Consider the following 46,206-nt stretch of genomic DNA (forward strand, 5'->3'; position numbering starts at 1 on the left):
CAACCCGGTCGAGAACCTCTGGCAGTTCATGCGCGACAACTGGCTCTCCAATCGCGTGTTCAAATCATACGACGACATCGTCGACCATTGCTGCGACGCCTGGAACAAACTCATCGAACAACCCTGGTGCATCATGTCCATCGGTTTGCGCGACTGGGCGCATCGGTTCTGATCAGCACAGGTTGGTATTAGAGGGTCCATCAATCATTTTGACCAATTAAGCGCCAAGTGCGCAGCTATCGGTATCTGGCTTGTTCCCGTCGGCGAATTGGAAGGCTTTTGTCGTACTATTCAAGCTTCAAAGGGGCCGGCATTTGTCGACAAAATTTTGGATGAAAGAAATTTGGAAACGGATGAGGAGCTTCAAGAGGCGCGTTCGTTTGTAAGAAAGATATGGAACAGCAGACACATCGACGCCGCAAGTTCCGCGCAGCCATCGTTGCACGAAACGCAGCAAGGAGGTGGGGATCGGCGCTTCCTGACCCGACTGCGCAAGGCCGTGGGTTTCTGAGAAGCGCAGGTTACGCGCCGTTACACCTGACCTCACCCCACTTCATAAGCCTCATCGATCGGAACGCCGAGCGCGGTGACGAGACGGTTGGTCTCCGACGCCATGCCGACGATCGCCAGCAGTTCGCGATATTCCTCTTCGCTCATTCCCTTCGCGCGGGCGTTGGCGGTGTGCGAATGGATGCAATAGGGGCAGGCATGGGCGATGGAGACGGCGATATAGATCATCTCCTTGACCTTCGGCTCCAGCACGCCTGGTCCCATGACCTCTTTCACGCTCTCCCAGGTGCGCTTCAAGGTCGCCGGATCATGCGCGAGCGCGCGCCAGAAATTATTGACGAAGTCGCTTTTGCGCGTCGCGCGAATGTCGGCGAAGACGGCGCGCGCCTCGGGCGAAAGTTCCTCGTCGGCGAGCAGTCGAACCGTGGCCATGATCTCTCCCGTTTGATGCGCAGCTAAGCGACGATGTCATTTGTTGGGAGGGTTCGCGGCGGCGGGCCATGAGCGCGGGCCCGGATTGATATGATAATTCACGCCGCAGCTTGAAAGCGCCAGCGCCATCGCGACGAAAAAGAACATCGATTTAAGAAGCGCGGCCAGGCGCATGAGCCGTCCAAGAGAAAGAGCTGCGGCGGACTTAACGTCCTCAAGCCTTATAGACGCAAATCGACGCCGACAGAATAGGATAGGAAATGGCGGAAGCGGCGTTCGCGAAAGTTGACCCGCTCGCGGGTCATTCCCGACGCGCTTGGCGCGCGATCGGGAATCCAGAGCAAGACCAGCGTTCTTCAATCGGCCCGGGATTCCCTGTCAGGCCTGCGGCCTGCCAGGAATGACAGCGCTTCGGCGGCCAGTGCGCGCCTCACAGGCGTCGCACGGCCTCCCGGCCAACGCGGATGTCAGGGATGGCTTCGGCTACCGACAGGCGGGCTTACGAGCCCCAGATGGTCAGCGCGGCGCACAGGGCGAAGGGCAGCCAGGCGAGCGCGACCACGGCCGACACGCACATAAGCCGCTCAGTTTCGCTTGCCTCTCTCCGAGGCGCATTGTCCTGCCACTGAATGAACGCCATCACGATCCCCTAAAGTTCAACCGACGCTCAAGGGAAACGCGCGACGCGTGGAATCGTTGCAAAAAAGTTAAGACGAAGCGCTGACGGTTAACGCCGGGCGGCGGCGCGCTGCGAGGGGGACAGCCGCTGGCTCGGCGGCGCGGGGGCGGCGCTTTCGCTGAACAGCTCGGCAAGCTTCTCGGTCATGGCGCCGCCCAGCTCGTCACTGCGCGGCGGTAGTAGGTCATGACGAATTATTTGCGGCGGCACCCGCCGGTGCAGCTGACCACCGTGACCCAATGATGCGCCGATCGTTTTGCATACTAATTCCACAGAATTTTCGCGACCGACGTATAGGGCTAGTCTTCAGCTACGCCAAACTTATAATATTGAATTTTAAGCCAATAGAGTAACAACAAAAACTTTCTGAACGCCAAGCACGAGAGAACACACGCTTTTCTGCAAATGTGTCTTTTTTGCAACAGCCGAGATCAAGTTTTAGTAATAGCATAACGAATCAGCGTGTTTGAGTCGTTCAAAAGCTTTTCCATTATTAACTAGCAGGGGCTGACAGATGAACCGCTTCTCAAAGAGCGCTCGACGAGTATTTGTCGTAAGCGCGATTGCAATCGCCGCAAGTCTGAATGGTGGATGCAGATCTCTTGAGTATTTTTCTCAAATATCACATGCTGATCAGTTCGGAAATGTTTTCGACACAGATATTCCTGCTATCGAAGCAACCGCAGAGAGTGCACAAGTCATGGGCAAGCCGCGCCGTAATGAATATATTGCAATGAAGCTTTTTGAGATCGACAGAAACTACTACAACTTCGTTACCCTACTCAACGTCAGCGATACAGGCGTAGCCTCCTTTGCTGACTTTGCTCAGCTTGGCCTCACAACAGCGGCGACTGCAATTCCAGTAGTGCAAACCACGAAGGTATTAGCGACTGCAGCAACCGCTGTTGGCGGCGCAAGAGCTGTCTACAACCAAGATCTACTCAGGACCCAAACTCTGCAAGCTATATAGACTCAAATGGATGCCGATAGGCTTAAAATAAGAGGTATTATCATAACCAGAATGGACGAGTGCCAAACATCTCAATATCCAATGGGTTTCGTTCTTGCGGATTTACAGGCTTATGCGGCTGCTGGAACGCCTGACTCTGCGATCGCGGCTCTGACGAACTCAGCAAATAAAGCAAAACAGGCGGCGAGCACTCCTTCCAACACGGCGAGTACGGATTCCAGCACGGGCGGTGGCGAAGGGTCAGGGGCAAGTGGTGGAGCGAAAAAAGGCGGACCTATCCCAGTCCCCATTGAGCCGCGTCTAGGCAAGCACTCCGTCACTTACACTCCTCCGAATAACTGCCCGTTGCCTGGGCAAAAATCCGCCACAGGAATCGCCGCCCTGTATTGATGACGATTCGCGACCCTGGTGCTCACAAGTGTCTGCCGCCGATGGCTCGCCCGTATGAACCCAGTTCTTCGGTCAGCATCGGCGGTTTTTTTTATCCAATCGGGCGATTCAGGACTCCGAGATCGTTAGGGCTAGGCAAAGTGGGAAGGGGAGCGCCGGCAACCACCGTCGCAACGCACACGACTCGTTCAATCTCAGACGTGTCTCTCCGAGGCGGATTGTCCTGCCACTGAATGAACGCCATCACGGGTCCCCTACGGTTCGACTGACGCTGAGGGGAACGCGTCGAATCGTTGCATAGAAGTTAACAGGCGGCGCCGACCGGTTAACGCCGGGCGGCGGCGCGCGGGGACAGGCGCTGGCTCGGCGGCGCGGGGGCGGCGCTTTCGCTGAACAGCTCGGCGAGCTTCTCAGTCATGGCGCCGCCCAGCTCCTCGGCGTCGACGATCGTCACCGCGCGCCGGTAGTAGCGCGTCACGTCATGGCCGATCCCGATGGCGATCAGCTCCACCGGCGACTTCGTCTCGATCTCGTGAATGATTTGACGCAGGTGGCGTTCGAGGTAATTGCCAGGATTGACCGAAAGCGTCGAATCGTCGACCGGGGCGCCGTCGGAAATCATCATCAGAATGCGCCGCTGCTCGGAACGCGCCATCAGCCGGCGATGCGCCCAGTCCAGCGCCTCGCCGTCGATATTCTCCTTTAGCAGCCCTTCGCGCATCATCAGGCCGAGGTTGCGCCGGGCGCGCCGCCAGGGCGCGTCGGCGGCCTTGTAGATGATGTGGCGGACGTCGTTCAGACGGCCGGGATTGGGTTTCTTGCCCTCGGCGATCCAGGCCTCGCGGGACTGGCCGCCTTTCCAGGCGCGGGTGGTGAAGCCCAGTATCTCGACCTTGACGCCGCAACGCTCCAGCGTGCGCGCCAGAATGTCGGCGCAGGTGGCGGCGACGGTGATCGGGCGCCCGCGCATCGAGCCGGAATTGTCGAGCAGCAGCGTCACCACCGTATCACGAAAATCCATGTCCTTTTCGCGCTTGAACGAGAGCGGCTGCTGGGGATCGATGATGACCCGCGGCAGGCGCGCGGGGTCGAGCATGCCTTCTTCGAGGTCGAATTCCCAGGAACGGCTCTGCTGCGCCATCAGCCGGCGCTGCAGCCGGTTTGCCAGTCGCCCCACCACCGACGACAGATGCAAGAGCTGCTTGTCGAGATAGGCCCGCAGCCGGTCCAGCTCCTCGGCGTCGCAGAGCTCCTCGGCGCGAATGGTCTCGTCGAAACGGGTGGTGTAGGCGAGATATTCCGCGCCGGCGCGCTCGGCGGCGTTGGTCGCAGGCCGGCGCGCCTCGGCGGCTTCCTCCGCGTCCCCGGCATCGGCCTCGCGCTCGGTCTCGCCATAGGGCGCGTCCGCCGAGTCGCTTTCGCCTTCCTGCTCGGCGTCCTCGGCGGCGAGCGCGGTATCCATGTCGGCAGAGCTTTTGGACTCCTCATCGTCCCGGTCGTCGCTCTCGTTCTGGTCGGGATTTTGCGGCGCCTCCTCGCTGTCCTCGTCGGATCTGGTCTCGTCGGGCGCTTCGCCGCTCGCCATGTCGAGATGGGAGAGCAGTTCGCGCACGATCTGGGCGAAGAGCTTCTGGTCTTCGACCGCGCCGGAGAGCCGGTCGAGATCGGCGCCGGCCCGCTCTTCGATGGAGTCGCGCCACATCTCGACGATCTTCTGGCCATGCGCCGGCGGCGCGAGTCCGGTCAGGCGCTGGCGGGCGAGCAGCGCCAGCGCGTCCTCGAGTGGCGCGTCGTCGCGGCTAGAAATCTCGGCGGCGTGGCTGCGCTGATAGCGGTCGTCGAGCATCGCGCCGATATTGGCGGCGACGCCCGGCATCCGCATCGCGCCGACCGACTCGCAGCGCGCCTGCTCCATGGCGTCGAAGGCGGCGCGGGCGGCCGGGGGCTCCGGCGCATAGCGGCGATGCAGCGCGTCGTCGTGGCAGGCGAGACGCAGCGCCAGCGAATCCGCCTGGCCGCGCAGGATCGCCGCGTCTTTCAGGTTCAGCTTGCGCGGCGGCTCGGTCAGCCGCGCCTTGGCGCCGTCATTGCCGGCGATGAGCGAGGGCCGTTCGGGCGCGAAAATCACGTCGAGCGCCGGCGCGCGGGCCATGGCGCGCATCGCTCCGGCGACGGCGCGCTTGAACGGCTCCTGCGGCGCCTCTTTGGGCGAGGCGGGACGGCGGTTTGTCGGCGCTGGCGGCATGGAGACTATATAGACCAGTTCACGCGGGCGCCGGAAGGAAAAGCCTCACGCGATGCGCGGCCCCGACGCCTTACCGATACCGCCAGAGGCGTCCGCCATGCGTTCCCAACGAAGCAAGGATTGCGCGATTCCTTACAACTTCCGTTCGGCCTTGCTGAAATTCGACAGATCGCCTTCCGCCGCCGCGCGCCGGCGCCAGGCTTTCGCCATGGCGGGATATTTGATTTCCTTGGAGATGCGGGAAATCTGCTGTTGCAGCTTGTCGCCCCCGCAATTGGGACAGGCTGGAACGTCCGATCCGCGCACCAGCAGTTCGAATTCCGCCGCGCAGGCGTCGCAGACATAGGCGTAAAGCGGCATGAGGGCCTCGCGTCATATGCATTCACGCCGACGCGAGCAATTTCCGTTCCGGGTTGCGGCGACTTTGAGAATTGGCGATTTGCGATCCGAGCGCCGCAGCGCCTACGTCATCACCACATTCACCGCGCTTTCCGGCAGCTCCTTGCCGAAGCAGCGCTGGTAAAACTCGGCGACGAGCGGACGCTCCAGCTCGTCGCATTTGTTCAAAAACGTCATCCGAAAGGCGAAGCCGATGTCGCCGAAAATCTCGGCGTTCTCGGCCCAGGTGATCACCGTGCGCGGGCTCATCACCGTCGAGAGGTCGCCGGCCATGAAAGCGTTGCGGGTGAGATCGGCGACCCGCACCATTTTATTGGCGATGTCGCGGCCTTCCTTCGACGCGCCATAGGATTTCACCTTGGCGAGCACGATGTTGGTCTCGGCGTCATGCGGCAGATAATTCAGCGTCGCGACGATCGACCAACGGTCCATCTGCGCCTGATTGATCTGCTGGGTGCCGTGATAGAGGCCGGACGTGTCGCCGAGCCCCACCGTATTGGCGGTGGCGAACAGGCGGAACGCCGGATGGGGGCGGATGACCCGGTTCTGGTCGAGCAGCGTCAATCGGCCGGAGACTTCGAGCACGCGCTGGATGACGAACATCACGTCGGGGCGCCCCGCGTCATATTCGTCGAAGCACAGCGCGATATTGTGCTGAACCGCCCAGGGCAGGATGCCGTCGCGAAACTCGGTGACCTGCTTGCCGTCCTTCAGCACGATCGCGTCCTTGCCGACGAGGTCGATGCGCGAAATGTGGCTGTCGAGATTGACCCGCACGAAGGGCCAGTTGAGCCGCGACGCCACCTGCTCGATATGGGTCGACTTTCCGGTGCCGTGATAGCCGGTCACCATCACCCGCCGGTTCTTGGCGAAGCCGGCGAGAACGGCGAGCGTCGTCTGCCGATCGAAGAGATAGTCGGGGTCAAGGTCCGGCACATGCTCGTTGCGCTCGGAAAAGGCCGGAACCTCCATGTCGGAGTCTATTCCAAACACCTGACGCACCGAAATTTTCATGTCCGGCAGGCTGTCGAGACCCGTTGCGGCGTGTTCTGCAGCGACCAAAATGCCTCCTCCTTGCGCGGACCTTTCATCCCCGCATAATTTCGCCGAATCTGTCCTTGCCGCTGCGAAAAAACCGTGCTTGGCGCGAGCGCTCAGACCAGCCGGGCGGCCCTCAGCGTCTTATAGGCATGGATGATTTCCCGCAATTTTTCCTCGCGCGAGCGGTCGCCGCCGTTTGCGTCGGGATGATGGCGCTTGACGAGCTCCTTGTAGCGGGCGCGGATCGCTTCTTTATCCGCCGTCTCCTCAAGCCCCATGGCGACGAACGCCCTGATCGTGACCGGCGAATGGTGCGGCCCGCGGCGCGGCGCGGCGGGCTGCGGGCGGCGGAAGCGCTGGCGATAGACGCCGAGCGGATCGACCGCCGCCGTCTGGTCCTCGCGAAAGCCGGCCTGTCCGCGGCGCGTCCCCATCGACCAGGTCGGGCGGTGCCCGACCGTCGCGTCCTTCATGTAGCGGGCGACCGAAGCGTCATCCATGCCGTTGAAATAGTTGTAGGTTGCGTTGTATTCCCGGACATGTTCGAGGCAGAAGCACAAATACTGCCCCTCCCGCAGCCGGCCCATCGGCGCGCGAAAGGCGCCCTCGGCCTCGCAGCCGGGCGAATCGCAGCGGACCGTGCGCTCGCGCGGGGCTTCGCGCGGCTCGCGCTGCGTTCGGATGCGATCGAAGAGGGGCGAATTCAGGTTCATGGCATTCCATTATGATGGCGCCGCAGCAAAAGCCGCAAGCACAACCGGCGCCGGATATGCACATTCGGCGTTCGACCGGGAGATGAACATGACGGATCAGAGTAAAGGCGTCGTCAAGACGCGCATTGCCCAAAAACTCACCGAAGGCCTTGCGCCCGCGGCGCTCAACGTCATCGACGATTCGCATCGCCACGCCGGGCATGGGCATCATCATGCCGAAGGCGAAACCCACTTCACCGTGGAGGTGGTGAGCGCGGCTTTCGAGGGCAAGAGCTTGATCGAGCGGCATCGTCTGGTCAATGCGCTCCTCGCCGAGGAACTCGCCGATCGGGTTCACGCTCTGGCGATTCGCGCCAAGACTCCGCAGGAAGCGTCGCGCTCGTGAGGGTTCGCGAACTCTCGATGCGCGATTGAAGCCGGCCGCTCTTGACGGCCGGCCGGGCGGCGCGTAGCGCGGGCGACAGCGGCGCTTTCTAGAGCGGCGCCGCCAGAGGGGACGCTGCCATGCCCGCTGCCGACAAAGTGGCGAAACCCGACGCCAAGCCGATAAATCCCTGCTTTTCTTCCGGCCCTTGCGCCAAGCGTCCCGGATGGGCGCTTGCATATCTCGCCGGGGCGGCGCTCGGTCGGTCGCACCGCTCGCAGGTCGGCAAGGAGAAGCTTGCGCGGGCGATCGCGCTGACGCGAGAGATTTTGCGTGTTCCTGCCGATTACCGCATCGGCATCGTGCCGGCGTCCGACACCGGCGCCGTGGAGATCGCGCTCTGGTCGCTGCTCGGCCCGCGCGGCGTCGACGTCGTCGCCTGGGAGAGCTTCTCGAAAGACTGGGTCAATGACGTCTTCAACCAGTTGAAGATCGAGAAGGCGCGAAGCCTCGTCGCGCCCTACGGCGAACTGCCCGATCTCGCAGAGATTGATTTCGACAATGACGTGGTCTTCGCCTGGAACGGCACGACCTCCGGCGTGCGCGTGGCGAACGCCGACTTCATTGCCGCGGACCGCAAAGGCCTGACGATTTGCGACGCGACGTCAGCCGCTTTCGCGCAGCCCTTGGATTTCGCCAAGCTCGATGTGACGACTTACAGCTGGCAGAAGGTGCTCGGCGGAGAGGCCGCGCATGGCATGCTCATTCTCTCGCCGCGCGCGGTCGAGCGACTCGAGAGCTATGCGCCGCCCTGGCCGATGCCGAAGATTTTCAGATTGGCCACAAAGCGCAAGCTCATCGAAGGGATCTTTCAAGGCGAGACGATCAACACGCCCTCGCTCCTCGCCGTCGAGGATTATCTCGATGCGCTCTCCTGGGCGAAATCGATCGGCGGGCTTGAGGCGCTGTTCGCCCGCTGCAACGCCAATGCGCAAGCGGTCGGCGATTGGGTGGAAAAGAAGCCCTGGATCGACTTCCTCGCCAAGGATCCGGCGATACGCTCCAACACCAGCGTCTGCCTCGTCTTTTCTGGAGAGAGCGCGGCGAAAGGCGCCGACAAGCAGGCGGCGCTCGCCAAGAGGATGGTCGCGATGATCGAAAAGGAGGGCGCCGGCTATGATTTTGGCGCCTATCGCGATGCGCCGCCGGGCTTTCGCATCTGGTGCGGTGCGACGGTGGAGACGTCCGACGTAGCGCTGCTGACGCAGTGGCTCGATTGGGCCTATGAGGAGGCTCGCGCCGAGGCGACGCAAGCGGCGTGAAATACGCGACACGCGTTCGCGAAGTAGCGGGAAGCCGACATGAATAGAAAATCTGTCTCGCCACAGGAAAAGGCCTCGGCAGACAACAACGCAAATGCGCTACAGGATTGGTCGTGGCTTGCTTCTCGGGTTGCCGCCTGAGATGCAACAGGCGGAACAATCTCCGCCAGCAAAGTAAGAAACAGGACTTTCATGCCGCCGCGCGTTCTCATCTCAGATTCTCTTTCGCCCGCCGCCGCGCAGATTTTTCGGCTGCGCGGCCTCGACGTCGATTTCGAACCGACCCTGGGGAAGGACAAGGACAAGCTCGCCGCCGCGATCGGCGACTATGATGGGCTCGCCATTCGTTCGGCGACCAAGGTCACTGCCGATATCTTGGAGCGGGCGCGGCGGCTCAAGGTCGTCGGCCGCGCCGGCATCGGCGTCGACAATGTCGACGTGCCCGCCGCGACGGCGCGCGGCGTCATCGTCATGAACACGCCTTTCGGCAATTCGATCACCACCGCCGAACACGCCATCGCCCTGATGTTCGCCCTAGCGCGCGAAATTCCCGCCGCCGACGCCTCGACCCAAGCCGGCAAATGGGAAAAGAACCGCTTCATGGGCGTCGAGATCACCGGCAAGACGCTCGGCGTCATTGGTTGCGGCAATGTCGGCGCGAATGTCGCCGAACGCGCGCTCGGCCTCAAGATGCGCGTCATCGCTTTTGACCCCTATCTCACCGAAGAACGCGCCGAGGAGCTGGGCGCCGAAAAGGTCGAACTCGACGAGCTCTTGGCGCGCGCCGACGTCATCACGCTGCACACGCCGCTGACGACGCAGACGAAGAACATTCTCTCGGCGGAAAACATCGCCAAGATGTGCAAGGGCGTGCGCATCATCAATTGCGCGCGCGGCGGACTCGTCGATGAAGAGGCGCTGCGCAAGGCCCTCGATGAGGGGCATGTCGCCGGCGCCGCCTTCGATGTCTTCGCGCAGGAGCCAGCCACCGAAAATCCGCTGTTCGGCCATCCGCACGTCGTCTGCACGCCGCATCTCGGCGCTTCGACGAGCGAGGCGCAAGAAAAGGTCGCGCTGCAGATCGCCGAGCAGATGGCGGACTATCTGACGCGCGGCGCGATCGCCAATGCCGTAAACTTCGCCTCGATCAGCGCTGAAGAAGCGCCGCGGCTCAAACCCTTCGTTGAGCTGGCTGAAAAGCTCGGCCTGTTCGTAGGTCAGGTCGCGCGCGCCGGCGTCGACAAATTGTCGATCGTCTATGAGGGCGTCGTCGCCTTCCAAAAAACGCGCGCGATTACTTCTGCGGCCATATCGGGATTGCTTCGGCCGATTCTAGAAGACGTCAATCCGGTGTCGGCGCCGATCCTCGCCAAGGAGCGTGGCTTGGCGATCGAGGAAATCACCCGCGAGGCGCAAGGCGATTATGAATCGCTCGTCACGCTCAGCGCGCATACCGCGCAAGGCGAAATTTGCGTTTCGGGCACGGTCTTCCATGACGGCAAGCCACGCTTCATTCGCATCGGCGAGATTGGCGTCGACGCCGAATTCGCGCCATCGATGATCTATCTGACGAATGAGGACCGGCCCGGCTTTATCGGCAGATTCGCCGGCGCGCTCGGCGACGCCGACGTCAATATCGCCACGTTTGCGCTGGGCCGGGACAAGCCCGGAGGCGGCGCCGTCGCGCTCGTCGCCATCGACGGCGAGTTGCCGGCGCAAGCTCTGGCAGATCTGAAGAGCCTGCCGGGCGTCAAACAGGCGACGACTCTGAAATTCTGAGCCTATTGTCGCGCTTGCGCTCAACCTTACTGTTGCAACTGTGCCACAATCGCTGGAGAAACGCCGCCTCGCGGGCCTTCCCCGCTTGCTTGCGCGAACGTGCTGCGAGACTAATCATCGGCAGCGATCGCGCCGATTTTCTGAGTCGGCGCGGCGCACGCCCACTCTCGAAAAAGGGATCATCATGCGGCGTCTTGCTCTTGCATTGATTTGCGCGGTCGGCGCGCTTTGCGGCGTTTCTTCCGAGGGATTTGCGCGCAGCCCGGCGCAGCAGCAGCCGGCGCCCGCGCCGGCATTCGACCCTTTCGGTGCGCTTTTCGGCGGCGGTTTCGCTCCCCAAACGAGCGACGGCCGCCCCCAGGCGGTCGCCGTTCCGCGCGAGATCGTCGCCTTTGACGCGAAATATGCGCCGGGCACGGTGATCATCGCCACCAATGAGCGGCGCCTTTACTACACGCTCGGCAATGGCCAGGCGATCCGCTACGGCGTCGGCGTCGGCCGCCCGGGATTCGAATGGGCCGGCACGCGTTACATTTCCCATAAGCGCGAGTGGCCGGACTGGACGCCCCCGGCGCAAATGTTGCGCCGCCGTCCCGACCTGCCAAGGCACATGGTCGGCGGATTGAGCAACCCGCTCGGCGCGCGCGCCATGTATCTCTCCGGCACGCTCTACCGCATCCACGGCTCCAACGAGCCCTGGACGATCGGCCAGGCCGTGTCGTCGGGCTGCATTCGCATGACCAATGACGACGTGGTCGACCTCTATAGCCGGGTCAAGGTCGGCACCCGCGTGGTCGTGACGCGCTAAGATGTTTGCAGTGAGCGTGTGAACGGTCGGCGCGCGTCGGCCGTTCCTTTTCTGATTATTTTTCTCCGGGCCGATCGCGATCGAGCCCCTTCGCCGCAAGTTCTTCGAGATAGGCGTCAAATCGCGCCGTCGCGGTCTCGCCGAGTTCGCGCAAATATCGCCAGGTGTAGATCCCGGTGCGATGCATGTCGTCGAAGTCGAGCCGCACGGCGTAATTGCCGACCGGCGCGACGGCGATGATCGCGACATTGCGCTTGCCGCCGACCGTCTTGCGCTCTTGCGCCGAGTGGCCCTGCACTTCTGCGCTCGGGCTTTGCGTGCGCAGCAGCTCGGCGCTAAGCGCGAATTGCGCGCCGTCATCGAAAGCGACGTTCAGCATGCGTCCGCCCTTTAAGAGGCGGAGTTCAGTCGGCCAGGGCTCATGCCCCATGATGCGCCTCCTACGCCTCGCGCAAGCAGTTGACGAATATGTCTACCGCTTTCGGGCGCGGGCCGCCAACGCGACGCTTAACGAGGTTGAGCGCCCTGCGTCCACCAGCTCTCCAAAGTGAAGCCGAACGGGAACATCGGAAAGAGCGGGGTGTGCTCAGGATGGCGGAGAGCGGCGGTATGCGCGCACCAGATGGCGTTCGCATGCTGGAGCGGCACGAAATAGAAACCGGAAAGCAATATGCGATCGAGCGCGCGCGCCGCCCAGATGCTGTCTTCGCCGGTGCGCGACGCAAGCAGATTGGCGATCGCCGCGTCGATCGCCGGCGAAGCGGCGCCGGCGAGATTAAACGAATTTTTCCGGATGAGACTTTCCGTGCTCCACCGGTTCAACTGCTCCTGACCGGGAACCGCGGCGGGCAGCCATTGGCCGGTCATCATGTCATATTCGAAACGTTGCCGCCGGCGCTGATACTGGACTTCGTCGAATAAGCGCGGATTGGCTTCGACGCCGATGCACTTCAACGAAGCGGCGAAATTACGCGCTAGCCGCTCTTCGTCGCGGTCACGAATCATGATTTCGAACGCGACCGGAACGCCATCCTTTTGCAGACGCCCATCGACGAGGACGTAGCCGGCGTCGGCGAGAAGCGCTTGCGCGCGCTTTGCGACCGTGCGATCGCGCCCCGAACCGTCGTGCTGAACCGGTCTCCAGCGGCCTTCGAGAATGTCGTCGCGCACCACGCCCGGAAAATTTGCAAGAAGCCGCGTTCGGCGGCGCTCGCGGGACGCCCCGTCGAGGCATAGTCCGACTCGCCGAAGTAGCTTTCCGTGCGCGCATAGAGTCCGCCGTAGAAATTGGCGTTGATCCACTCGAAGTCATACATCATCGCAATTGCTTCACGCAGCCGCACATCGCGAAAGAGCGCTTTGCGCAGATTGAAGACGAAGCCTTCCATTCCCGTTGGCCGGCCGGGCCGCAGAACTTCCTTCACGATGGCGCCATTGCGAACGGCGGGGAAATCATAGCCGGTTGACCAACGCGCGGCGCTCGTCTCCTCGTGATAGTCGATAAGACCCGCTTTCAATGCCTCAAACAGCGCGGCGCCGTCGCGGTAATAGTCGACGTCGACTTCATCGAAATTATACAGCCCGCGTTGGCTCGGGATGTCCCGGCCCCAATAGTCCGGGTCGCGGCGCAAAACCAGGCGCTCCCCGACTTTAGCTTCGGAAATCAGATAAGGACCTGAGCCGAGAGGAATCGTCATATCGACATCGTCGAAGCGCTCCACATTTGTCGCTTTTTTCGACAGAACCGGCATGGCGGCGAGAACGAGCGGCGCTTCGCGATCCGTCACGCCGGTGAGGTCGAAGCGCACCGTGCGATCGTCGAGCGAAACGGCGGACTTGACCAAGGCGAAAACCGCGCGAAACGCCGGCCGACCTTTCGACTTCGGCAATTCGAATGAAAATAGAACGTCGGCGGCGACGATCGGCGACTTGTCGGAAAATCGCGCCCGAGGGTCGATGTGAAATGTGAGATGCGCGCGCGCGTCGTCGATATCGACGGACTGGGCAATCAGCGGATACAGCGAATAGGGCTCGTCCTGCGACCGGGTCATCAGGCTTTCCACGACATTGCCGATGATGAGCTGCGGCGCGACCCCGAATCTGGCGTTGAACGGATTGAGACTTTCGAATCCCCCGCGCCGGCCGAGGCGCAGCGCGCCGCCTTTTGGCGCATGGGGATAGGCGTAAGGAAAGTGAGCGAAATCTTTCGGCAGCGCAGGTTCGCCATAGAGCGCGAGACCATGCGTGACGGCAGCGCTGGAAGGCTTATCGGCAAGCGCCGAAACTGACGGCAGGAACGCGATGGCATGGATCAAAGCCGCGAGACGCGCAGCGGCGATTATAGGTCCGATTGGGTGGCCAGCGCGAAGCATTGATCGCCTCCTTCGCCAGATCGGCGGACTGAAACTATTCGGCCCGGGCAATCTCCAATTCGAAAAACTGCTGATCGCTATCGCCGGCTCGCGCGGCGCATGATCGGTTCAGAGAGATATCGCAGCTGTGAGCGTTCTCGAAGCTTCACCTTTAAACGCTTGTGCGGCGGACGCCGCCCCTAAAATGGGGGCGGCGCCCGATCGCATCAGAACTTGAGCTTAATGCCTCCGCTGAAACCAATCGGCTGGCCAGCTCTGATGCCCGCGCCCTGCGCCAGCACCAGGCCGCCGGTCGGCCAGACGACCGGCGTTTGAAACGGGGTGCCCGCGATGAGTGTGTTGCCAAGCGCCTGTGCGCCGGCGACATAAGTCCGATTGAAGACGTTCTGGACGTCGAAAAAGAGCTCGATGTTCTTGATATAGAAGTTTGTCAGGTCGTGATTGTAATGAGCGTTGAGATTGACCACGCTGTAGCTGGGGATAGTGGTGTAGTTGGCGTTGTCGATCGTATAGTCGCTTTTGAATACATATTCGACATAGGCGCCGAGGCCGGCGAGATCGCCGTGGGGCTGATCATATCCATAGCGCGCCGTCAGCGTATGCGGCGGCACATTGGGAATTCTGTTGCTCGCGCGATTGTAAAGAACGGGAACGCCCCCGATCGTTCCGAGATCGTCCCAATAATTGGTGAAGATCTGATTGTTGAACGTATAGGCGGCGATCAGTCGCCATCCCTCAAACGGCCGCCAATCGGCGTTGAGCTCGACGCCGCGGTGGACAGAGGAGGGAATGTTCAGCTGATAGCTGACGAGCGCATTGTTCAACGTCAAAATTTCATTGCGGTGCCATTCGTTGAAACCGGTCGCGCTGACCGTGAGATCGGGGCTCGGCGTCCAGTCGATCCCGAGATCGACGCCCATGTTGGTCTGAGCCTTCAGCGGATTTTGTCCGACGCCGTTTCGCGTATTGGTAAGGAAGATGAATGTCGGCGTGCTGTAGCCGGTCGCATAGCGCGCTCTCACCTGCCATTCGGGACTATAGCGATAGGTGAGCGACGCTTCCGGCGCCGTGTTCCAATAGTCATTGTCGACGGCGATCTGAGTGGGAAATCTGGGCGCGAGGTTGGCGGGGTAGTTATAGGCGGTATTGACGCCCCATACCCGGTTCCAGTTGGCGCTGAAGCCGATGACGCCGGTCAGGCCCGGCGCGAGCGCAATTTCTTCGCGCGCACGCAAACTGATGTTTGACGTGTAGGAATCCATCTTGCCGACCTGCGCGCCAATTGCGCCGCTATACCATCTATTGGCAATCTGGTTGAAGGTCGGATTGGTGGTTTTGGCGTTGTTATAGAAGAACTGGAGAAAGTGCGTCGCCGGAAATCCAAAGATCGGCATGTGACTGGTGACGTCGGTCTGCGCGGTGATGCCCACCGTCGGACCCCTGATGCCCACCGGGCCGCCCGGTCCGGCCGGCCCCAAAATCGGCGGCGTCCAAGTGCCGTTGAGAAAGTCGAAATAGTCGTATGTGAATTGCGTCCGCAACGTCGTGTCCTTGTCAAAATCATGTTCGAACTGAACGCCGCCGATCTGTCTGAGCGTGTTCGAGTGCGTGCCGAGCTGCCAGACGCTTTGGCGAACGACGGGGGTAGATATGCCATTCACGGGCACGTTCAAATTGTTGCACAATTGGGCGTTCCAAACGGTTGGGATAGCGCAGCCTTGTTGAAAAGGATTGAGATAGAACACCGATAAATTATTTCGATTGATAAACTCCGATCTCAAATTGTTGGCGATATATTTCACAATCACGCGATCGTTAGGAGTCACCTCCCATCTGCCGAGAAACTTGCCTTGCTTGCCTGAGAAAGAATTGCGGGCCCACCCGCTGCTATTGGCGTCGGAGGCAAAAAACGCCAGATCGAAGCCGCCGAGCACGCTGTCCTTCACAGCCTTGCCGACGCGGATGTAATTGTTGACATAGCCGAAGCTGCCAAATTCCGAACCCGTGTGGACGCCGTCGATTTCGGCGCCGGAAAAGGTGCGAAAATTGATCGCGCCGCCATAGGCGTAATTGCCGAAGAGCGCGGATGAGGGTCCGCGATAGACGTCGACGGCGGCGAAAGAATGCGGATCGAGCAGGTCGGTGCGGCCATTGCCGTCCGCCGTCATGATCGGAAAGCCGTCTTCCCACAGCATGATGTTGCGGACGTTGATCGGATAGCCAGTGCCGGCGCGGTTGCCGGATCCGCGAATCGAAATCTGCAGATCGCGCACGCCATCGCCCTGCTGTATTGAAACGCCGGGGCTGTATTCCAACACCCTCCGGACATCCGCTAAGGGCGTCGGCCTTAAGAACTTGGTGTCGATGATCGTGACCGTCTCGCCAGGCGGATCGCGGTAGATGGGCAGCTTCGCGCGGGCGGCGCTAAAGCCGGGCGCATATCCCGCTTCGCCTGCCGTCGACTCCCTCACGGCCGGAGTCGTCTCCGTCGGCGTTCCGACCGTGGGTCCCCGCGGAACTGCTCGAACGCCCGGGCCCGTGCGGAGCCGGCCGCCGATATCGATCGTCGGCAGCGTCTGCTGCGCCTGCACAAGCGACGCGGAGGACAAGAGAGCGAGAGCGCCAAGCGCCGCTCCATGCATCAATTTCGACCGGGCGTTCATCGACTTTTCTTTCCTATTCGGGGTTGAGACTCATTGAGCAGGCGCACGCGTTGGACCGCTTGCGGTCGACGCCGGTTTCCACGGGTCGGCGAAGCGGGGAGAAGTCAGCAGGGAGTCGTCGGTCAGCGTTTTCAGAAAGGCGATCAGATCGCTCTTTTCCTGGGGCGACAGATCAATCGGGACGATCAGCGCGCTCTTGTTCGGGTTGTAACGACCGTCGCCCTTCAAGGGACCGATGGCGACGTTGCGGCCGCCGGCCGCGTAGATGTCGATCACGTCCTCGAGCGTCGCGACGCTGCCGTCGTGCATGTAGGGCGCGGTGACGGCGATGTTGCGCAGGCTCGGCGCGCGAAACGCGCCCATCTCAGCGGGGTTGTGGGTGTTCTCGAACACCCCGCGATTGGGTTCCGGATAGGCGCCCTTGCCGTCGAGATCATAAAGCCCGGTATTGTGGAACGGCGTCTCGATCTCGCGGGTTTTCGCGTGATAGAACTGATCGTCGAAATTCACGCTGCCATGGCAGTGATGGCATTCGGCCTTCTCGCCGAAGAAGAGGTCCTTGCCGCGCGTCTCCTCAGGAGTGAGCGTGGCCTTGCCGAGAAGATAGAGATCATATTTCGAGGAGGCTGACACCACGCCGCGCTCGAAGGCTGAGATCGCCTTGATGACGTTGCCGAAGCTGATCGGGTCCGGCTCGCCGGGAAACGCCGCCGCGAAGTCGTGACGATAGTCTGCGTCGCCCGCAAAGCGCGCGAGAATCTCTTTGCGGTTATTGTCATTGACGCCCATTTCGATGGGCTCTTCGCCAAAGAGCGGCCCTTCCATCTGCTTTTCCAGCGTGACCATCGCCGGATTTGCCCAGGTCAGCGTGGCCCGCCAGGCGGCGTTCGCCACGCTGGGAGAATTGCGAGGGGTATGCTGGCCGGTGGCGCCGACGCCGACCGGCCGGCCGTCGGTGAACGCCAGGCGCTGCTCATGGCATGAGGCGCAGCTTTCCTTGCCGTTGCCCGATAGACGGGCGTCATAGAAGAGTTTGCGCCCGAGTTGGAAGCGCGCCTCCGACATCGCATTGTCCGCAGGAACGCGGGGCGGCGGCATGAACTCTGGCAAGGTCCAGCTCCATGATTCCGCGCTTTGTTTGGTTTCGCCTTGCGCGCCGCTTGCGATCAAAATCGCGGCGAAGATGGGCAGGAGAGTTCCGCGCTTCATTTTGCGGCCTCCGAGCGGAAGATTTTCGTCTGCGCGCCGGCGGACTGGCCGGCGTCATTGGCGTCAGGCGCGGTTTCCTTGAGCCGAAGCCCGAGATTTTCGAACATCGGCGTACATTCCGGATCGGCCGGACCGCTCATGCAGCCGGTCGAGAATCCCTTGTCTTTGCCAAGATCGATGCCGGCGAAGAGCGGCTTCAGATCCAGCACGACGCGCTGCTTGGCAGAATCGAAGGAGGCCAGTTTCACTGGAATCCGATTGGGATTCGTGCAGGAGGTGATTTCGCCCTTCGTGGCGTCGCCGCGGCAGCCCGTCGAACCCAGATGCAGCATCCAGGTTGAGACCGTGATCGTGCCGTCCTCATTGACGCGCAGCGGCGCCGCCTTGGGCGCGTCGGCCATGGGCGGCGCGCCGCCGTCGGACTTGTCGCCGGGCGCGCCGGCGCCATTCGCCGCATCCGCTGGGCTTCTCGGCTTGAGCGGCGGACGGGTCACGCCGCCTTCGGGATCGACTTCGATTTTCACGAATTTGCGGCCGGCCTGCCAGTTCCAGGTCATCGACTGCAGATCGAGCGGCGCGGGCGCGGTGGCGAAATTCGAGTGGTTGAGGACGACATCCTTGCCGTCTTTATCCTGAACGACGCTCGGGACGCCGATGACGAAGCTGATTCCCTTGTAGCGGCCGCGCGGGGCCGATCCTTTGATCGTGTCGTTGACGTCGGCGCTGCCGATGCATTTGCCGGTCTTGTTTTCGAAATCGAGCAGGGCGAGGTTGGCGTATTGCCAGTCGTTTTGTTCGAGTTCGATCGGAACTTCGCGGCCGGCGGCGTCGATCAGCGCCGGCGCCGAGATATAGAATCGCGCATCGCGGAGTTGGGCCGGCTGACCGCCTGCTCCGAGCCCGGCGATGTCGCGGCCGCATTCGACCGGCTGATCGCCCGCCGCAAGCGCAAAGCGTATCGCGACCGGCTGTCTTTCATTCGCGTCGGGTTTGTTGGCGGCATGCGCGACGCTAATCGCGACAAGTCCGCCGATGGCGACGGCAACTCCGTTGAATGCGCTCATGATTACTCTCCTGTCGGCGACGAGCATTGAGATATGTCTTGGCCGCGCGCGTAGGCGGCGACTGTCGGCGGCGCGTGAAAACACGCGCGGCGCACATCAAACGCGAGGGAATGGCGAGTGGGGTCGAAGACCCGGCAGCCGGCCGTTAACGCGCTCTCTTAGGAGAGAAGCGACGGGGGCGCGCGAGAGAGTCGATTACTGGGCCACTGTGCGGCCGAGGGCGCGATATCGCGCTGTTCGACCCAGTGGGGAAGATCGTCGGACCGTGGGGCCAGCACGAGAACCACGGCGGCAAATAGAATGTTTGAACCAAGATCGCTGTCTTGCTCGCTCAGAAAGCAGGCGAGGCAGTGCATGTGTTGGACATGCGAAGCCTTGCCGTCGCCGTCGCCCTTATCGGCGCAGAGCTCGCTAGCGAACGCCACAGGGGAGCTGATGAAGGCTCCGACGTCGCCGCCCTGACGCGCTTGAGAAAAGACAAGGGCAAAAGCTTGCTGGAACAGCAGACAAGCGATTGCGGCCGTCACCAACGGACGCATAAATCGCTTAATATTTTGCCGATCCTGCCGCATGATGAATTTTGTGTGCACGGCAATTGGCTTGTCAATCAAGTTTAGCGTCGCATAGTCTTAATATTCGTAGTTGTTGCGCTTCCGCCACACTTGGACTTTGCAGTTGGTCGGTCTTCGCCGTACGACGTCGACACGCGTCGAGATCGTCGGCAAAACCGCTGATGCAGGTTTTTCGACCTTGCTCAGAATCGTGAGGCGCCTTGCTGATCGATAAGAGAGGGAGCGCCGACCTTTTGAATGTCGACAGCAACCCCCTTAGCGATCGTTCCGCCATGTGGGCGGCGCATAAGGAGTTTTCGTATTGCCGGCGGCGCGTTTCACGCCTATGATCCGGGCACCGTAAGCAGTGGTTGGCGGCATCCATGCTCGTTCGGATTTTTCTTTTTACTGGCGACATTGCTGCAGGCGGCGGGCGTTTCGGCCGGCGCGGCGCACGCCCATTTCCAGCATCCCACGCTCGCCGCCCCCATCTGCAAGGCCGACGCGATTCCAGCGGCGCCTCATTCGCCGCTTGAGCCCAACGGCTCATGCGCCGACTGCATCGCATGTTGCAGTTCGCATCCGCCCATCCTTTCCGTCCTTAACGAAATTTCGCACCTAACCCCTTCGACAAGCCGAGCCGTCGTTCCTGCCTCCGTAGCTCTTCTCGCGCCCCCGAAGCATTCGGACACGCCGCCGGCGCGCGCCCCTCCCGCCTAAGTCCAAGCGACGCGATTCGGCAGCGAACCGTCGCGGATGATCAAGACCGCGCATCGCCGAAGGCCGCCTGAGGCCGTTTGCGATCGATGCGCTTTCATTGGCGGCGCACTTGGGAGGGATGCGCTGATGCTCAAGTCTCATGAGACAATCGACCGACTGTTTAGAAGTCATCACCGCGATCTGATCACGCGGGCCCGCAGCGTGATCGGGTCTGACGACGCCGAAGACATGGTCCAGCAGGCCTATCTCAAAATGCTCGAAGGCGACCATGGCGAACTCGTCGCCAACGCGCGCGGCTATGTGTCGAAAATGACGTGCACACTCGCCATCGACAGTCTTCGAAGACGGAAGACGCATGCCCGAGCCCTTGCCGAAGACAGCGCATGGGTCCAGTCGGCCGTTCAAGACACGCTGATCGCGTCGGCGTCAGACACGTTCGGGCTGGCGTCCGACGTGCAGGCGGCCCTTATGCAGCTGCCGCGATGTTGCCGTCAGGTGTTTTTTATGAGCCGAATACTGGGCTTCAGCCATTCGGAGATCGCGCGGGAAATCGGCGTTTCCCTGAGAACGGTCAATCGCAGCCTGGTTCGGGCGCTCGAACACTTCGATCGCGCCTTCGAGATCGCGCGCCCGAGCGCCCCGGTGGGCGCGCCGCCTTTCAAGGCGGCGGATTCGCCGCGCGAGTTCTTGGCCGCGCCATCCGACGCGCGGTCCGTCGCCCGGGATTTGACGGAGATCAAAATCCCGACGCCGCGAAAAAATTCTCGGCGCAGGCTGTCCGATTTTTGCGGCCTCACTCGTCATACCATTCGGGTTCCGCATTCCGCGAACCCCGTCTGGACTTTCCAGACGAATTCAAAGAGGGAGGCTCCTATGACCATCCGTATCGCCAAGCGCATCACCCTGAACGTTATCGGCCGCGCCAGCGCCCGTTGCGCGTCGACCTGCGCCGTCAGCAACGGCTAAGGACGATCGGCTTGCGCCGTGGGCCCCCGGCCAGCGGCGCAAGCGATTTCGGCGTATCCAGACGAAGGCGGCAAATAGATGCGGCTTGGCTTCAATTTCACGCTCGGCGACACTCATGAGATGGTCCAAAGGCTCATCGCCGAAAGACACATCGATTACTGCGAATTCCTTATCGACAATTTTTTCTGCGTCGAACCGGACGAATTAGCCAAGGCGTTCGATTGTCCCGTCGGCTTGCATATTATGTATTCCAAGTTTCTCGAAGCCGACCGGCCGACGCTTGTCGACTTCGCCGCTCGGCTTCGAGATTATATCGACGCGCTCAACCCGATTTACGTCTCAGACCACATTTTGCGTTTTTCTCACGAAGGACGCGCGTTTTTTCACCTGGGCGAAGTCGACTATTCAACAGAATATGAGTTGGTGCGCGACAAGGTCCTGCAATGGCAGGATCTCGTCGGTCAACGCATTCATTTCGAAAATTATCCGTCCATCATGGATGGCGGGGTGGAAGCGCCCGCCTTCTTCGAGCGCCTGACCGAGGAAACCGGCGCGGGCGTGCTGTTCGACGCGTCCAATGCCGTCTGCTCCAATCGCAATTGCGGGACGCCGTTCGAAGCGTGGCGCAACGTCATAGCCGGCGCCAAGCATTTTCACGTCGCCGGCTACAGGCAGTCGCTGATCGAACCCTTCATCTCGCTCGACACCCACGCCGAGGCGCTGGCGCCGGACACGCTCGCCTTCCTTGAAAAGTTCCGTTCGGTCTTCGACAAGCCTGGCGCAACGATGACCTACGAGCGCGATGACCAGATCGAGTTTGACGACATAGTCGCCGATCTGAAACTCTTGCGAAATCTGTTCGGCCAACCGGAAGAAAGGCGTCATGACCTCGCTCTCTCTGCCTAGTCGAACTGACCGCGACCTGTATCCCGCGCTCATGTCCCCGGAATTGTGCGCGAGTTATCCTGCGCACCATAAGGCTTTTGTGCGGATCGACGTGAGCCTGCGCGTCTATTGGCATACGCTATTCGATATCTGTCCCGAACTGCTGGAGCTCTCCGGTCCCGACGGCATGTCGATCTTTCGGCCCTTCATGGCCTGGGCGGGAGAGAAAAAGCTCGCCTTCGACTGGTCCTATTATCTGTGGGTCTATGTCTGGCCGCGCCAATCCCCATTCAAGGAAAGGCTGTTGGCCGACCGCAAATATCTGAGGTCGATCATGGGAGCATCCGCGGCGCGTTGGGCGGTGCTCGATCGCGGCAGAGATTGCGGAATCGTGATCGGATGCGTCGACACGACGGATATTGTTATCGGCTGGAAGTGCCGCAGCGTTCTTCTCGGTCGAGAAATCGAGCTTATCGAGCCCGAGGAGCCCTTGCCGGCGCCGCCGGATATTTTCGGTTACTTTACCTTGCCGACTTTTGAACTCGACATTTTTCCGGGGTGGCAAGGCCTCGCGCGATGACCGGCGCGCCGCTGTGGCGCGGATACTGGTTACTGTTCGCCAGCACTTCCGCAGCCGCCTTCATTATGCAGATCGATCTCGCCATGGTTGCGAGACTGGGCGGCCGCGCGTCGGGCGCCTATGCGATTCTGATGCGCATCACGCTGCTTGATGTCGCGGTCACCATCGCGTGCGCCGCCGTCGCGGCCATTGCGCTCGGCCATGCACAAAAGAATGGCGCGACCGCCGACGCGATTGAAAAGACTTGCGCGCTCTCCCTCGTGCTTGGCGTCGCGACAGCGATTTTCGGCTTCTTCGCCTATCCGGTCTTCCTTGACGCCCTGATGGGCGACGCCGCGGCCGCTCCCTATATCGGCGCCCCGATCGTATGGCTTGTCGCTGGCGCCCCTTTTCGCGTTCTTTCGAATACGCAAGGATTTTTGTTGCATGCGCTTGGACGCGGCGGCACGGTGCTCGCTTGGAAGCTCGCGGAAATTCCAGCGAAAGCTGCGGCCAATATCCTCTTCATGCAGACGCTTGGGTTGGGGTTCGCTGGCTGCTTTCTTGCGGGCTGCATCGTTGCGACGGCTTCGTCATTCTGGTTGTGGAGCCGGCTGCAAGCGCATGGCGCGCGAAGAATTCGCATTCCCGAAATCGCTTTCGTACGCTCCTTTCTGAGCGGAACCTTCTGGGAGGCGCTGCGGGTGCTCTCGCCGCAAGCGGCGATGCTCTTCGCGCTGACGCTCTTCTCGCTTCCTTGGCCCAACGGCGCCAATGGTCATCGTCTCGACTCATTTGCGGCCGCCCAAACCTTCATGCTGTTCATTCTTGGTCCGTTGATTACGTTGACGCGCTTTCTCGCCATTCACCTGCCGACGAAATCTCAGGGCGACTGGTCGCCGGCGCTCGCGCCAGTCGTCCGGGTCGGCGCGCCAATCGCGCTGACGGCCGCCATTTTGCTACTGCTCGGGTGCGATTGGATCGGCGCGACTCTCTACCGCCAACAGGGAGCTTGGTGGTCCGTCTTCGTCGCCTGCCTGGCCCTTTCCTTGCCGGTCCGCTTTGTCGGAAGCATCGTGCGCGGACTAACGCTCGCTCGCAGCTCCTTCGCAGAGCTGACCTCCGTGGATGTGCTTTCGCAGTGGCTCATCGCGCCGCTGTTCATTCTAATTGGTCTTTCAGTCAACCGTCCTGAGATCGCCTATCAATCTCTGATCTGGCCCGAAGTCTTCGCCGTTTTCTTGCTCTGGCGCGGTCTTCGATCCGCGCCAGAGGATCCGATGGGCGTTTCGTTGCCTTCAGAAGGACATGTCCGATGAGCGTCGAGCGAGTCCCTGTTCTCATTGTCGGCGCCGGCTACGCCGGCTTGTCGGCGGCGACGCTGCTCGCATGGCGCGGCGTTCCCTGTCTTCTGGTGGAGCGACGCCCGTCAACGTCGCGACTGCCGAAAGCGCATGGGATCAACCGGCGCAGCATGGAAGTTCTGCGAGTCGTCGCGGGTCTGGAAGATGCGCTGTTCGCAGCAAGCCGCACGGGCGCCAATGAATCCACGCTCATCATCGCCGAGAGCGTAGCAAGTCCGCCGATCGAAACGCTCGTGACCAAGACGTCGCTCGACGCGACGCGCGTGTCGCCGAGCAAAATATGCACCGCGGGTCAGGACCGGGTCGAACCGGTCTTGCTGCGCTTTGCGCGCGAGAATGGCGCCGATATCAGATTTTCCACCGCGCTGACGCGCTTCTCGCAGCGCGATGATGGCGTCGAGGCGATCCTGCGCGACGAAGCGTCGGGAATAGAGACGACCGTGCTTGCGGACTACATGATCGCGGCGGACGGCGCCGGCGGAACGATCCGCGACGCCGGCGGCGTGAAGATGGAAGGCCCGGGATTCCTTGCGGATACGATCTCGGTGCTGTTCGAGGCCGATCTCAGCGCGATCCTGCCAAGTGATGGATTTGTACTCTACTATTTGCGCAACTCGGCGTTCAGCGGCGCGTTCGTCACCTGCGACGAAGCCAATCACGGCCAAATCAACATCGAATATGATTCCACGCGGGATCAGGAGTCCGATTTCGACGAAGAGCGATGCCGAGAACTCGTTCGACAATCTCTTGGCGTCTCCGACCTCGCGGTGAAAATTCTCGACATTCGGCCCTGGCGGATGGCCGCTCTCATCGCCGATCGCATGTCCTTCGGTCGGGTGTTTCTTGCGGGCGACTGCGCGCATATCACGCCGCCGGTCGGCGGGCTCGGCGGACAAACCGCAATTCAAGACGGCGCAGATTTGGCGTGGAAACTGGCGCTCGTCGTCAAGGGCGATGCGGCTCCCGCGTTGCTCGATACCTATCAGATCGAGCGCAGGCCAGTGGCTCGAATCGCAATTGCGCGAGCAATCGCCAATTACGTCGAGCGCCTCCTGCCTGATCGTCAGGAACTGCGCATTCGGGAAGACGAATACGGTCTTCTCGAAACCGCGATGGGCTATCGGTATCGCTCGGACGCGATCATCGCAGACGAGGCCGATGACGGCGCGTCGGTCGAAAATCCTCTTCGTCCGAGCGGCGCGCCGGGAACGCGTCTTCCGCATGTCTGGCTGCGGCGCGGCGAAGAGACGATCTCCTCTCACGATCTGATTGGACGCGACTTCATGCTGTTCGTCGGAGAAAAGGGTAGCGACTGGATCGAGGCGGTGCGGAAAATTCGCGCGAGCGCCAAAGTCTCGCTTGGCGTCTGCCGCCTGGGATTCGACGTCGACGATCCCGAAGGCCTGTTTTTGCCGCGCCTGGGCGTCTCGTCCGAAGGCGTGCTTCTTGTTCGTCCCGACGGCTACATCGCCTGGCGCTCGCGAGGCCGAAGCGCCGACGCTCTCGCGACGCTCGAGGCGAGTTTTGCGCGCGCCAGAGGCGAAAAACGCGCCGAGCAGCGCTCGGCGCGTCACGAGACGGTTCTCGCTGGAGCATCCGAATGACGTCGCAAACTTCGTCCCGGCTCAATTGCAACCATGAGCCGACGGACATAATCTACGCCTATTGACGAAAAGGAGCGGGGCATGCGGTACGCGCCTCCCTTGGACGATGCGATTCTGATCGATCCCAAGCGGCGGTCAATCGCCGTAACAAGACGCGAGCGATCGATGATCAAGGGCCAGCGTCCGGCGGTCGTCTGGCTTACGGGATTGTCAGGTGCGGGCAAATCGACGATCGGCAATCTCGTCGAGCGCAAACTGGTGATGAGCGGCGCGCATACGTTTTTGCTTGACGGCGACATGCTGCGCTGCGGGCTGAATGAAGATCTGGGTTTCACCAGCGTCGATCGAAGAGAAAACATCCGCCGCGTCGGCGAGGTCGCCAAGCTCATGACCGAGGCAGGCCTTATCGTCATCTGCGCGCTCATCTCGCCGTTCCGCGCCGAACGACTTGCGGTGCGGCGGCTATTCGCGCCCGGCGATTTTCTTGCAGTATTCGTCGACACGCCGCTCCAGGCGTGCATCGAGCGCGATCCGAAAGGGCTGTACAAGCGCGCGCTCGCGAGCGAAATCGAGAATTTTACGGGGATACATCAAGCCTATGAGCCTCCGGAGCGGCCTGAACTGGTCTTACAGACATTGGATGGTTCGCCCGAGCAAATGGCCGATCGGCTCCTCGAAATCGTTCGACCGTTTTTGTCCGCCCCCAGCCTTTGACGGCTGCGTCCGCCCGATTGGAGAATGACGCATGGTTTGCGCGTCCGACATTTCCTTGAACGGAACCCCTTCCAGCCTCTACGTCGATCCCAAAAGACTCGACACGCTTCACCGTCCTTATCAGGACTTCCGGCGGCGAACCGACGCCGCCGGCGCCTGGCGCAATCTGCCCTTGGCGGTCGCGCATCAATTCAGACGCTACTATTTTTTCAATCCGCCAAAATGGCGTGTTTGGGCGCGGACCCTCGGTTCCAGCCAACGCATGGAGCCGTCCTTCGCATCGATCGGCGCAGTGCGCTCCGGCACGTCTTTCCTGTCCTCTTATATTCTTCAGCATCCGCACGTGGTCCTGCCGCTGTCGAAGGAAATCTCCTTCACGGAAACGATGCGCGAGCTGATGGCCTATTTCCCGACGCTCGCGGCGCGAGGGGAGGCGGAGCGACGAAACGGCGGCGCGATCACCGGTTACTGCACGCCCGTGATGCCCAACCCGCTCTGGATATTTCTAGCGCGGTCGATGTTTCCAAACATGCGGATCATATGCGTGCTGCGCGATCCGGTTGAGCGCACGTTTTCTCATTGGCGGTGGGATCAGAAGCGTTTCATGAGCCGCAGGGCGAAGGATCCGCACTGGAAGGGCTTTCCAGATTTCGAAACCCTGGTTAAGACCGAAATCGCGACGATACGGGGCGGTGGGATGGAGCCGCATGCGTTCTCGGGCGCGCGCGCCGGCTATTTGCGGCACAGCATCTACGCGCCCTTCATGCGTCTGCTCTTCGAGCATTTTGGGAGAGAGAGCGTTTTCATCGTCGATGCGGCGGAGTTTTTTCAAGACCCCCAATCGACGGCGAAGCGGATTTACGCGTTCCTCGGGCTGCCTATAGTCGAGCCGCTCTTGATCGAGGAGCGCAATCCCGGGCCGTCCGGCGAGCTAGATGATGGCGTTCGGGAGAATTTGGCCGCGTTTTTTCGGCCCTACAACGAAGAACTCTACTCGCTGCTCGACGAGGATTTCGGCTGGGGCGCCGGGAAGTAGAGCCCACGCCCCGACGAAATTCTCCTCGGCCCGGTTCCGCCCGGCCGCTGGGCGGGTGGGCTTCACGCGCCCGCGTTCCGGCAATATATGGAGGACGCAGAAACTTCTCCCGGTTCGAGGATAGGATGAACGCCCACGCCAGGACGCCCGCGGTCGCCGCGCCGGCGCCGCTTGTCGACCCCTTCGGGCGGACGATCTCCTATCTCCGCGTCTCCGTCACCGACCGGTGCGATTTCCGGTGCGTCTATTGCATGTCGGAACATATGCAGTTCCTGCCGCGGCGCGATCTGCTGACTCTCGAGGAGCTCGATCGACTCTGCTCCGCTTTTGTCGCGCGGGGAACCAAAAGGCTGCGCATCACCGGCGGCGAGCCGCTGGTGCGGCACGACGTGATGAAGCTGTTTCGGGCGCTGTCGCGCCATCTTACATCCGGCGCGCTGGAGGAGCTGACGCTGACCACCAATGGCTCGCAGCTTTCGCGCTTTGCGGGCGAACTCGCCGACTGTGGCGTGCGGCGGGTCAATGTCTCGCTCGACACGCTCGATCCGGACCGTTTCCAGATCCTGACCCGCACCGGCGCGCATGCGCAAGTGCTGGCGGGGATCGCCGCCGCCCGCGCCGCCGGCCTCAAGGTGAAGCTCAATGCGGTGGCGCTGAAAGGCGTCAATGAAGACGAATTCGTCCCGCTCGCGCGCTTCGCGCATGACAGCGGAGTGGACATGACCTTCATCGAGGTGATGCCGCTCGGCGAACTCGACGGACCCGAACGCGCCGACCAATATCTGCCGATGCAGGCGGTTCGCGATCGGCTGAGCGAAGCCTTCACGCTCGACGAGATCGACTATCGCACCGGCGGACCGGCGCGCTACATGCGCGCGCGCGAGACCGGCGGGCGCATTGGCTTCATCACCCCGCTCACGCATAATTTCTGCGAAAGCTGCAATCGCGTCCGCGTTACCTGCACCGGAACGCTTTATATGTGCCTCGGTCAGGAGGACGCAGCCGACCTGCGCGCGCCGCTGCGCGAAAGCTCAGACGATGCGCCGCTGCATCAGGCGATCGAAGCTGCGATCCTGCGCAAGCCCAAGGGCCACGACTTTATCATCGACCGCGCAGCGCCGGCGCCCTCCGTCTCCCGCCACATGAGCATGACGGGCGGCTGATAGATGGAGCCCTCATCCGTCGCCTTTGTCGGCCTTGGCGTCATGGGCTATCCCATGGCCGGCCACCTTCATCGCGCCGGCCAAAAGCTGCGGGTCTACAACCGCACCGCCGCCAAAGCCGAGAAATTCGCCGCCGCCCATCCCGGCGCGGAATGGTTTTCGACTCCGGCCGAAGCGGCGATCGGCGCGCAATTCGTCTTTTCCTGCGTCGGCAATGATGACGATCTGCGCGCGGTGACGATCGGCGCAGAAGGCGCCTTCGCAGGCATGTCGGCGGGCGCGATCTTCGTCGACCATACGACGGCGTCGGCAGAGGTTGCGCGGGAGCTGCACGCAGCGGCGGCCGAGCGCGGCCTCGGCTTCATCGACGCGCCGATCTCCGGCGGGCAGGCCGGGGCGGAAAAGGGCGCGCTGACCGTGATGTGCGGCGGCGATCCCGCCGTCTTCGCCAAGGCGGAGCCGGTCATCGCCTGCTATGCGCGCGCCTGCCGGCTGATGGGACCGCCCGGGGCCGGCCAGCTCACCAAAATGGTCAATCAGATCGCCATCGCCGGCCTGGTCCAAAGCCTGGCCGAGGCGCTGCATTTCGCCGGCGCCGCCGGGCTCGACGCGGACAACGTCGTCGATCTTCTCAAGAATGGCGCGGCGCAGTCGTGGCAGATGGAAAATCGCACAAAAACAATGCTAGCGGGCGAGTTCAACTTCGGCTTCGCCGTCGAATGGATGCGCAAGGATCTGGCGATCTGTCTCGGCGAGGCGCGGCGCAACGGCGCGCGCCTGCCGGTCGCGGCATTGGTCGATCAGTTTTACGCCGAGGTCGAACAGATGGGCGGACGGCGCTGGGATACGTCGAGCCTTATCGCGCGGCTTGAACGATGAGCCGGCTTGAGGCGAAATCTTAAAAATTCGTGACTACGGCGGAACCATTGCGGGGGCGGCGCGTTTCCCCCCGGCAAAAAGAGGAAACGTCCAGGGTCGCAGTGTTCGCGTCGCGATCCGCGGTTGAATTCCCGGTCACCCTGTGGGGAGCCCTAAATGGCCGTTTCGCGCGAAAGCCCTTTCGCAAGCCGTACGTCTCGGATTGTCCTCGGATTCACCGTCGCCATTTGCGCGGTCGCTGCTGTCGCTGCTGCGCCGTCGGCGACGTCTGACCCGAAGATGCAATCCTCCGCCACTGGCGTCCAAGCCGCCGTGAGCCTCAATGACGTTGGCATGCGTCCGCTGGCGCGTGGAGCGGCGATCCGAGTGGGGCGCGCCTATGGCGCGGAGGATGAAGATTGCACGCTCGTCATCACGCCGAAAGCTGACGAGCGGGGTCGCGTCCGTTACATGCGTAGCGTCTCCTGCGCGAATTGACGCCGAGAGTCGCGCACCCGGATCAGGCCAAAGGGCAGGCCTTGGGCGAGGATCGTTTGGAAACGATCTTCGCCTTTTTGTTTTCTAAGCTGCCGTTTTCCTAAAACTTCGTCTGCAGACGCAGGCCGAGATAGCTCGCCCGCGCCCGCAGCGGATTCCACGGATCGATGATCTGGACGTCGCCTGAAAGCCGCAGCCATCGGGTCACCGCGAAATTATAGAAGGCCTCGACGCCGCCTTCGCTGCGGCGAAAAATCCGCCGCGCCTGTAGTCCGGAAAGGAGCGGCTGGGTCAGGCCGTAATGGTAATAGCCGACGCCCCACAGATCGTCTTCGCGGCCCGTCATCAGATTACTGCCGGCGAGTCCAACGAGCATGCTCCATCTGACAGGATTGGGATTGCCGTCCGAAAGGGTCGCGAGCGTGAACAGGCCCCATCCCAGTTTGGGGTTCGTTTCGCTCTGCACCAGATATTGCTGGACCGCGTAGGAAACGAACCAGAAGCCCTTTTTGGTCAAGCCGCGGAGCCGGGCGATCGACTGCCGTGTCTCGCCGATGTCGTCGAGGTCGAAGCCCCTGGCGTTGCTGTAGGCGAATCGCAGCGTATGGAAGCCGCGCAGACCGCCGATCTCGACAGGCACGGTCGCCATCAGACCGGCGCCGACGCCGCGCTCGAACGGCCGCTCAATGACCCGCGGCTGCTGGGCGTTTCGCGGGTCGGCGACCATCACCTTGAGGTCGAAATATTTGGTCTTGAGCGCGGCGACGCCGCCCAAAAGATAGGGCGGCGCGATAATCAGCCGGTCGGCGACGCTTTCCGGCGAGCTGACGCCGATGCCGGTCGATGGCAGCGCGAACGCCCGGTTCATAAAGGTGTCGATGCCGCCGCCGCCAACCAACGGCGTCTGCGCGGCGAGGGTCAACATGTTGAACTTGCCGATCGTCACCGAAAGCTCATCGCTGAGCTCCTGCGTCAGCGTCATCGACAAGGCCGAGTGATAGCCGTCGATCTCGATAAACGCCTGGGCGACATTGACCGGCAGCAGCGCCAGATCCTGCCGGTTCACGTTGCGGCCGAAATAATGCTCATATTGCGCGTTGAATTTGAGCCCTTTCCAGAAGCCGAGCTTCTCGCCGTCGACGCGCAGAAACATGTCCATCTTGCCGCCGTAGCGCGCTGTCCGATCAATCGCGCCGGCAGGGATGCCCTGATAGAATTGCGTGATCCAGACGTCGACGTCGATCCCGAACTTGCGCAGTTGGTCCTTGGGGCCGCCCGGCGTGTCGGTCAGCGACTTCTGCTTGGCGAGAGAGACGGCGTTGTCTTCGGCGCGGGCGGGGACGCCTATGGTTGCGATAAGGCCGGCTGGGACAATGACCCAGGCCGCGGCCATGAGGCTGCGTGTTCCTGCCCGTCGCCTTTTTGCGGAGGCCGGCCCGCTCGACTCCCTCCGCCGCCACATTCTGTTCGGCCCCGCTAAGCCTGATGGTGAATCACAAGCGCCGCAAAGCTTAGCGCCGCAGCCGCGCTTGTCTATCGATTGCGCGCAACAGTCGCGAGCTTTCGTTCGCCGACGCCCCCGCCCTCGGCCGAAGATGGCCGGCTTATTCGTTGACGCCCCGAGGCCCTCTCCCTACTGTGCCGCGCTTCCCTATACAGATTGGCCAGTTCGCCTCCCATGTCCGCACCGCTCCTGTTGTCGCCCGAACTCGTCGAAGCCGCGCGCGTCTCGCCCGCCTGGCCGTTCGAAGAGGCGCGAAAGCTCGTCAAGCGGGTGGAGGCGAGCGGTCAAAAGAGCGTGCTGTTCGAGACCGGCTACGGCCCGTCCGGCCTGCCGCATATTGGCACCTTCGGCGAGGTCGCCCGCACCAGCATGGTGCGCCGCGCCTTTGAGGTCCTGACCGAGGGCAAAATCGCGACTCGGCTCCTCGCCTTCTCCGACGACATGGATGGGCTGCGCAAGGTCCCCGACAATATTCCGAACAAGGAGCTGGTTGCGGCGCATCTAGGCAAGCCCTTGACGCAGGTGCCGGACCCTTTCGGCACGCATGATAGTTTCGGCGCGCACAACAATGCGCGGCTGCGCGCCTTTCTCGACGCCTTCGGCTTCGATTACGAATTCGCGTCGTCGACGGAATATTACAAGAGCGGCCGCTTCGACGCCGCCTTGAAACATATGCTCGCCCGCTACGACGCCGTGATGAAGATCATGCTGCCGAGCTTTCGCGAAGAGCGCGCGGCGACCTATTCGCCCTTCCTGCCAATCCATCCGAAGACCGGCATCGTCATGCAGGTCGCGCTGACAGGCTATGACGCAGAAGCGGGCACGATATCCTGGACCGATCCCGATACGGGCGAGAAGTTCACCACGCCCGTCACCGGCGGCCAGTGCAAGCTGCAATGGAAGCCCGACTGGGCGATGCGCTGGTATGCGCTCAATGTCGATTACGAGATGGCGGGCAAGGACCTTATCGACTCGGTGAAACTTTCCGGCGCCATCGTGCGGGCGCTTGGCGGGCGCCCGCCGGAAGGCTTCAACTACGAACTCTTCCTCGACGAAAAGGGCCAAAAGATTTCGAAGTCGAAGGGCAACGGTCTGACGATTGAGGAATGGCTGACCTACGCCAGCCCCGAGAGTCTGGCGCAATTCATGTTCCAGAAGCCGAGTGCCGCGAAGCGGCTCTATTTCGACGTGATCCCGCGCGCCGTCGACGACTATCTGAATTTCCTGGACGCCTATCCGCGCCAGGACTGGAAGAACCGACTCGGTAATCCGGCGTGGCACATTCATGCAGGCGATCCGCCGGAGGCGGAAGTACTCGTGCATACGGGCGAGACGAAAGGGACGAGCGTCTCCTTCGCCATGCTGCTCAATCTCGCCGCCGTCGCCAACGCGGAAGATCCAGCAGTGCTCTGGGGCTTTCTGCGCCGCTATGCGCCCTCAGCGACGCCCGAGAACCATCCGCGACTCGACAGGCTCGTCGGCTACGCCGTCGCTTATTTCCGCGATTTCGTGAAGCCGGCGAAAACCTATCGCGCCGCCGACGAGGTCGAGCAGGGCGTGCTGCGCAAACTGGACGAAACGCTTCAAGACCTGCCGGAAGGCGCGAGCGCCGAGGATATACAGGCCGCGCTCTATGATGTGGGGCGCGCGGCGCCGCGCTATCAGGACTTTGCCGCCAAGGGCGCGACGCCGGAGCGTCCCGGCGTCTCAAACGATTTCTTCAACATGCTTTATGAAGTGTTGCTCGGCGAGAAAAAGGGTCCCCGCTTTGGCTCCTTCATTGCGCTCTATGGCGTCGCCGAGACTCGCAAGCTAATCGAAGACGCGCTCAATGGCGCTTTTGTTGCGCGCGAAACCGCCTGATGCGGGTCGCCGACACTGACATTCTCGTCGTGTCGGGCTGGAGCGATTCCGGCCCCGAACATTGGCAAAGCCGGTGGCAGGCGAAACTCTCGACAGCCAGACGCGTGACGCAGCGCGACTTCGAGAAGCCGATCCGCGCCGAATGGGAAGAGAAAATCACGCGAGAGGTTCTCGAAAGCGCGCGGCCGGCGGTGATCGTCGCGCATTCGCTCGGCGTCATCGCGACGCTGCATGCGGCGCAGCGCGTCGGCGAGAAGATCGCCGGCGCCTTTCTCGTCGCGCCGCCCTCAGAGGCGGTAATCCGAGAAATGCCATCGATCGATTCAGCCTTTCTGCCGGTTCCCCGCGCTCGGCTTCCTTTCCCGGCGACGATGGTCGGCAGCAGCGACGACCCTTACGCCGATCTGCTCTTCGCCCGCAATCTCGCGCAGGATATCGGCGCGCAGTTTATCGACGCTGGCGCGAGCGGACATATCAATGTCGACAGCGGTCATGGGCCCTGGCCGGAAGGTTCGCTCGCCTTCGCCAATTTCATGACGAAACTCTAGCGCGCGTCATCAATTCAAACTATTGAAGCCTTATTGGCGATCATCGGCGCTCGCGCGCTGGACTGGCCGAAGCGCATTTTTCATCGGCGTTTTGCAGCGGCCGTTCATTGAGAAGATTTGAGATGAGCCTGAGCAAAGTCTTCCGCTCCGCTGCGCTTGCCGCCGTCATTCTCGCCGCAAGTTCGTCCGCTTCGATGGCGTTCGAACGAGTCGAACAGCCATCCTCGATTCCGGGCGCCGGTCCCTGGGACGAGAAGGCCTGGAACGATTACTACAGTGTGAGCCAGGGCTCGCGCCTCATTCCCTGGAACTGGATCAAGGCGCTCAAGCAGGTCGACGGCCAGCCCTTCCTTGCGGATGGATTCGCCCGTTACGGCTATCTCGCCAATCCTGCGAGCCCGACGCCGGGGGCGCCGGTCGGCTTCGTCGTCGCCGATGGCGTGTTCGGTCCGACATGCGCCGCATGCCATACCAGGCAGATCGAGGTCGAGGGTAAGGCCTATCGCATCGACGGCGGCCCATCGTTCGCCGACATCGGCGCGCTTTGGGCCGATCTCGATACGGCGGTCGGGAAGGTTCTCGCGGATACAACGGCCTTTTCGGAATTCGCCAAGGCCGTTGTCGGAAACGCCTACGATCCGCAAAAGGAAATCAAACTGCGCGCCGAAGTCGATCTTTGGCATGCGCGCCACCACGCCATCACCGACAAGGGTCTGCCCAAAGACAGGCCCTGGGGCGCCGGACGCATCGACGCCGTCGGCATGATCCTCAATCGCGTCACCGGCCTCGACATCGGGCCGGGGCCGACGCACATGATTCCCGAAAACATGCGAAAGGCCGACGCGCCGGTGCGGCCCCCGTTCTTGTGGAACGCGCCGCGGCAGGATCATACGCAATGGCTGGGATTCGCCGATAATGGCGACCGCATCCTGGCCATGTCCAGAAACGTCGGTCAGGTCTATGGCGTTTTCGGCGAATTATTTCCCGAGAAGGACGCCTCGCATCTCCTCGGTTTCAACTATGTCAAATCCAATTCCGTCGACTTTAAAGGGCTGATCGAGCTGGAGCGGCTCACAGAGCGGATCGGTCCGCCGAAATGGCCATGGCCCGTGGACATCACGCTCGCCGGGCGGGGCAAGCTCATCTATCAGCGTCCCTATGAAGAGGGCGGATGCGCCGACTGCCACGGCGTTGACCAAGGACAGCCGCGACTGCTCAACCCGGAAACCTGGTGCACCCCGGTTCAGGACGTCGGCACCGACGCGCGCGAATATCAATATTTCGCGCCGGACTGGAAGGTCGACACCGGCGTGTTGACGGGCGCCGCTATCCCCTTCGTGTCGCCGCCGCTCGAGAAGACAGACGCGCCGGTCTCGGTCCTCGCGACCGCGACGCGCGGGGCGATGCTGCAGCACTTCATGCCGTTCACGATGGATGCGCCGGAGCGCCAGAGAGCGGACGTGGCGCTGGCGCTTATGCAGCCCCTGATCGAAGAGTTGAAGGGCGTCTTCAAAATTCCCGGCACGCCCGGCGCCGGACGCTGGGCCTGCCGCCGTGCGCCGGAAACGGACGGCAAGATCAGATATGAAGCCCGCGTCCTTCAAGGCGTCTGGGCTGCGGCGCCCTATCTGCACAACGCTTCGGTGCCCTCGCTCGCCGAGCTGTTGAAGCCGCCGCAGGAGCGCGTCAATGATTTCAAGGTCGGTCCGGCCTATGACATTTCCGCTGTCGGCTTGGCTGCTCAGCAAAAGCCCTCGGCGTTCCCGATGAAAACAGATTGCGACAGAGGCTCGGGCGTCAGCCATTGCGGCCATGACTTTGGAACGGCGTTGAGCGCGGCGGACAAGCGCGCCCTGCTCGAATATCTGAAGACGCTTTGAGAGGCGCGACTCGGGACTAGCCGTTGTCCCGAGACCTTTGCTGTCCGAGAGCGGCTTTTCCTCGCGGCTGCGTCGCCTATATCGACCTTCCTGGCGTCGCTTGGGACGCTGCTGGCGCAAAGCACACATGGAGAAATCTGGACACGTCATCCGAGCGAAGCCTCCGCCCGCCGTCGGCCCATTCGTTGAATCCCATTCGCTTTCGGCGCTGGCTGAGCAAGAGGCGGGCTGCACGCGCTGCCTGCTCTATAAAAACGCCACTCAGGTGGTTCCTGGAGAAGGATCGCCTCAGTCGCGCGTGCTGCTGATCGGCGAGCAGCCTGGAGACCAGGAGGACTTGTCGGGACGCCCGTTCGTCGGACCCTCCGGCAAGCTCCTCGACATTGCGCTGGAGCGCGCCGGCGTCGCCCGCGACAAATGCTTCGTCACGAATGCGGTGAAACATTTCAAATTCGAGCAGCGCGGCAAGCGCCGCCTGCACAAGAAGCCTGACGCCAGCGAGATCGACGCCTGCCGCTGGTGGCTCGATCGCGAACGCGCTCTCGTCCGCCCGGGACTGATCGTGGCGCTCGGCGCGACCGCAATTCGCGGCGCCCTCGGCCGGTCGGAGACGGTGTCGCGCCTGCGCGGCGAAATCATCGACCTCGACGGCGGCGCGCAATTCTTGGCCACCGTTCACCCTTCCTCTCTGCTACGCTTGAAGGATGAATCAGATAAGCGCGAGGCATGGCGAGGCTTCCTCGCCGATCTTCGGAAAATCGCCCATTGGATCGAAAAAGACGACGCCTTGCGCGCGGCGGGCTAAACGAACCGCGCTGATCCTGTCGCTGGCCTACGCCGGCGCGGCGCAGGCCGAACTCTTAAAATTCGAGACGCGACCCAACGGCGCGGACGAGGCGGTGTCCGCGACAGGAAAGCTCAGCGGCGAGTCCTATGAGATTCTGGGAACGCTATCGAAGCCGGCGCAGCCGCCAAATGGCGGCGTAAAGTCGATTCTGATCGAAACGCAGCCGAGCGAAAATGTGAAACCCCTCGCGCTTGAGCGTGGGCTCGCCGTGCTGACGCTCGATTTCGCCAAGCTCGCCGCCGAAGCCAAAGAGCCGGTCCTGCGCGACATCCTCGGACATCTTCGCGGCGCGCTTAAGATGAAGCGCATCCTTGGCCGCGCGCAAGGGACAGACGCCGATGCAATGTCGGGCGCGGGTTCGGCATTCGACGGCTTGCTGCTGCATGACGCCAGTCGCGAGCCCGCCGCCCCGACGCGCTTCATCGCAACCTGGAACGCCGACGCCTATTGGGGCGAGAAGCCCCGCATCGAATTCGCCGCCAACGCGCCGCCGAATGGTCGGCGCTTCTATCTCGCCGGAATCGCCTCTTCGACGAGCGCGCCGAATTGCGCCGCGCCCATCGACGCGCGCGCTTTTGCGCCGGCGCAGCGGGCGCTTTTCGTCGCGCTCGACGAATGGACCGCGAAGGGCGTCGCGCCGCCTGGCTCGCGCGCCCCGCTCGATGGCGATCTGACGCCGGCGCAGGAATTGAAATGGCCGAAAGTCCCAGCTTTGCCGCCGCCGCCGGAAGGGGTCCGCCGCGTTCCGAAAATTGACGCCGACGGCAATGAGCTCGCCGGCCTGCGGATGCCCGACCTCGCGATGCCTGTCGCCACCTTCGCAGGCTTCAACGCGCAAAAGGACAAGAAGGGACCGCGCTGCGCCGCGGGCGCGGCGATTCCTTTCGCCGCCACCAGGACGGATCGGGAAAAGACCGGCGATCAGCGTCCTTCGCTTGTCGAGCGCTATGGATCACGCGCCTATTTCGTCGCGACGATGCGGGTCGTCGCCGACAAGCTCGTCAAGGACCGGCTGCTGTTGCAGAAGGACGCCGACGCCTATGTCGCGGCCGCGCGATCGGCGCCGTTTTAGGAGTTGAGGATGAATATCCCGACGTTGAGATAGGTGGCGAAAGCCACCCAGAAGGCGGTCGGGGCCAGGGTATAGCCCGCGACGCGGTCGAGCCGATAGAACAGAACAATCGTCGCGATGAGGAGCGCCTCCATCGGCACAATGACGATGAGTCCGAGCAGCGGGCTTCGCGCGTAGAAGAAGGCGAAGGACCAAGCCGTGTTCAAAACAAGCTGAACAAAAAAGATCAAGATCGCGGCGCTACGGCCTGGCGCGCCCGGCTCAAGCCGCAGAATGCGGTAAAACGCGTAGGCCATCAGAATGTAGAGGGTCGTCCACGCCGGCCCGAACACCCAATTCGGCGGGTTCAATGGCGGCTTGGCGAGCGTGTCGTACCAAGGCGCGATGTTCGGCGTCGTCGCGAAACTGCCGAGCAGCGCCGCGGCGAGCACGGGCGCGGCCGCGGCGATTGCAGCGACGAGGGGCGACGACCGATCGCGAAAAGACGTTGAACGGCTCATTGCGCCTCCTGACGCTGCGCCCGCATATCGGGCGCGGCGCGTCGGCTTCAAGGCTGCAACGGCGCCGGTAAAAACACCGGCGCGGCGCCGGTGCGAACGCTGTTCTGCGAGGCGAACATGTCGTCCTTCAGCCAGTTGGTCGGGTCGTCCTCGCGGTGCCTGGCGATCAGCGTCTTGTCGCTCTGGCCGAGATAGATGCGCACGCCGCCCCAGACGGCCTTGTAGTCATTTTCGCCCACGCGGCTTTCGATGAAGCCGGTGACCGCGGAATTGCCGAGATTCCAGATGAGCGCCTCGCCGCCGAGCGCTGCGGCATGGCGGCCGCCGACATAACGATGGCCGACCGAGATTTTGACATTGTAGGTCGGATAGACGCTGATATCGAACATGTCGAAGAAGCGCCCGCGCCGGGGCTGCCACTGATAGGCGAGAACCCCCGGCCCATAGCCCAGCGGCGTGAGGAAGTGTCCCGAACTCTCCTCATAGCCGGCGACGCTGGCGAGAGAAAACGGTCCGTAATAATAGGCGCCTTCCGCGCCCAGGCGGAAACGCGTGTCGTCGAGACGCTTGTCGTTGGCGATCGCTCCATAGGCTCCAAGGAGGCCAACGCTCGGATCGCGCCAGAAGGCGTGTCCGGCGCCGGCGGCCACGAAGAAGCCGCGATGGCCCGCCGCGAGCGCGTCGATCTGAAAACCGAATCGGTCGCCGGCCGGGGCGGTAATCGACCCCATCCCGCCCGCCGAAGCGTTGTTCAAACGCGCGAAGCCGAGCCAGTCCGAGCCGCCGCCGAAACCTTCGAGCTTGCCGTTGACTCCGTCGACCGCGCGTTTAGGGCCGGCCTTTTCCGAGAGCGGCGGCTTCCACCACGAAAGATTGTCCTCGGCCCGCGCTGAAGACACGGCGAAGGCGACCGCCAGAACGGCGAGAAGCTGACGCGTGAATGACATGTGATTGATGTTCCGTGCGCTGATCGTCGCGAGCGTTTGACCCTAACCGGGTTCAGTCTCGCTGGCTGTCACATTGTCGCAACAGAACGCGAAAAATAGAGGCGTTTCGGAACCAAAATCGCTGGGCAGTTAATATTGCGGATCAAGGCTTTGGCCGGCGGCGTTCAGGTGTTCGCTTAAGTTCTCGCGAGTCGCCGGGTCGATGACCGCGAACGGCGCGGCGACCGCCGCGCCGGCCACGCCGCCGACCGCCGAAACCGCGCCGGCGGTCATCAGCCCGAGACGATCGCCGACGCCGGCCTGGCCGTCCTTGAGCGGCTGCCCCTGTGCAAGCCTGATTCCGATCGAGCGCACGACCGCCGGGGAGGTGGCGAAGGTGCTGTGCCCCAAAGCATCGCTGGAAGCGACGTTGGTCAGATCGATGACTTTGATTTGATCGCGGTAGAGGACTTCGTTGTAGGGCGGCGCGCTGGGATCGACGGCCCCCAGTCGCGTATTGCCCCAGAACCGGCGAGACGCGGCAAGCGCGTCATCGTCTCGCGAGGCGAATAGCGTGAAGACAGAAGGCCGAATCCCGATCGCCGCGATTTGGCGCCGGAAGACGTCGAAATCGACGTCAGGCGCGGCGAGCATGACATTCTCTATTTTCGATCCGATCTGGCCGTTGCGGATCGCCATCTGGCGCAGCGCCTCCAGCGTCACCCAATTGCCCATGGAATGCGCCAGGATCGAGATTTCGCCGACGTCCTGGTCGCGCTGCAGCGCCTGAAGAACGCTTTCCAAGGCGTCCCGTGAGTAGCTGGCGCTCTCATGATCATAGCCATATTGCAACAGCCGGCCGCGCGACGGCCAGGTGAACAGCACGGGCGTCACGTCGGCGCGCGAGTCGTGGACGATCTGCGCGAAACGATAGACGGCTTCCTCGAAACGCGTGTTGTAGCCGTGAACGAAGAGCAGCACCTGGCGCCTGGGCGTCTTGCGGATGCGCGCGTTGAACGCGGCGATCGCCGCCTCCTTGCTGAGGACGTCGGCGTGAACGGTGGCGAATTGGGTGGCGGGATCGGGAGTCGGCGCTTGCGGCCATTGAACTTCGCCGATCACGCGGGCGGAGTCGGGCGGGATCGATACCGCGATGTCGGCGAAGTGGACGCCCCGTCCGCGTTCGCCGGAGAAGATGACGCCGGGCTCCGACGGGTCCGGTGCTCTGGTTGTGATGACGAGCAGGTCGACGACGCTTGCGCCGGGCGCGACCCGATGCGTCGCGACGAGCGTTCCGTGCGGGCGGCTCGCGCAAGCACTGACGGCGAGCGCAAAAAATGCCGCCAATATAATCCGTCCGCGCCCCATCAAACCGCCGTGCTCGAAAAATCGTCGCGCCGCCAAGGCCGTCGAGGCGAAGCTAACTACGCTCCACTCCGTCATTTTTGCGGCGCAATTGCGGCGCGCCGCCTAGGCTGTGCGCAAGCGCACTGATTTCTAGGGAGAAATGCGGCATGATCGCAACGCTCGCACGAGAGTGGAGCGTCGGCGGCGGGGCTGGGACGAATCGCCGCCGGCTGCGCAGGGGAGAGTCTTGAAGGCTTTCCCCTGCCTCTCAGCCGCGAGTCAGCGCCTTTTCGATATCCTTGAGCGGATGGCGGGTCAGGTCCTTGGCGAGTTCGCCGACGACCTTGCTTTGCGCCTTGGCCGACAGCTCCTTGCGGATTTCTCCCAGGGCGCGCGGCGGCGCGACGATGGCGATGGCGTTCAATTCGCCCGATTCGGCCGCCCGATTGATGCGCTCCGCCATCGCGCGGGCGAAGCGCTCTTCCTCCAGCTCATGCCAGTCGGCGTCTTCCACCGCGCTGCGCACGCCGCCTTTCGAGGCGAAGCTGCGGCCTGGTTTATCCGTGCCCTGTTCGCGCGTCGCGGGATTTTCGTCGATGCGGGTCTCGACGACCCGAAGATCAAGCAGATCGGCGTCGCCGTGGTTTTGGAAAAAGAGCGCGCGGCGGCCGTCTCCGACCAGGACCCAGGCGCCGTTGCCGACAGAAAATTCGATCATGATGTGTCCTCGCCTTCTATATTGTTCGCATTGTTCTTGGCGCTTTTTTTTTGCGCTTGTTTTCTAGCGCTTACGCGGGCGATTTGTCCCGCTGGCGCTGGTTCGCGCCGGCAGGCTCTCGTTTCAAGGATAGTACGCCGCGGGGCGCTCTCAAATCGACCGTTGCGACCAGATCGTGTTGTATTGGACGCAATCGTCCAATTGTAAATGACGCAATCGGTCTCAAAAGCTGGAGCGGCGCGCTCATTGCACAAAAAACCGGGCTCTATGCGGCGAGCTTCTCCTCCTTGCCGGCCGGCTCTCTCATCTGCTGCAGCGCGGCGTCGAGCGCGCCGGCGCTTGCGGCGTCGCGCGGCCCATGCCGTTGCAGGGCGGCGCTCCGCCTGATCGAGCGTTCATTAAGCGCCCAGAGCAGCCAGCACGCGCCCAAAATGCTCAGCAGCGCCGTATAAGGTTCGCTAGGGGCCAAGGATGAAAGGAACGAGAAATCGGGAACGCATTCCTTGGCGTATTCGCACGCGTCCGACCAATCCTGAAACCACTGTCTGATCGATTCCATCGAGACCTCCTTGCCGCGCAGCATTCGAACAGCGCACGCCCCGCCGTCGAATGTATAGCGCAGGTACATTGCAAGGATTGTGCGAAGCAGCATGTCGCACGTCAATCGTCGCAGGCGCAGACAAATTGGCGCACTGCCTTGAAATTAGGCAAAAAACTAGCGCGTCGCTAAGACCGCCAAATGGGATCTGGCGCGCAGAATTCGTCGATTATCTCGCCGAGACGTGGTGAGCGCCGATCAGGACGCTTCGCTGATCGGCCATTCGCCCTTATAGACGCCGCCCTTGCTGTCGTGCGCCTCGACGCGAATCGTCTTCGCGCCGTTCGGCGCATAGGTGAAGCGGAACGTCGGGTCTTCGGAGAGCGAGATGCCGCCTTCCATCTTGAAGATCGGCGCATCGCCCTGAAAGACTTCGACGGAGTCGATAAAATGAGCCGGCAGATAGGCGCGCGAGACCGGGTCCATCTGCATTCCCGAGGCGTTGGGATGGCGGATCATGATCTGCGCTTCTCGCGTCATTGGATCGGCGCTTTTGAACTCCCGATATTTCATCTTGCCGATATTGGCGACCGCCTCGTCTTGATCCTTGACGGCGGGCGCCGAACAGCCGCCCGAGGCTTTGACGAATTTGGCGTCGGCGCGAAGCTTGCCGTCGCCCATCTCGGCCACCGCATGGACGTTGGAGTAGGAATTCACCCGCACGCGGGTTTCGATGAAGCCGACGCCGGATTTGTCGCCGAGCGTGAAGGCCGCCGCCATGGGCATCGGGTTCTGGTCGATGACGAGCGTCGCGACCTTGATCTGCGAGGGATCGGGAAAGCGCAGGGTCATCGGCACGATCGCCGCGTCCTCGGCGCGCGCCGGCGCGTCGAGCGTTATGGCGCCGTCGGCCGCCGAGATCGGCCGGTTTTGGAAAATGTCGACGACGAGGCCGGGCCAGGGATCAGGCGCGGTTTGGGCGAGGGCCCGGGTCGCAAACAGGGCGAAGAGGGCGCCGGCGGCGCAAAGGGCAGTTTTGTTCATCCGGCATCCTCCAAACACGTCCGGCAGAATAAGCGGGAACTGTCTTCGCCGTCACGTGACAAAGTCATTCTCACGGCGCTTCCCATTCAAGCTCGGCGAATCCGGCTGTCGCGTTGCGGGCATTGTAGTCGTCAAACAGCCGCCATTTCTCCCGTTGTTCCGCGCCCGCCGTCTTGGCGGCCGCCGCGACGCTCTCGCCCTTCTTGATCGCGGCGCGAAGATCGGCGGTGAGCCGCATCAGATAGGCGCGCTGATCGTCGAGCGCCTTGGGCCAGGGCGCGGGCAGGGGCCCATGGCCGGCGACGACCTGAGTCGCCTTGATCGCCGCGAGCCTGTCGGCCACGTCGAGAAAGCCGAGCAGACTGCCGTCGACGACCGGCACATGCTGGAGAAAGAGCAGGTCGCCGGAAAACAACACGCCGCTTTTTGGATCGAGAATGGTGAGGTCGCATTCGCTATGCGCCGTGCGCCAGGCCTGCAGGACGATCTCGCGATGACCGAGATCGAGCGTCATCGTCCCTTCGACGGTCACGGTCGGCGCCACGATCGTGACGCCGTCGAGCGCGTCGCCCATTTGCGCGCGAAAAGCTGAGAGATAATGCGGCCCGCGCGCGGCGAGCGCCCGCGGCAGATTCTTGTGCCCGACGAAAATCCCCCCGGTCTCGACGAAAGCGCCATTGCCGAACGTATGGTCGGGATGGGCGTGGGTATTGATGACGTAGCGGATGGGCTTCTGCGTCGTCTCGCGCAGCGCGGCGAGAAAGGCGCGGCCTTCGATCACGCTGCCGCCCGTGTCGATCACCGCGACCGCGTCGTCCCCGACGATCGCCCCGAGATTGGCGATGTCGCCGAGATTTTCCCGCGTCATGAGGGAAGTTTTCCCCTCATGCGCGTAAACGCCGGGCGCGATTTCATTTAAGGAGAAGGCCGGCGCGGCGCTTGCGGCAAAAAGCGCCGCGAACGCCGCGACAAGAGCCAGCATGATATGCAACATGTTGTTAGCCTTGGCTGTTTGCTGAGCCGGCGCTGCAACGCATCGCACGGTTGCGCCATTGTTTTTTGCGATTGCGATTCAACCGTTAGCGACATATTATCCCGCCGTTTCCGAGTAAAAGATGCCTCCCGGACGGGAACTGGGAGCTTCTCGCCGCTGGCGGAGTTTTCGTCCCGCCGGCATGAGACATAAACGGAAATCGCCTTCCCAATGTCGAGGCGCCTAGGAGGCGCGACGTCGGCGGCGGCGCAACAATAACGCGCGCCACGGCGTCGTCAGGAGGAAAAGCTCATGCATAAACTGTTGTTGTCGACTTCGGTGGCGGTGCTCGCGCTCGCCGGCGCGGCGAAAGCCGACGAATTGCTGACCCTGCAGAAAGACCCCAAGCAGTGGGTGATGCCGACGGGCGACTACGCCAACCTGCGCCATTCCGCTCTCAAACAGATCACGACCGAGAACGTCGGCAAGCTCGCGCCGGCGTGGCAGTTCTCGACCGGCGTTCTGCGCGGCCATGAAGGCGCCCCGCTCGTCATCGGCGACGTCATGTATCTGCACACGCCGTTTCCCAACATCGTTTATGCGCTCGACCTGAAGGATCCGGACCACAAGATCATCTGGAAATATGAGCCCAAGCAAGACCCGTCCGTCGTGCCGGTGATGTGCTGCGACACGGTCAATCGCGGCCTCGCCTACGGCGACGGCAAGATTTTCCTGGCCCAGGCCGACACCACGCTCGTTGCGCTCGACGCCAAGACCGGCAAGCTCGTCTGGTCGGTCAAGAACGGCGATCCCTCGAAGGGCCAGACCTCGACCGCGGCTCCGCACGTGTTCAAGGACAAGGTGTTTGTCGGCATCGCCGGCGGCGAGTTCGGCGTTCGCGGCCACATCACCGCTTACGACGTCAAGACCGGCCAGCAGGTGTGGCGCGGCTATTCGATGGGCCCCGACGCCGACACGCTCATCGAGCCCGGCAAGACCACCCATCTCGGCAAGCCGGTCGAAAAGGACTCAGGGATCACGACCTGGGAAGGCGAGCAGTGGAAGATCGGCGGCGGCACCACCTGGGGCTGGTACAGCTATGATCCGGACCTGAACCTCGTCTACTACGGCTCGGGCAACCCCTCGACCTGGAACCCGGCGCAGCGTCCGGGCGACAATCGCTGGTCGATGACGATCTGGGCGCGCGACCTCGACACCGGCAAGGCGAAGTGGGTTTACCAGATGACGCCCCACGACGAGTGGGACTATGACGGCATCAACGAGATGATTCTCGCCGACCAGGATATGGGCGGCCAGAAGCGCAAGACTCTCGTCCACTTCGACCGTAACGGATTCGCCTATACGCTGGACCGCGTGACCGGCGAGCTGCTCGTCGCCGAAAAATATGATCCGGCGGTGAACTGGGCGACCAAGGTCGACATGGACAAATCGTCCAAGACCTATGGCCGTCCGCTGGTCGTCGATAAATATTCGACCCAGCACAACGGAGAAGACGTCAACACGCAATATGTCTGCCCGGCGGCGCTCGGCTCCAAGGACCAGCAGCCGGCGAGCTATGACGCGGCGACCGGCCTGTTCCTGGTCCCCACCAACCACGTCTGCATGGACTATGAGCCGTTCCGCGTGAGCTATACGGCGGGCCAGCCCTATGTCGGCGCAACGCTGGAAATGTTCCCGGCGGGCAAGGACAAGGGCGAGACCCACACCGGCAACTTCATCGCGTGGGACGCCAAGACCGGCAAGATCGTTTGGTCGAACAAGGAGCAGTTCTCGGCCTGGGGCGGCGCGACGTCGACTGACGGCGGCGTCACCTTCTACGGCACGTTGGAAGGCTATCTGAAGGCCGTCGACACGAAGACCGGCAAGGAGCTCTATAAGTATAAGACTCCGTCGGGAATCATCGGCAACGTCACCGTTTATGAGTCTGGCGGCAAGCAGTATGTCGCGGTGCTGTCGGGCGTTGGCGGCTGGGCCGGCATCGGCCTCGCGGCGGGACTTTCGAAGAGCAACGAAGGCCTCGGCGCCGTCGGCAATTATGCGTCGCTCGCCAATTATACGGCGCTCGGCGGCGTCTTGACGGTCTTTGCTCTGCCGAATTAAGCAAGACGCGAAGCTAACGAAGGTCGGCGCTCGGCGCGCACCATAAAGGTGCCCGCCGAGCGTCGGCGTTTAGAGTGTGTGGGAAGAGACCAAGGAGACAGGTAATGAGATCGCCGCTGGCCGGAGCGTTGGCTCTGTGCGTCATTTTGTGCGCGGGAGGCTCCGCGATGGCTGATCCGCCGGGAGATCCCAAGGCCGTCAAATCAACGGACGGCAAATATTTGGACGCCAAAGGCGACCCAACCTACAATGTCGGCCCTGACGGCAAGGTGGACTGGTACACCTTCTCAGGCTACCGCCGCTATCATGCGGAATGCCATGTCTGCCACGGTCCGAACGGCGGCGGCTCGACCTATGCGCCGGCGCTCAAGGATTCGGTGAAGCGTTTCAATTACGCGGAATTCGCCGGCATCGTCATCGGCGGCCGCCAGAACGGCAACAGCGTCA

At 62.4% G+C, this 46,206-nt stretch carries 42 protein-coding genes and 2 pseudogenes; 23 read left to right on the forward strand and 21 right to left on the reverse strand.

Translation table 11 applies throughout. The annotated features are described in order from the left end of the window. Window positions 1-172: pseudogene (locus QZ964_RS12775) on the forward strand (IS630 family transposase); the annotation flags it as partial. A 371-nt stretch (window positions 173-543) separates the two neighbouring features. On the opposite strand, the gene QZ964_RS12780 reads toward QZ964_RS12775, so the two are convergent. Together QZ964_RS12780 and QZ964_RS12785 are read right to left on the reverse strand one after the other, a co-directional pair. Next, window positions 544-942: a carboxymuconolactone decarboxylase family protein gene (locus QZ964_RS12780; protein WP_292532041.1), complete on the reverse strand. Its 399-nt coding sequence runs from the start codon at window positions 940-942 to the stop codon at window positions 544-546. Between the two features lie 499 nt (window positions 943-1,441). Then, window positions 1,442-1,582: a hypothetical protein gene (locus QZ964_RS12785; protein ID WP_292532042.1), complete on the reverse strand. Its 141-nt coding sequence runs from the start codon at window positions 1,580-1,582 to the stop codon at window positions 1,442-1,444. 553 nt (window positions 1,583-2,135) lie between these two features. Here QZ964_RS12785 and QZ964_RS12790 point away from each other — a divergent pair. Further along, the gene (locus QZ964_RS12790) at window positions 2,136-2,591 is read left to right on the forward strand and encodes a hypothetical protein (RefSeq protein ID WP_292532043.1); all 456 of its coding nucleotides are present in this window, start codon (window positions 2,136-2,138) and stop codon (window positions 2,589-2,591) included. Window positions 2,592-3,306: 715 nt separating this feature from the next. On the opposite strand, the gene cobT is transcribed toward QZ964_RS12790, so the two are convergent. From cobT to QZ964_RS12810, 4 genes are all read right to left on the reverse strand, one after another. Next, window positions 3,307-5,226, reverse strand: a complete 1,920-nt coding sequence (gene cobT / locus QZ964_RS12795; RefSeq protein WP_292532044.1) for a cobaltochelatase subunit CobT — start codon at window positions 5,224-5,226, stop codon at window positions 3,307-3,309. A gap of 132 nt (window positions 5,227-5,358) precedes the next feature. Next, window positions 5,359-5,586 (reverse strand): zinc ribbon domain-containing protein, encoded by a 228-nt coding sequence (locus tag QZ964_RS12800; protein ID WP_292532045.1) that lies wholly within the window; start codon window positions 5,584-5,586, stop codon window positions 5,359-5,361. A 102-nt stretch (window positions 5,587-5,688) separates the two neighbouring features. Beyond that, window positions 5,689-6,687, reverse strand: coding sequence for a cobaltochelatase subunit CobS (cobS, locus tag QZ964_RS12805; RefSeq protein WP_292532046.1), 999 nt, complete (start codon window positions 6,685-6,687; stop codon window positions 5,689-5,691). Between the two features lie 92 nt (window positions 6,688-6,779). Further along, window positions 6,780-7,379, reverse strand: a complete 600-nt coding sequence (locus tag QZ964_RS12810; protein WP_292532047.1) for a J domain-containing protein — start codon at window positions 7,377-7,379, stop codon at window positions 6,780-6,782. An 88-nt stretch (window positions 7,380-7,467) separates the two neighbouring features. Here QZ964_RS12810 and QZ964_RS12815 point away from each other — a divergent pair, with 88 nt between their 5' ends. The 4 genes from QZ964_RS12815 (at window position 7,468) to QZ964_RS12830 (ending at window position 11,652) form a co-directional block, all read left to right on the forward strand. Beyond that, complete coding sequence (locus tag QZ964_RS12815; RefSeq protein ID WP_292532048.1) at window positions 7,468-7,764, forward strand: BolA family transcriptional regulator; 297 nt, start codon at window positions 7,468-7,470, stop codon at window positions 7,762-7,764. A 119-nt stretch (window positions 7,765-7,883) separates the two neighbouring features. Continuing rightward, window positions 7,884-9,065, forward strand: a complete 1,182-nt coding sequence (locus tag QZ964_RS12820; protein WP_292532049.1) for a phosphoserine transaminase — start codon at window positions 7,884-7,886, stop codon at window positions 9,063-9,065. 192 nt (window positions 9,066-9,257) lie between these two features. Next, complete coding sequence (gene serA / locus QZ964_RS12825) at window positions 9,258-10,844, forward strand: phosphoglycerate dehydrogenase (protein ID WP_292532050.1); 1,587 nt, start codon at window positions 9,258-9,260, stop codon at window positions 10,842-10,844. A 184-nt stretch (window positions 10,845-11,028) separates the two neighbouring features. After that, on the forward strand, window positions 11,029-11,652 hold the full coding sequence (locus tag QZ964_RS12830) for a L,D-transpeptidase (RefSeq protein ID WP_292532051.1): 624 nt from the start codon (window positions 11,029-11,031) through the stop codon (window positions 11,650-11,652). A gap of 55 nt (window positions 11,653-11,707) precedes the next feature. Here QZ964_RS12830 and QZ964_RS12835 read toward each other — a convergent pair whose 3' ends face one another. The 7 genes from QZ964_RS12835 to QZ964_RS12865 form a co-directional block, all read right to left on the reverse strand. Continuing rightward, on the reverse strand, window positions 11,708-12,082 hold the full coding sequence (locus tag QZ964_RS12835; protein ID WP_292532052.1) for a DUF971 domain-containing protein: 375 nt from the start codon (window positions 12,080-12,082) through the stop codon (window positions 11,708-11,710). 77 nt (window positions 12,083-12,159) lie between these two features. Then, complete coding sequence (locus tag QZ964_RS12840) at window positions 12,160-12,693, reverse strand: hypothetical protein (protein WP_292532080.1); 534 nt, start codon at window positions 12,691-12,693, stop codon at window positions 12,160-12,162. Beyond that, a complete protein-coding gene (locus QZ964_RS12845) occupies window positions 12,654-14,024 on the reverse strand; it encodes an extracellular solute-binding protein (protein ID WP_292532053.1) in 1,371 nt (456 codons plus the stop codon). Before QZ964_RS12845 ends, QZ964_RS12840 begins: the two co-directional genes overlap by 40 nt. A 206-nt stretch (window positions 14,025-14,230) precedes the next feature. Next, window positions 14,231-16,687 (reverse strand): TonB-dependent receptor, encoded by a 2,457-nt coding sequence (locus tag QZ964_RS12850; RefSeq protein ID WP_292532054.1) that lies wholly within the window; start codon window positions 16,685-16,687, stop codon window positions 14,231-14,233. Window positions 16,688-16,717: 30 nt separating this feature from the next. Then, a complete protein-coding gene (locus QZ964_RS12855) occupies window positions 16,718-17,896 on the reverse strand; it encodes a methanobactin export MATE transporter MbnM (protein WP_292532055.1) in 1,179 nt (392 codons plus the stop codon). Then, on the reverse strand, window positions 17,893-18,960 hold the full coding sequence (locus tag QZ964_RS12860; RefSeq protein ID WP_292532056.1) for an MbnP family copper-binding protein: 1,068 nt from the start codon (window positions 18,958-18,960) through the stop codon (window positions 17,893-17,895). The genes QZ964_RS12855 and QZ964_RS12860 overlap by 4 nt, the downstream gene beginning before the upstream one ends. Before the next feature lie 158 nt (window positions 18,961-19,118). Beyond that, on the reverse strand, window positions 19,119-19,487 hold the full coding sequence (locus QZ964_RS12865; RefSeq protein ID WP_292532057.1) for a DUF2946 family protein: 369 nt from the start codon (window positions 19,485-19,487) through the stop codon (window positions 19,119-19,121). 870 nt (window positions 19,488-20,357) lie between these two features. On the opposite strand from QZ964_RS12865, the gene QZ964_RS12870 reads away from it, so the two are divergent. The 10 genes and pseudogenes from QZ964_RS12870 to QZ964_RS12915 all read left to right on the forward strand — a co-directional run bounded on the left by QZ964_RS12870 (window position 20,358) and on the right by QZ964_RS12915 (window position 29,878). After that, a complete protein-coding gene (locus QZ964_RS12870) occupies window positions 20,358-21,197 on the forward strand; it encodes a methanobactin precursor domain-containing sigma factor (protein WP_292532058.1) in 840 nt (279 codons plus the stop codon). 78 nt (window positions 21,198-21,275) lie between these two features. Then, window positions 21,276-22,103 carry a methanobactin biosynthesis protein MbnB gene (mbnB, locus tag QZ964_RS12875; protein ID WP_292532059.1) on the forward strand — a complete coding sequence of 276 codons (828 nt, stop codon included), beginning with the start codon at window positions 21,276-21,278 and terminating at the stop codon, window positions 22,101-22,103. Next, window positions 22,081-22,662, forward strand: a complete 582-nt coding sequence (gene mbnC, locus QZ964_RS12880) for a methanobactin biosynthesis protein MbnC (protein WP_367119272.1) — start codon at window positions 22,081-22,083, stop codon at window positions 22,660-22,662. The genes mbnB and mbnC overlap by 23 nt, the downstream gene beginning before the upstream one ends. Then, window positions 22,659-23,960, forward strand: coding sequence for a multi antimicrobial extrusion protein MatE (mbnM, locus tag QZ964_RS12885; protein WP_292532060.1), 1,302 nt, complete (start codon window positions 22,659-22,661; stop codon window positions 23,958-23,960). The genes mbnC and mbnM overlap by 4 nt, the downstream gene beginning before the upstream one ends. Beyond that, the gene (gene mbnF / locus QZ964_RS12890) at window positions 23,957-25,609 is read left to right on the forward strand and encodes a methanobactin biosynthesis FAD monooxygenase MbnF (RefSeq protein WP_292532061.1); all 1,653 of its coding nucleotides are present in this window, start codon (window positions 23,957-23,959) and stop codon (window positions 25,607-25,609) included. The genes mbnM and mbnF overlap by 4 nt, the downstream gene beginning before the upstream one ends. 135 nt (window positions 25,610-25,744) lie before the next feature. Continuing rightward, a pseudogene (gene cysC / locus QZ964_RS12895) lies at window positions 25,745-26,323 on the forward strand (adenylyl-sulfate kinase); the annotation flags it as partial. A gap of 31 nt (window positions 26,324-26,354) precedes the next feature. After that, complete coding sequence (locus QZ964_RS12900; protein ID WP_292532062.1) at window positions 26,355-27,359, forward strand: sulfotransferase; 1,005 nt, start codon at window positions 26,355-26,357, stop codon at window positions 27,357-27,359. A gap of 125 nt (window positions 27,360-27,484) precedes the next feature. Next, window positions 27,485-28,522, forward strand: a complete 1,038-nt coding sequence (moaA, locus tag QZ964_RS12905; protein ID WP_292532063.1) for a GTP 3',8-cyclase MoaA — start codon at window positions 27,485-27,487, stop codon at window positions 28,520-28,522. A gap of 3 nt (window positions 28,523-28,525) precedes the next feature. Next, complete coding sequence (locus tag QZ964_RS12910) at window positions 28,526-29,401, forward strand: NAD(P)-dependent oxidoreductase (protein ID WP_292532064.1); 876 nt, start codon at window positions 28,526-28,528, stop codon at window positions 29,399-29,401. Window positions 29,402-29,557: 156 nt separating this feature from the next. Beyond that, window positions 29,558-29,878, forward strand: coding sequence for a hypothetical protein (locus QZ964_RS12915; protein ID WP_292532065.1), 321 nt, complete (start codon window positions 29,558-29,560; stop codon window positions 29,876-29,878). 100 nt (window positions 29,879-29,978) lie between these two features. On the opposite strand, the gene QZ964_RS12920 is transcribed toward QZ964_RS12915, so the two are convergent. After that, complete coding sequence (locus tag QZ964_RS12920; RefSeq protein ID WP_292532066.1) at window positions 29,979-31,271, reverse strand: carbohydrate porin; 1,293 nt, start codon at window positions 31,269-31,271, stop codon at window positions 29,979-29,981. Between the two features lie 285 nt (window positions 31,272-31,556). Here QZ964_RS12920 and QZ964_RS12925 point away from each other — a divergent pair, with 285 nt between their 5' ends. The 5 genes from QZ964_RS12925 to QZ964_RS12945 all read left to right on the forward strand — a co-directional run bounded on the left by QZ964_RS12925 (window position 31,557) and on the right by QZ964_RS12945 (window position 37,592). Next, a complete protein-coding gene (locus QZ964_RS12925; protein WP_292532067.1) occupies window positions 31,557-33,245 on the forward strand; it encodes a lysine--tRNA ligase in 1,689 nt (562 codons plus the stop codon). Further along, a complete protein-coding gene (locus QZ964_RS12930; RefSeq protein ID WP_292532068.1) occupies window positions 33,245-33,793 on the forward strand; it encodes an alpha/beta hydrolase in 549 nt (182 codons plus the stop codon). The genes QZ964_RS12925 and QZ964_RS12930 overlap by 1 nt, the downstream gene beginning before the upstream one ends. A 122-nt stretch (window positions 33,794-33,915) precedes the next feature. After that, the gene (locus QZ964_RS12935) at window positions 33,916-35,673 is read left to right on the forward strand and encodes a di-heme-cytochrome C peroxidase (RefSeq protein ID WP_292532069.1); all 1,758 of its coding nucleotides are present in this window, start codon (window positions 33,916-33,918) and stop codon (window positions 35,671-35,673) included. A 127-nt stretch (window positions 35,674-35,800) separates the two neighbouring features. After that, window positions 35,801-36,478 carry a UdgX family uracil-DNA binding protein gene (locus QZ964_RS12940; RefSeq protein WP_292532070.1) on the forward strand — a complete coding sequence of 226 codons (678 nt, stop codon included), beginning with the start codon at window positions 35,801-35,803 and terminating at the stop codon, window positions 36,476-36,478. Then, on the forward strand, window positions 36,378-37,592 hold the full coding sequence (locus QZ964_RS12945) for an alpha/beta hydrolase domain-containing protein (RefSeq protein WP_292532071.1): 1,215 nt from the start codon (window positions 36,378-36,380) through the stop codon (window positions 37,590-37,592). Before QZ964_RS12940 ends, QZ964_RS12945 begins: the two co-directional genes overlap by 101 nt. Here the strand turns inward: QZ964_RS12945 and QZ964_RS12950 are convergent. The 7 genes from QZ964_RS12950 to QZ964_RS12980 form a co-directional block, all read right to left on the reverse strand. Further along, window positions 37,589-38,092 carry a TspO/MBR family protein gene (locus tag QZ964_RS12950; RefSeq protein WP_292532072.1) on the reverse strand — a complete coding sequence of 168 codons (504 nt, stop codon included), beginning with the start codon at window positions 38,090-38,092 and terminating at the stop codon, window positions 37,589-37,591. The genes QZ964_RS12945 and QZ964_RS12950 overlap by 4 nt on opposite strands. A gap of 47 nt (window positions 38,093-38,139) precedes the next feature. Then, a complete protein-coding gene (locus tag QZ964_RS12955; RefSeq protein WP_292532073.1) occupies window positions 38,140-39,039 on the reverse strand; it encodes a hypothetical protein in 900 nt (299 codons plus the stop codon). Window positions 39,040-39,168: 129 nt separating this feature from the next. After that, a complete protein-coding gene (locus tag QZ964_RS12960; RefSeq protein WP_367119273.1) occupies window positions 39,169-40,365 on the reverse strand; it encodes an alpha/beta hydrolase in 1,197 nt (398 codons plus the stop codon). Between the two features lie 268 nt (window positions 40,366-40,633). After that, a complete protein-coding gene (locus QZ964_RS12965; RefSeq protein WP_292532074.1) occupies window positions 40,634-41,083 on the reverse strand; it encodes a host attachment family protein in 450 nt (149 codons plus the stop codon). A gap of 265 nt (window positions 41,084-41,348) precedes the next feature. Beyond that, window positions 41,349-41,735, reverse strand: a complete 387-nt coding sequence (locus QZ964_RS12970) for a hypothetical protein (protein ID WP_292532075.1) — start codon at window positions 41,733-41,735, stop codon at window positions 41,349-41,351. A 144-nt stretch (window positions 41,736-41,879) separates the two neighbouring features. Further along, window positions 41,880-42,665, reverse strand: a complete 786-nt coding sequence (locus QZ964_RS12975; protein WP_292532076.1) for a quinoprotein dehydrogenase-associated SoxYZ-like carrier — start codon at window positions 42,663-42,665, stop codon at window positions 41,880-41,882. Window positions 42,666-42,735: 70 nt separating this feature from the next. Beyond that, the gene (locus QZ964_RS12980) at window positions 42,736-43,659 is read right to left on the reverse strand and encodes a quinoprotein relay system zinc metallohydrolase 2 (protein ID WP_292532077.1); all 924 of its coding nucleotides are present in this window, start codon (window positions 43,657-43,659) and stop codon (window positions 42,736-42,738) included. A 291-nt stretch (window positions 43,660-43,950) separates the two neighbouring features. Here QZ964_RS12980 and xoxF5 point away from each other — a divergent pair, with 291 nt between their 5' ends. Next, on the forward strand, window positions 43,951-45,759 hold the full coding sequence (xoxF5, locus tag QZ964_RS12985) for a lanthanide-dependent methanol dehydrogenase XoxF5 (RefSeq protein ID WP_292532078.1): 1,809 nt from the start codon (window positions 43,951-43,953) through the stop codon (window positions 45,757-45,759). 104 nt (window positions 45,760-45,863) lie between these two features. After that, window positions 45,864-46,206, forward strand: a 343-nt coding sequence (locus tag QZ964_RS12990; RefSeq protein ID WP_292532079.1) for a c-type cytochrome, incomplete at its 3' end; no start/stop codon positions are given.

It is taken from the genome of Methylocystis sp., assembly GCF_021731785.1.
GTDB lineage: Bacteria > Pseudomonadota > Alphaproteobacteria > Rhizobiales > Beijerinckiaceae > Methylocystis.

What these genes read in the sequence shown, in the direction of transcription:
- QZ964_RS12780 (WP_292532041.1), bottom strand. Translation starts at nt 942, where the DNA reads ATGGCCACGGTTCGACTGCTCGCCGACGAGGAACTTTCGCCCGAGGCG.
- QZ964_RS12785 (WP_292532042.1), bottom strand. Translation starts at nt 1,582, where the DNA reads ATGGCGTTCATTCAGTGGCAGGACAATGCGCCTCGGAGAGAGGCAAGC.
- QZ964_RS12790 (WP_292532043.1), top strand. Translation starts at nt 2,136, where the DNA reads ATGAACCGCTTCTCAAAGAGCGCTCGACGAGTATTTGTCGTAAGCGCG.
- cobT (WP_292532044.1), bottom strand. Translation starts at nt 5,226, where the DNA reads ATGCCGCCAGCGCCGACAAACCGCCGTCCCGCCTCGCCCAAAGAGGCG.
- QZ964_RS12800 (WP_292532045.1), bottom strand. Translation starts at nt 5,586, where the DNA reads ATGCCGCTTTACGCCTATGTCTGCGACGCCTGCGCGGCGGAATTCGAA.
- QZ964_RS12810 (WP_292532047.1), bottom strand. Translation starts at nt 7,379, where the DNA reads ATGAACCTGAATTCGCCCCTCTTCGATCGCATCCGAACGCAGCGCGAG.
- QZ964_RS12815 (WP_292532048.1), top strand. Translation starts at nt 7,468, where the DNA reads ATGACGGATCAGAGTAAAGGCGTCGTCAAGACGCGCATTGCCCAAAAA.
- QZ964_RS12820 (WP_292532049.1), top strand. Translation starts at nt 7,884, where the DNA reads ATGCCCGCTGCCGACAAAGTGGCGAAACCCGACGCCAAGCCGATAAAT.
- serA (WP_292532050.1), top strand. Translation starts at nt 9,258, where the DNA reads ATGCCGCCGCGCGTTCTCATCTCAGATTCTCTTTCGCCCGCCGCCGCG.
- QZ964_RS12830 (WP_292532051.1), top strand. Translation starts at nt 11,029, where the DNA reads ATGCGGCGTCTTGCTCTTGCATTGATTTGCGCGGTCGGCGCGCTTTGC.
- QZ964_RS12835 (WP_292532052.1), bottom strand. Translation starts at nt 12,082, where the DNA reads ATGGGGCATGAGCCCTGGCCGACTGAACTCCGCCTCTTAAAGGGCGGA.
- QZ964_RS12845 (WP_292532053.1), bottom strand. Translation starts at nt 14,024, where the DNA reads ATGCTTCGCGCTGGCCACCCAATCGGACCTATAATCGCCGCTGCGCGT.
- QZ964_RS12850 (WP_292532054.1), bottom strand. Translation starts at nt 16,687, where the DNA reads ATGAACGCCCGGTCGAAATTGATGCATGGAGCGGCGCTTGGCGCTCTC.
- QZ964_RS12855 (WP_292532055.1), bottom strand. Translation starts at nt 17,896, where the DNA reads ATGAAGCGCGGAACTCTCCTGCCCATCTTCGCCGCGATTTTGATCGCA.
- QZ964_RS12860 (WP_292532056.1), bottom strand. Translation starts at nt 18,960, where the DNA reads ATGAGCGCATTCAACGGAGTTGCCGTCGCCATCGGCGGACTTGTCGCG.
- QZ964_RS12870 (WP_292532058.1), top strand. Translation starts at nt 20,358, where the DNA reads ATGCTCAAGTCTCATGAGACAATCGACCGACTGTTTAGAAGTCATCAC.
- mbnB (WP_292532059.1), top strand. Translation starts at nt 21,276, where the DNA reads ATGCGGCTTGGCTTCAATTTCACGCTCGGCGACACTCATGAGATGGTC.
- mbnC (WP_367119272.1), top strand. Translation starts at nt 22,081, where the DNA reads ATGACCTCGCTCTCTCTGCCTAGTCGAACTGACCGCGACCTGTATCCC.
- mbnM (WP_292532060.1), top strand. Translation starts at nt 22,659, where the DNA reads ATGACCGGCGCGCCGCTGTGGCGCGGATACTGGTTACTGTTCGCCAGC.
- mbnF (WP_292532061.1), top strand. Translation starts at nt 23,957, where the DNA reads ATGAGCGTCGAGCGAGTCCCTGTTCTCATTGTCGGCGCCGGCTACGCC.
- QZ964_RS12900 (WP_292532062.1), top strand. Translation starts at nt 26,355, where the DNA reads ATGGTTTGCGCGTCCGACATTTCCTTGAACGGAACCCCTTCCAGCCTC.
- moaA (WP_292532063.1), top strand. Translation starts at nt 27,485, where the DNA reads ATGAACGCCCACGCCAGGACGCCCGCGGTCGCCGCGCCGGCGCCGCTT.
- QZ964_RS12910 (WP_292532064.1), top strand. Translation starts at nt 28,526, where the DNA reads ATGGAGCCCTCATCCGTCGCCTTTGTCGGCCTTGGCGTCATGGGCTAT.
- QZ964_RS12915 (WP_292532065.1), top strand. Translation starts at nt 29,558, where the DNA reads ATGGCCGTTTCGCGCGAAAGCCCTTTCGCAAGCCGTACGTCTCGGATT.
- QZ964_RS12920 (WP_292532066.1), bottom strand. Translation starts at nt 31,271, where the DNA reads ATGGCCGCGGCCTGGGTCATTGTCCCAGCCGGCCTTATCGCAACCATA.
- QZ964_RS12925 (WP_292532067.1), top strand. Translation starts at nt 31,557, where the DNA reads ATGTCCGCACCGCTCCTGTTGTCGCCCGAACTCGTCGAAGCCGCGCGC.
- QZ964_RS12930 (WP_292532068.1), top strand. Translation starts at nt 33,245, where the DNA reads ATGCGGGTCGCCGACACTGACATTCTCGTCGTGTCGGGCTGGAGCGAT.
- QZ964_RS12935 (WP_292532069.1), top strand. Translation starts at nt 33,916, where the DNA reads ATGAGCCTGAGCAAAGTCTTCCGCTCCGCTGCGCTTGCCGCCGTCATT.
- QZ964_RS12940 (WP_292532070.1), top strand. Translation starts at nt 35,801, where the DNA reads ATGGAGAAATCTGGACACGTCATCCGAGCGAAGCCTCCGCCCGCCGTC.
- QZ964_RS12945 (WP_292532071.1), top strand. Translation starts at nt 36,378, where the DNA reads ATGAATCAGATAAGCGCGAGGCATGGCGAGGCTTCCTCGCCGATCTTC.
- QZ964_RS12950 (WP_292532072.1), bottom strand. Translation starts at nt 38,092, where the DNA reads ATGAGCCGTTCAACGTCTTTTCGCGATCGGTCGTCGCCCCTCGTCGCT.
- QZ964_RS12955 (WP_292532073.1), bottom strand. Translation starts at nt 39,039, where the DNA reads ATGTCATTCACGCGTCAGCTTCTCGCCGTTCTGGCGGTCGCCTTCGCC.
- QZ964_RS12965 (WP_292532074.1), bottom strand. Translation starts at nt 41,083, where the DNA reads ATGATCGAATTTTCTGTCGGCAACGGCGCCTGGGTCCTGGTCGGAGAC.
- QZ964_RS12970 (WP_292532075.1), bottom strand. Translation starts at nt 41,735, where the DNA reads ATGCTGCTTCGCACAATCCTTGCAATGTACCTGCGCTATACATTCGAC.
- QZ964_RS12975 (WP_292532076.1), bottom strand. Translation starts at nt 42,665, where the DNA reads ATGAACAAAACTGCCCTTTGCGCCGCCGGCGCCCTCTTCGCCCTGTTT.
- QZ964_RS12980 (WP_292532077.1), bottom strand. Translation starts at nt 43,659, where the DNA reads ATGTTGCATATCATGCTGGCTCTTGTCGCGGCGTTCGCGGCGCTTTTT.
- xoxF5 (WP_292532078.1), top strand. Translation starts at nt 43,951, where the DNA reads ATGCATAAACTGTTGTTGTCGACTTCGGTGGCGGTGCTCGCGCTCGCC.